Genomic DNA, 56,550 nt, shown 5'->3' with positions numbered 1-56,550 from the left:
CCCGGCCGCCCAGCCGGCGGCGGCCAGTGCGGCCACCCGCGACCAGACCCGGTCGCCGGTGGCCACCCGCAGCAGGGCCGATCCGGCGGCCGCGGCCAGGCAGGCGGTGACCACGGCGTGCCGGTGCCGGCGGCCGGACGGGATCCCGAGCACCGCATGCCAGTTCGGACCGTAGAGGCGGCGCAGCAGGGCGTCGTCGGCGTTGCCGCGCTGTGCCCGTACGCTGATCCATTGATCTTCCGGACGGACCGGATGGGTGGCCCGGCGACGGCCGCGGTGCAGCTCCCAGCCCGCCAGCCGGACCCGGAGGGCCAGCTCGGCGTCCTCGCGGAAGGCGCGCGGCAGCCGTTCGTCGAAGCCGCCGGCACGGGCCAGCGCGGCACGGCGGTAGGCCATGTCCGCGGTGAGCCACTCGCCGTCGGCGAGGGCCGCGGTGACCCGCTCCCAGTCGGTGGGCGGCCGGTCCGGCGGCAGCGGCACCCGGAGCTCGCCCTGCACCCCGCCGACGGTCGGGGCCGCCGATCGCAGGTCGTCGGCCAGCCGTTCGATCCAGTCCGGGTCGGGCAGCACGTCGTCGTCGAGGAACGCCACCCACTCGCCCTCGGCGGCCCGCCAGCCGGTGTTGCGGGCCGCGGCGGGCCCGGCGGCGCGGCCCGCGATCACCCGGGCCGGCACTTCGAGAGGGGTACGCCGGTCGGCTCGGTCGTCGACGATCAGCAGCTCGATGTCCGGCGGCAGCGAACCGAGCGCGGCCAGCAGCGCGCCGAGGCTGACCCGTCCCACGGTGGGTACGACGATGCTGGCGAACGTCACTCCACGCTCCGGTAGGTCTGGGCGCGGTGCACCGCGAACGGGCCGAGTGCGAGCAGGTCGACCGGCGCCGACCCGAACAGTTCGAGGGCCTCGCGCGGGGTGTCGACCATCGGCCGGCCGGCCGTGTTGAGCGACGTGTTGACGACCACCGGCAGTCCGGTCAACCGTTCGAACTCCGTCAACATCGACGCCACGACCGGCTCGTCATCAACATGTACGGTCTGCACACGTGCGGTGCCGTCGACATGGGTGACCGCCGGGATGCGATCCCTCCAGTCCGGTCTCACCCGGTGGACGAAGAGCATGTACGGGCTCGGGTAGACGCCTTCGAAGATGTCGTGGAAGCGTTCCGCCCGGACCATCGGCGCGATCGGCCGGAACTGTTCGCGGCCCTTCACGTCGTTCATCCGGGTCTGGGTGTCCCGGTCGCCGGGGTGGGCGAGCAGCGACCGGTGCCCGAGGGCGCGCGGCCCGTACTCGCTGCGGCCCTGGTACCAGGCGACGATGCCGTTGCGGGCCAGCACCCCGGCGGCCTCGGCGGCGATCGAGGCGGGCCGGCTGTACGGCACGGCGGCCCGGCGCAGCTCGGCCTCCAGCTCGTCGTCGCTCCAGCCGCGGCCCAGCGCGGCCGTGGTGAACGGCAGGTGCTCGCCGTTGACGGCGAGCGCGGCCCCGAGCGCGGTGCCCGAGTCACCGGCGGCCGGCTGCACCCACACCCGCCGGAACGGGCCCTCGGCGGCGATCCGGGCGTTGGCCACGCAGTTGAGCGCGGTCCCGCCGGCCATGGTGAGCGTGGGCAGCCCGCCGGCCGCGTGGTACGTCCACCGGGCCAGGTCGAGCAGCACCTCCTCGAGGCGTTTCTGCACGCTGGCGGCGAGGTCGGCGTGCGCCTCGGTCATCTCCTCGCCGTCGGTCCGCGGTTTGGCGAGGGCGTCCCAGTCGATCCGCTCGACGGTGAACCCGCCGTCGCCGGCCCGGACCAGGTCACGCAGCAGGCCGAGGTACTTCGGCTGCCCGTAGGACGCGAGCGCCATCACCTTGTACTCGTCGCTGGAGTGCAGGAAGCCGAGGTGCCGGGTGAGGTCCTCGTAGAGCAGGCCGAGCGAGTGCGGCAGCTCCTGGCCGTACAGCACGTCGAGCCGGCCGTCCCGGTAGGCTCCGGCCAGGTGGCTGGCCCGCTCGCCGCGCCCGTCGAGCACCAGCACGGCGCTGTCCCCGGGCACGCTGAGCCCGGCCGAGGCGGCGTGCGCCACGTGATGCGGCACGAACCGCACCTGCTCGGGGTCGAGGCCGGGCAACGCGGCCGCCAGGAACTGCGGGGCCCGCCGGGCGTAGTCGGCGCGCAGGTGATCCCAGGGATCGTCGAGGCCCAGCTCGGCGGCGTCCCGGCAGAGCCCGGGGTCGAACGAGTAGGCGACCGCGTCCAGGTCCTCGGGCCGCAGCCCGGCCTGTTCCAGACACCAGGCGGCGGACAGTTCGGGAAGCTCCCAGGCGGCGAACGGCACCGGCCGCTTGCCGTGCTTGCGGCGGCTGAACCTTTCCTCCTCCGCGGCCGCCACCACGCGACCGTCCACGATCACGGCCGCCGATGGGTCATGGAAGATCGCATTGATCCCGAGAACGCGCATGGCGGGCCGCATACCCCCGGATCTCCCCTCTAACCGCATGATCATCAACTTCCCCCGGATAGCTGAGATCCCCGTTTTCCTGCACTTTCACGGTGAACATTTGCCGTAAGGCACGTTTCCCGGCGGTCCGGTGTGGGCAGACTGGCCGCATGCATGAGGTGGAACAGCTCATCGACGGCAGGTGGGCGCCGGGCACCGGCGGACGGACCCTGACCGTCACCGGCCCGCGCGACGACCGCCCGGTCGCCCGGGTGCCGGTCGCCTCCGAGGCCGACGTCGCCGCCGCCGTGAGAGCCGCCCGCGCCGCCGCGCCGGAGTGGGCCCGCACCGCCCCGGCCGCCCGGGCCGCCGCCCTGCACGCCGCCGCGAACGCGATCGAGGCGGCGGCCGGCGAACTGGCCGAGATCATGGCCGGCGAGATGGGCAAACCGGTCGACGGCGCCCGCGACTCGATCGCGGCCGGGGTCGGCACCCTGCGCCAGTACGCCGAGCTCGGCCCCACCCACCGCGGCCGCTCGCTGGCCGGCGACGACGGCGCGATCGACCTGATGGCGTACCGGCCGCGCGGCGTGGTCGCGGTGATCACCCCGTGGAACGACCCGGTCGCCGTCTCCTGCGGGCTCCTCGGCGCCGCCCTGGTCACCGGCAACACGGTGGCGCACAAGCCGAGCGAGCGCACCCCGGCGACCGGCTGGCGGCTGGCCCGGCTGTTCGCCCCCCACCTGCCCCAGGGTGTGCTCAATGTGGTGCACGGCGACGCACCGGCCGGAGCCGCGCTGGCCGGCGGGGCCGTGGACGTGGTGGCGCACGTCGGCTCCACCGCCACCGGCCGGTCGATCGCCGCGGCCTGCGCCCGGACCGGCGCGAAGGCCCTGCTGGAGAACGGCGGCAGCGACCCGCTGATCGTGGACGCCGGCGTGGATCCGGTGTGGGCGGCCGGGCAGGCGGCGCTCGGCGCGTTCGCCAACTCGGGGCAGATCTGCGTCGCCGTCGAGCGGATCTACGTGCACCGGGAGGTGGCCGAGCCGTTCGTCGAGGCGCTCGCCGCCGAAGCCGAGACCTGGGGCAAACAGATCGGGCCGCTGGTCGACCGGCGGCTGCGCGACACCGTGCACCAGCAGGTGCGCGCCGCGGTCCGGGACGGCGCCACCCTGGTCTGCGGCGGCGCCATCCCGGACGCGCCGGGCGCCCACTACCCGCCGACCGTGCTGACCGGCTGCACCGACGACATGCCGGTGATGCGGGAGGAGACGTTCGGGCCGGTCGCGCCGGTGCTCGTGGTGGACTCCTTCGAGGAGGCCCTGGAGCGGGCCGCCGACTCCCCGTACGGGCTGGCCGCCACCGTACTGACGCCCAGCATGAGCCACGCCCAGCGGGCCTGGCGGGAGCTGCCGGCCGGCACCATCAAGGTCAACGCGGTGTTCGGTGGGGCGCCCGGCGGTGCCGCGCATCCGCGCCGCGGCAGCGGACAGGGCTTCGGGTACGGCCCCGAACTGCTCGACGAGATGACGGTGACCACAGTGGTGCACCTGGAGGCCCCGCCCACCGGCTGGTAGAGAAACCGGCTGGTGAACGAAACCGAACGAGGTATGTCGCCCGGAGGTGTCCGCACGGGAGCATCGTCGGCGTGACGACCGACGAGCTGTACGACGTGTGTGCGGCCGTCCGGGCCGGCGACTCGGACGGCAACGGCTTCTTCGTCGCCCCGGGGGTCCTGGTCACCTGCGCGCACGTGGTCCAGGACCACGCGGAGTGCACGGTCCACTGGCACGGCCGCGACTACCCGGGCACGGTCCGCTGGCGGCGCCCCGAACAGCGGCCCGACGACGGCTGGACCCCGCTGCCGGACCTCGCGGTCGTGGACGTGACGATCGACGGCGAGCATCCGTACGCCGATGTGCAGCGCGCCCCGCACCCCGACGAGGCCCACCCGGGCGAGGTCCGGATCGCCGGCTACCAGCGGCTGTTCAGCGACCGGCCCACCCTGGTCCACGGCCGCTACCGGATCGACGGCCCGACCGAGGCGGACGGCGTCCGGTTCCTCCAGATCGGCGACGACACGGTCGAGCCGGGGATCAGCGGGTCACCGGCGTTCGACGTGCGGACCGGGCGGGTGATCGGGCCGGTCAAGGCGACCCGCGGCGGCGAGCACGGGGCCCGCGGCGGCTGGGTGGTGCCGCTCGCCGGCGTACCCGGTCTGGAGGGTCTGGACGGCAGTCCCGGCTGGAAGGCGGCCCGCCGCCGCTGGCTGGTCCCGAAACTCGGCGCCATCCTGCACCGGCCCGGGGAGCGCGCGCCCCGCGGCGGCGCCCACGGCAGCACCGCCGACCTGCTGCGCCCGGAGCGCGGCATCGTGCCGTTCGAGGGCCGCGACGCCGAGATCGAGGCGCTCACCGCCTGGTGCGACTCGGCCGAGCCGTTCTCGGTGCGGCTGGTCACCGGCGCGGGCGGCGTCGGCAAGACCCGGCTGGCCGGGCAGCTGGTCAGCGGGCGGCACGAGCACGGCTGGGTGGCCGGGTTCCTGCGGCCGGTGGACCGGATGGACCCCGGCCCCGGCCCGGTCGACCGGCTGATCGAGGCGCTCGACCGGCTGGGCGAACCGGCGCTGATCGTCGCCGACTACGGCGAGGACCACGTACGCCTCAAGCATCTGATCTCCGAACTGGACGAGCTGGCCCGCTCGGAGCGCCCACCGATCCGGCTGCTGGTCCTGGCCCGCCGGGCCGGCGCCTGGTGGGAGGATGTCGGCATCGGCATCAGCGCCTCCCTGATGACCAGCCTGGACACCCGGGTCTGCCGGCTGCACCTGTCCGGTGTCGCGCCCGGCGCCTGGACCGGCGAGTACGAGCGGGCCCTGGCCGCGTTCGCCGTCCACGCCGGGGTGCCGCCCGGACCGCCGGGCCCGCCGCCGGACTTCCGCGGCGACACCCCGCTGCTGCACCTGCACGCCGCGGCCGTGGTGGCCGCCCTGAACCCGGGCACTGTCGCGCGCAGCGGTGTGGACGCCCTCGATGCCGTTCTGGAACACGAGCACGTCTACTGGAAGGCCACCGCCCGCGTCGCCGGGCTGCGCCTCGACCCGGTGGCGCAACGCCGGGCCGTGGCGCTGATGAGCCTGGCCGGCGCCACCACCGAGGCGGAGGGATGTGCCCTGCTCGGTGACGTGCTGGGCTGGCGGCTGGAACGCGCCGAGCCGGTCGCGGAATGGCTGCACGACCTGTACGACGGCGCCCAGCACGGCGCCGGCTACTGGACCCCGCTCGGCCCCGACCTGCTCGCCGAACGCCTCGCCGCCGTGGTCTGCGAGGCCGAGCCGGACCTGCCCCGGAAGGTCGCCGCCGGCGTCGACGATCGCCGGGCCGGGCAGGCCCTGACCGTGCTGGCCCGGGCCGGACGGCACTCGCCCGGCGCCGCGGCCACCCTCAAGGACCTGCTCGGCACCGACATCCGCCGGCTGGTGCCACTGGCCGTACGCCTCGCCCCGTCGGTCGGCGGTGAACTCGGCAACGCGGCCGGCGCCGTGGTCGAGGCGCAGCTGGCCCTGGACGACGACCTGTTCTACGAGGTCGGCTCCTACCTGCCGGACCACGTCGAATGGGCACTCAAGGACCTGGCCGTCGTGGTCCTCGGCAAGATCCTGGACGCGACCGGCCACGACGGGTTCGAGGAGTCGGTGGTCGTCATGTTCCGCATCACGATCGCCCGCTACCTGCTCGTCGGCGGCCAGTTGCGGGAGGCCCTGGACCGGCTGGAACCGGCGGTCCGGATCACCCCGGACGGCCCCGAGCGCACCGGCCAGCTGGTCGAGGCGCTCACCCTCAAGGCGCAGCTGCACAACGGTCTCGGTCAGCCGGGCGAGGCCAGCGCCGCCTCCGGCCGGGCGCTGCGGTTGCTGCGCCGGGCCAGCGGGCTCAACGACGTACAGGTGGCCGAGGCCAGCCTGGGCCTCGGCCAGATCCTGATGTCGCAGGGGTCGGCCACCGAGGCGTCCGCGTTCTTCACCGAGGCGCACCGCGCCTACCAGCGGATCGGCATGAACCCGGTGGCCGCCATGCAACTGGCCATCACCCTGGCCAGCAACGCCATGAACCTGGTCGTGGTCGGCGACCACGACCAGGCCACCCGGCTCGCCCAGCAGGCCGTGGAGACGCTCGCCAGCATCCCCGGCGACCACCCGGTCTACCGCACGGCCTCGATCTTCGTGGGCCATCTGCGTCTCCAGGTCCTGGCCATCGGCACGGTCACCGCCGACACGCTGGCCGAGGCGGAGGACCTGTTCGCGCTGCTGCGCGCCGAGCCGCCCAGCTACACCCAGATGCAGATCCTGCTCGCCCAGTCCCTGGTGGTGGCGATCGGCATCGCCGTCCAGCTGGACGACCACGACCTCGCCCAGCGCTGGTCCGACGAGTCGTTCCGGGTCGCCGAGCGGGTCAGCGGCCTGGCCATCGGCGTGCACCTGCGACGGTCCGCGCACTGGGCCGCGGCCCGTCTGGCGATCTTCACGGACCGCAACGCCGACGCCGAACGGCACCTGGTCGAAGGGCTGCGCGGCACCGTCCCCGACGACGTCAGCGAGCCGGGCTTCGCGGTCCGCGACGGCGAGATGTGGCGGATGCTGGGCCTGCTGCGCATCGAGGCCGGTGACCTGGCCGGCGCGATCAGCGCCGGCAGCCAGGCCAAACGGCAGCTCGAGGCGGTCGTCGCGAAGGCGCCGGCGATGTGGGCGGCGGCCGGGCTGCCCACCGTCGCCGGGGAACTAGCCGACTGGCAGGAACGGCACGGCCTCGGCCTCCAGGCGTACCGGACCACCCTCGACCTGGTCGACGTGTGCCGCCGCCGGATCGCCGCGAACCAGCCGATCGGCGAGACCGACCTGTTCCAGGCGCTGGCCCGGGCCGCGATCCGGGCCGCGCACTTCCTCGACGTCGACGCCACCGGGACGTACGCCGTCGAGGCCGTCGCGCTGGGCGCCCAGCCGGCCGCCGACCGCCGGCCGGGCGCGGCCGAGACGATGGCGCTGGCCCGGCTCGCCCTGGCCCACCACCTCATCGGCGCCGACCCGGCCGGCGCCCACGCCCAGTTCGGCGCTGTCCGGGAACTGCTGCCCCCGCTGGTGGACTCGTCGGCGTTCGGCCTCAACCTGCACAGCCGGGTCGCCGCCGGGCTGCTCGCCGCCGCCGGAGACGACACCGCCATGGCGGAGGCCCGCGACTACGACCGCGCGATCCGGGAGCAGGCGGTCACCGACGGCGTCGACCTGCCGTTCACCCGCGACCGGCTGGTGCGCCTGCTGTCGCTGCACTGCCGGCTGCGTCACGAGCACGACGGCGCCCGCCGGATCGGGCAGCGGGCCGGTGACCCGCCGGCGCCGTACACGTCCGAACATCTGATGCGCGTCATCGAACTCCACGACGGCGGCGTGATCGCCCACGTCGGTGACCGTCCGGGGCACGCCCGCCGCTTGTTCACGGCCGCGTTCTCCCTGGTGCCGGAGAAGGATCCGGCCGACCCGGAGGATCAGATCGCGTCCACCCTGTTCGTCCGGCTGGGACTGCTCGGCTACCACCTCACCGACGTGGCGGCCGGCACCGGAAAGGCGCGGGAGCTGCTGGACCGGACCCGCGGCGGGGTCACCCTGCCGGACCGCGCCCTGCACGCCGGGGTCGCCGCCGGACTGGCCGTCGACGCGGCCCACGACGGCGACCCGGAGAAGGCCACCGCCCTGTGGTCGGAGGTCCGCGCGATCCTCGACATGCCCGGCCCGAACGCCGCCGACTGGCTGGGCCTGCCGCTCTACGACCTGGCCATGGCGTTCATCGAGGTCGTCGATTCGGAAACCGCTCTCCAGGTGTGCCAGTACGCCGAACCGGTGGCCCGCACCTACGACGAGCAGATCGCGCTCATCGAGCTGCGGGGGCTGCGCGGCCTGCTGCTGTCCGACCTGGACCGGCCCGCCGAGGCGATCGACGACCTGCGCCACTGCCTCGACCGTGATCCCACCCTCGACCCGCCGGTGCGCGCTCCCCGCGGCCGGATCGCCCTGATGCATCGTCATCTGGGCCGCTGCCTGCGCCGTACCGGCCGGCTCGCCGACGCCGAACCGGTCTACGCCGCCGGGCTCGCAGTGAGCCGGTCCCTGCACGACACCGACCGCGCCGACCCGGACCTCGCCGCGCTGCTAGCCGGCGACCTGGCCGAGGCGGTCACCGTCGCCCGCCACTCCGGGCGCCTCCGCGAGGCCGTCGAACTGGCCATGGAAGCCTTCGCGCTCTGCCGCCACACTCCGCTGCCCGGCCTGCTGCCGGTCGCCGCCGCCGAGGCGGGCCTGCTGCGCAGCGCCGTCCGCGACCACCGGATCGCCTGCCGGCTCACCGCCCGCGCCGTCACCCTGGCCGGTTCCCGCCCCGTCACCCCGGCCGGTTCCCCCGCCGTCACCCTGCCCGATTCCCGCGCCGGCAACCCGGACACCGAGGCCACCACGATCCTGCTGCACGCGGCGGTCACCCACCTGCGCGCCGACCGCCCCGGCCCGGCCGCCGACTACGCGTGCGCCGCGGCCTCCCGCTACGGCTGGCCCGCGGTCCCCGGCGGCCCCAGCGCCGAGGTCCTCACCCGCTTCGCGCGAGCCCTCACCGCCGCGGCCGCCCGAAACCCCGAAAACCCCGCCGCCCTGACCCAGGCACAATCCGCACGCCTGATCCTCCGAGCGCTACGCGCAGACCCGGCCCACGTCGGCGAGGCCACCGAAACCTACGTCACCGTCCGCCGCACCCACGGTTTCCCCTGATCCCGTACGGGACTGCCGAGTCCCGCAGCACCCGGCGACCACCTGCCCACTCCCGCCCGTGCCGCCCCCGCCGGGCTGAGCTGCCCACTCACCCCCACCCCTCCCTCACCCCACCCCCTCCCGCAGCCCCGCCACCCCGCCGTCCGCGATCTTGGACGTGTTCCCACCGCAATCGGTGGCCAGACCTCCAAGATCACGAAGGGGCACCCGCGCCGGCCACACCCACCGCCGCCGCCCGCGATCTTGGACGATCGGCCACCGCAATCGGTGGCCAGACGTCCAAGATCGCCAGCGTCGAAGAGGGCGGCGGCGCGGGCCGGCGAACCGTCGGTCCAGTACGAGTCGTCGTCGGCGAACGCTGCGTACGGCGTGTTCGCACGGCGTACCCCCTCGTTGCGGGCCGTGGCGCGCGGTTCTCGCCGAGCCGGACCACGTCGACCGCCGGGAAGGCGCTGCTGATCGCGTCCGGACCGCCGTCGGTGGAGGCGTCGTCGACGAGGATGACCGGGGCCCGGTGTTCGGGCAACGTCTCGAGGAGGCGGTCGCGCCGGTTGCGGGTGGCAACCACCACCGTGACCCGGTCGCTCACCGTCCGATCAGTTCCTTGCCCGCGAAGTCGAGGAATCCGTCCGGGTCGGGCCCGGCGTTCATCAGGACGACGTGGTCGTATCCCGCGTCGGTGTACTCGCGGATCCGGGCCAGGTAGCGGGCCGGGTCGGGTCCGGCGGTGAGGAAGGCGCGGACGTCGTCCTCGGTGACGGTGGCGGAGGCGGCCTCGAAGTTGACCGGGTTGGGCAGTTCGGCCATCACCTTCCAGCCGGTGACCGCCCAGCGGGTGGTGCGGTGGGCCTCCTTGACGGCCGCCTCCTCGGTGGGCGCCCAGGCGACCGGCACCTCCGCGTATTTCGGCCCCCTGCCACCTTTCTCGGTGAAAGTGGCTACCAGGTCGGCCCGCGGCTCCGTGACGAACAGCCCGCTGCCGTGGGTGGCGGCCAGTTCGGCGGCCACCGGGCCGCCCGCCGCCACGGCGATCGCCGGGAGCGTATCGGGCAGATCGAAGACGCGCGCGTCCTCCAGCTGCAGATATCGCCCCTGGTAGGACTGATAGCCGCCCCGCCAGAGCAGGTTGATGATGTCGAGGGCCTCGCGCAGCCGTTCGTGCCGCTCCCGGACGCTGCCGAAACCCTGCCCGACGACGTGCTCGTTGAGCCGCTCCCCCGAGCCGACGCCGAGGGTGAACCGCCCGTCGGAGAGGATCGCCAGGGTGGCGGCGGCCTGCGCGACGATCGCCGGGTGGTAGCGCACGCTGGGACAGGTCACCCCGGTGGCCAGCCCGAGCGTGGTGGTGCGGGCCGCGATGGCGCTGAGCACGTTCCAGGCGTACGGGGAATGGCCTTGAATGTCGAGCCAGGGGTGGAAGTGGTCGCTGATCTCGACGAAGTCGAAGCCCACCTCCTCCGCCCGGATCGCCTGGCGAACGAGTTCCTTGGGCCCGAATCCCTCGGCGGCGAGCTTGTATCCCAGTCTCATGGTGCTGCCGATTCCCGGATCGGGAGGGGACAAACGTCCCCTCCCGTCGCTCTAGGAAGTGGCCGGGTTCCGGACGTCCTGCGCGCCCGAGCGGGCCGTCTCCCCGGTGGTCCGCGCCGCGTCCCGGGCGGTCTCGCGCACCTCGCCGGCGGCGTCCCGGACGGTGCCGCCGAGGTCGTCCTTCAGGTCGCTCGCCACGTCCTTGACCTTGTCGGTGAGGTCGCCGCCGTGCTCCTTGAGCTGCTGTCCGGCCCGGCGCTCGGCGTCGGTGACGGGCATCAGCGAGGCGGTGAGCATGCCGACGCCGAAGGCGATGATGCCGGCGGCGAGCGGGCCGGCCGCCCTCGGCGACCCGGGCGACCACGGCGGCGGCCGGCGAGTCCTGCCGGGCGCCGCGCATCTCGTCGAGGTGGTCGGCGGTCTCGCGGATGCCGCCGACGAGGCGGCTGTTCTGGGTGCGGGCCTGCTCGCCGAGTTTGTCGCGAACCTCGGAGGCCACGGAACGGGCCTGGTCGCGAACCTCGGCTCCGACGCGCGCTGGGCCTGGTCGCGGGCGGTGTCCCTGACGTCGCCGGCGGCCTGCCTGGTCTGCTCGGCGGCCTGCCGGGGCTTCGACTGTTCTTCGGTCGGCGGCGTCAGGTCGTAGGTCGGCTGCCGGGGCACATCGACCGGGTATGCCGGATCACTCATGTCGTCCTCCGAGGGGATAGTGGCCGTTGTGCGCACGCACCTCGACTACCCCGGGGACGGGCATCGATTCCTCTCCGGAAGTGATGGATGACGCAGAGTCCCGCCTGTTAGAACCCATGATCATGGGTACGGCGTACCGGCCGGTACGCCCGCACGGCTTTGTTAGGGTCGGCGACCGTGAGCGAACTCAGCGGTACACGGGTCATCGGCGGCCGGGCCTACGACTTCTCCCGGCAGGTCGTGGTGATGGCGATCGTGAACCGTACGCCGGATTCGTTCCACGACAAGGGCCGGACGTTCGCGCTGGAGAAGGCCACCGAGGCGGTCCGGGCGGCGGCCGCCGACGGCGCCGACTGGATCGACATCGGCGGGGTCCCGTTCGCGCCCGGCCCGGAGGTGACCGCCGCCGAGGAGCTGGACCGGGTGCTGCCGGTCGTCGAGGCGGCCCGCGGTCTGGCCGTGGTGTCGGTGGACACGTTCCGTCCGGAGGTCGCCGCCGAGGTGATCAAGGCGGGCGCCGGGGTCGTCAACGACACGTCCGGGCTGCGTGATCCGGCGATGGCCGACGCCGTGGCGGGGACGGACGCGCAGCTGGTGATCTGTCACAGCCTGGCCGCGCCGCGTACCGAATATCCCCGGCCGCAGTACCGGGACGTGACCGCCGAGGTGGGCGCGTTCTTGCGGGAGAAGGTGGAGTTGGCGCTGTCCCGCGGGGTCCGCCCGGACCAGATCATCATCGATCCGGGTCACGACCTGAACAAGAACACCCACCACTCGCTGGAGCTGACCCGGCGGCTGGACGAGATCGCGGCGATCGGCTATCCGATGCTGGCGGCGCTGAGCAACAAGGACTTCATCGGCGAGACGCTGGACCGGCCGCAGCAGGAGCGGCTGGCCGGCACGCTGGCCACGGTGGTCTTCTCGATCATGCGGGGCGCCCGGATCATGCGGGTGCACGACGTGCGGGCGAACTACGACGCGATCCGGATGACCGAGGCGATGCTGGGCTGGCGGGAGCCGGCCTACACCCGCCACAACATGTGACGGCTCACTCCTGGTCGTAGGGCAGGGTGCCCAGCAGGTCGGTCATCCACGGCTGGGGCGGCACCGCGTCCGGACCCAGCACCCGCATCGCCCCGAGCACGGTGATCAGCATGCCGCTGGCGAAGAAGTCCCGTGCCTGCTCGGCGGTCGCCCCGGTCAGCTCGCGGACCAGCATGAACATGTCGCCGTAGCACTGGCGGACGGCATCACCGAGCCCCGGGTCGGACCCGGTCGTGAACGCGTGCAGCAGCACGACCAGCAGGTCCCGCTCGGCCAGCAGCGCCTTGAACGCCTTGCCCAGCCCGGGCAGCGTGGGATCGACGGCGGCCGCCTCCCGCCAGATCCGCTGCACCCGGTCGGACGCGTGCCACATGGTGGCCAGGAACAGCTCCTGCTTCGTGCCGAAGATCCGGATCACGTACGGCTGGGAGACGCCGGCGATGCGGGCCACCTGGTCGGTGGTGGTGCCGGCGTAGCCGCCCCGCGCGAAGGCGGTGACGGCGGCCGCCACCAGTTGAGCGTGGCGTTCCTGAGCAGTGAGACGGATCCGGGTCACGTTGACAGGTTATCAGTCGATGCTTACCGTGCTTAGTTATCAGTGGATAACAACTTCTAGGGGGAAGTTCGTGGCCACCGCCACCCTCGGCACCGCAAGAACAGCCAAGACCCGCCCGCTGGGCCTGGTGATCGCCGCCGTCGGCATCCCGGCCTTCATGGGCGCCCTCGACAACCTGGTCGTCAGCACCGCGCTCCCGGTCATCCGCACCGAGCTGGGCGCGTCCATCTCGGACCTCCAGTGGTTCGTGAACGCGTACACCCTGCCCTTCGCGGCGTTCCTGCTCACCGCGGCGGCGCTCGGCGACCGGCTGGGCCGTCGCCGGATGTACCTGGCCGGCATCGCCCTGTTCACCCTGGCCTCGGCCGGGGCCGCGCTCTCCGTCGAACCGTGGCAGCTCACCGCCTCCCGGGCCGTGCAGGGCATCGGCGGCGCCATGATCGCGCCACTGTCGCTCACCCTGCTGGCCGCCGCCGTACCGGACCGGTTCCGCAATGCCGCGGTCGGCATCTGGGGCGGCATCACCGGCCTCGGCGTCGCGCTCGGCCCGGTCATCGGCGGCGCGGTCGTCGACGGCCTCACCTGGAACTGGATCTTCTGGGTCAACGTGCCGATCGGCGTGGTCGCCCTGGCGCTGGCCGCCTTCGTGCTCGGCGAGTCCTACGGCGGCGCCCGCCGGCTCGACCCGTTCGGCCTGCTGCTGTCGGCGAGCGGCATGCTGCTGCTCATCTGGGGCATCGTCGACGGCCCGGAACGCGGGTGGACCAGCGGCCGGGTGCCACTCATGCTGAGCGCCGGCGTCGCGCTTCTCGCCGGGTTCCTCTTCTGGCAGAGCCGCAATCGTACGCCCATGCTGCCGTTGAGCCTGTTCAAGTCCCGGTCGTTCAGCCTGGTCAACGTGGTGACCCTGACCTTCTCGGCGGGCGCGTTCGGCTCGGTCTTCCTGCTCGCCCAGTACTTCCAGGTGGTGCAGGGCCTCACCCCGCTGGAGTCCGGTCTGCGGACGCTGCCGTGGACCGCGGCCCCGATGGTGGTCGCCCCGCTGGCCGGCATCTTCGGGTCCCGCATCGGGCTGCGCAACCTGATCGTGGCGGGGCAGGTGCTCCTGGCCGCCGGCATCCTCTGGATCGGGCTGGCCACCACCACCGACGCCGGGTACGCCCGGTTCATCGGCGCGTTCGTGCTGGGCGGCATCGGCATGGGCCTGACCTTCGCGCCGATCAGCACGGTCACCCTGGCCAGTGTCGGCGAACAGCAGCGCGGGGTGGCCTCGGGCGCGAACAACACGATCCGGGAGTTCGGGGTGGCGGCCGGGGTGGCCACGCTCTCCTCCGTCTTCAGCAGCCAGGGCGGTTTCGCGAGCGCCCAGGACTTCGTCGACGGCGTGGTGCCCGCGGTGTTCACCGGAGCGGCGATCCTCGCGGTCGGCGCTCTCGTCGCCACCCGGCTGCCGAACCGGATTTGAAACAAGTAGAAACAGACTGTTGCATCACCGCAACATCGCTGCAACGATGACCTTCGATTCTGCGCCGCCCGGTCATGCGGGATGCGCCGGTGCCGTCCTCGCCGGCGTGATCCCGGCCCGCTCTCCCCGGACCGGACGGCACGGAACCCCCGCCGCCGCAGGCCTCCCCCTCGGCGGCGCGTGAGTGGTAAAGCAGCGTGTGCCGGCCCTCCGACCGGCACACGTTGCTAGCCCCGCGGCGGGCTCTGCCAGCCCCGCGGCGGGCTCTGCTAGCCCCGCGGCGGGCTCTGCTAGCCCCGCGGCGGAAAACTGAAAACGTCGCACTTCAAGACAACCCACTTGAAGTGCTCCTGGGCGCTTCAAGAAGATCGCTTGAAGCGCCTTTTGCCTTCGTCAGCCGAGGCCGATTTGGACCCAGACGTCGTCCAGGGTGCCGTGGAACTGGTCGTTGTTCTGGCCCACGCCCTTGCCTCCGACGGTGAACGGCTGGCTGGTCTCCACCGACAGGGTGTCCGGGACGGCGGTCACCGTCTCCAGACGGTCGTCGACCACGATCGCCAGCGTGGGGCCGGTGCGGCGGCACTCCAAGCTGTGCCAGCGGCCGTCGGCCACCGAGGTCCGGCTGCGAGCCACGTACACCGTCGTGCCGGTCCGGTCGCTGATGCCGCAGCTCGGCTTGCCGGACTGGCCGTCGACCTGGAGCTTGTACTGGCCGCCGCCGTTCGAGTAGCCCTTCTGGAGGATGTTCTCGCCCCCGCCGGTCTCCGAAGGCGACAACAGCACGCCCGCCCCGTACCGCAGAGGTCTGGTCCCGGGGTTGAGATCCGCGGTGTCGCCGGCCTGCAGGACCAGGCGCGGGCAGCTCTCGTCGGCACACCTGGCCGGGAAACCCAGCGCCTGGCCGCTCCCGTGCGGCACCATCCGCGGCGCCCCGCCGTTACGGGTGACCGCGCGCAGCAGGTGGCCGTGCCCGGAGCCGTCGTCGAAGGTGCCGTCCGCGATGGTGGTGTCGAAGTTGTACGCCGCCACGTCGTCCGTGGCCGCCCTCTCCGTCCGCGGCATGACCCCGGTGAACTCGGCGTACCGTTTCCGGCTCACCCCGTCCACCTGGGTGAAGTCGCCGACCGCGCTGACCGAGGCGAGCCGGGCGCTGGCCGCCAGCTGCCGGGTGCCGACGATCCCGTTGGCCTGCGGCGCCCATTCGAGCAGGTTGCCCTCCCGGTCGATCGCGGCCAGTTTGCCGCGGACCACCGAGCCGTCGGTGCAGATGCCCCGCACCCCGTTGTTGGTGGTGGTGCACGCCTTGTCGAAGTGCCCGCCCACGTAGATCACCTCGGAGAGCTGGGTGATCGCCTGGGCGTCGCCGTCGAACACCCGGGTCCAGCGGGTCTGCCCCTCCCGGGTGTACGACACCGCCCGCCCACCCTGGCCGCCGAGCGCCGCGTACACCCCGTCGGTGTGGGTGGCCAGCGCGAACACCTGCGACACCGGCTTCGGCGCGAAACTCCGGTCGAGCACGCCGGTGTCCGGGTCCACGGCGGTCAGCCGCAGTGTCGAGCGCACGTCGTTCGTACGATGGAAGCTTCCGCCCAGATAGACCCGGTCGTCGGTGACGGCGAGCGCGTTGACCGTGTCGTCGGTGGTCGGCGCCCACGCGTCCAGCGTCCCGTCGGCGGCGGTGAAGGCCGCCAGGTTGCGGCGCGGCTGACCGTCCACGGCGGTGATCCGGCCGCCCAGGTAGATGCGGCCGTGCCCGGCGGCGATCGCGTTCGGCTGCCCCACGACGGTGTGCCGGAGCTGCGTGACCTGCCCGTCCGTCTCGCCGATGCCGGCCACCGCGTCCCGCGACTCACCGTTGACCGTGTCGAAGTCGCCGGCCGCGTAGACCACTCCGTCACCGACGGCGAGCGCGCGCACGTTGGCGTCGGCGGCGGGTTTCCAGTCGCGCAGCGCGCCGGTGTTCGCGTCGAAGGCGGCCAGCCGGGTCCGCTGTTCGGTGCGCCCGTTGACCGAGGCGGTGGTGAAGTTGCCGCCGACGTAGACGGTGTCGCCGTGGTAGGCGACCGCGTAGACGGGGCCGTTGAACGAGGGGGACGTCGCCGGCCGGGACGAGACGATCTCCGCGAACGCCGTGCCACCGACCGCGACGAGAACCGTCGCGAGGCCGGTGATCATCGCACGGCGTACCACCTTTTTGCCGTTTTTGGGGATATTGACCACGTCAGAGCTAACTTCCGAGATCCGCAAAAGTCACGGCGGGCACTATGCTCCGGCGTACGCCATCGAAGGAGGGGAATCCAGTGCCGCAACGTCGCCGCACGGCCGTGGCCACCGCCCTGATCGCGGTCCTGGCCGGCGCCGCCGCCGGATGCGACGGGATCGAGATCGAGGTCCCGGCCGGATCCCTGCCCGCCCCGGTCAGCATCGCGCCGGTGCCGTCCGCCTCGGCGGGTCAGCCGAAGTACGTGTGCAGCACGGTCTACAAGATCCTCACCGAGGGCGCGGTCCGGCTGGCCGAGCACACCGCGAACGACGACGCCGCCGGGTTGCAGCGGACGTTCGCCGACATGGCGAGCCAGGTGACGACCGCCGGCGAGCAGAGCACCGACCCCGCCCAGCGGGCCGCCGCCGGCGAGATCGCCGCCGCCCTCGCCGAGGGCTCCCGGCAGACCGACCCGGAGGCGTTCCTGACCGGCGAGTTCGCCACCATCGGCCAGAGGCTCGACGGCACGTGTCTCGAGTAGCGATGGCGGCGCGAGCCGCCATCGCCACCCCTTCGTTCACTTGTTGTTACACCGCATCCACGAGAAGTGGTAGATCGTCTCGATGCTGCCGTCGGTGGAGTCCATCGTCAGGTAGCTGACGTCGGTCGAGGTGCCCTTGGTGACCCGCAGCTCGGTGTTGATGTTGAGATTCCGCTGCTCACCACAGGGCCGGAAGACCTGCGAGGCGATCGGCACCTGGTCGGTGGCGATCCAGTTGTCGTCCAGCGGCGCCGCGATCGCGTGGTTGGCGTAGCTGCCGGCCGTCATGCCCTGGAAGTAGTAGTTGGCCCGCTGCTGCGCGATCGCGCCGGGCTGGAGGTACCCGTAGCCGCGGTAATCCACCTTGGCGATCGCGAAGGTGAAGCCGGCCGGCGCGTGGACCAGCACGTTGAGCTGGCAGTTCTTGCGATTCTCGGTGACCGGCACGCCGGGGCCCGCCTGCGCCAGATAGGCGCTGTAGATCGCGGTGAACGCGGAGTTGTCCGGCGAGATCGCCACGTCGGCGGTGCCCGGGGCGCAGCCCGAGCCGGCCATGGCGACCAGCTCGATGGACATCTCGCCGGCGGGCGGCGGGTCGACGATGACGATGATCGCCGAGGCCGGTGTCGCGACGAGCAGCGACGACGCCAGGAGCGCCAGCACCGCACAACCGCGGGTTAACAACCTTTTCATTTTTCATCCCCTTCGGGATCGGGAACGGATCGAGCTGAAGCTATTGATGAAAATCAATGGAAGTCAATCGTTGTGAGATGATTTCTTAAGCTCGCAAACGTCGCAAAGCCCCCGAAATTTCACCCCTATAGGCGGTTTTTGCCCCTGCCGAGATCAATAGCAATTCATACTTGTAAATGCCTCGGGTGCACCACTACGGTGGTCGCGGACGCGATGACCGTCGTTCTGGAATGGTTCCAGAAAGCATGCCCCGTTCCCCCCGGAGGAAAGTCCATGAAGAACAGCAATCGCGTGATGGCGGCCGTGCTGGTCACCGCTCTCGCGCTTCCCCTCGGCACGCCCGCCCACGCCGCGGCCGCGGCCGCGATCACCGTGGAGGTGATCGCCAGCAGCGGCTCCGGATGCGCGCCCGGCACCGCCTCGGTCGTGAGCAACGGCGACGACACCGGATTCCGGGTCAGGTACCGGGACTTCGTGGCCGAGGCCGGCGACGGCGCCGCCCTCATCGACCGCCGCAAGAACTGCCAGCTCGGCGTCCTGGTGACCATCCCGGACGGCTGGACCATCGCGATCGCCTCCGCCAACTACCGCGGCAAGGCGAGCCTCCGGTCCGGCGCGACCGCACTCCAGCGCACCAGCTACTACTGGCAGGGCTCCTCCGCGACCCAGCGCAAGGACGCCGCGTTCGCCGGACCGCTGAACGGTCTCTGGACCACCTGGGACGTCGCGCCGGTGCTCACCTACGCGGAGTGCGGCTCGCAGAGCGTCCTCAACGTCAACACCGAGCTGCGCATCGACCCGGGAACCTCGACCGGCCTCAGCACGATGTCGATGAACACCACCGAGGGCGACGTCGACACCCTCTTCAACTTCAGTCTGTCCCACTGCTGACCCGGCCCGTCACCCGGCCGGCAGGCGGGCCCGGCCGGGTTCACCACCATCGGCGGCAAGCCCACGTAGGCTCGGTCACATGATCGATAGGCCGGTTCGCATCGGGCTGCAACTTCAGCCGCAACACATGGACTACGCCACCATCCGCCGCACCGCCTCCGAGGCCGAGGACCTGGGGCTGGACGTCCTGTTCAACTGGGACCACTTCTATCCGCTCAGCGGCGAGCCGGACGGTCTGCACTTCGAGTGCTGGACCATGCTCGCCGCCTGGGCCGAGTCCACCAGCCGGGTGGAGATCGGCGCTCTCGTCGCCTGCAACAGCTACCGCAACCCCGAACTGCTCGCCGACATGGCCCGCACCGTCGACCACATCTCCGACGGCCGCCTGATCCTCGGCATCGGCTCGGGCTGGTTCGAACGCGACTACACCGAGTACGGCTACGAGTTCGGCACCGCCGGAAGCCGCCTCGACGACCTGGCCGTCTCCCTGCCCCGCATCGAGTCCCGCTGGGAGAAGCTGAACCCGAAGCCGACCCGCGACATCCCGGTGCTGATCGGCGGCGGCGGCGAGAAGAAGACCCTGCGCCTCACGGCGAAACACGCCGACATCTGGCACAGCTTCTCCGACCCGTCGACGTTGGAGCGCAAACTCGGCATCCTCGGGCAGCACTGCGCCGACATCGGCCGCGACCCCGCCGAGATCGAGATCTCCGTCATGGGCAACACCGAAAACCGCGACGAGATGTACGAGCTGGGCGCCCGCCTCTTCACCATCCACACCGGCGGCCCGAAGCCCGACCTCACCGACCTCCGCGACTTCCTCGCCTGGCGCGACAAACTCAACGCGTAACAGAGGTTCTACCCCTGCCGAGCCGCGGGCAGCGCTCGTTTTCGGCGGCACCGCCGCGATAGCGCGACGAGCCGCCACCCCTGATTGGGTGGCGGCTCGCGGTTGTGGCACCCAACCGGCTGAGAAGCCGGATCGCTTCGAACTTACCTCGGGGCTTCCTGCGCGTCCGGGCACCAGTTCGTAGATGCATGGGCGCTCAGAGCAGAGAATCAGAGTTGACCGAGATCGATTTCGATGGAGAAGGGCGCGGACGACTTCACGACGCCGGTGAAGACATCGCCATCGCGGTAACGTCCCGCCGCCGGGTCGAGGATGTAGGTGTAGACGAGAGGCACACCAGTCACGGCCTGCTCGACTCGCCAATAGAACTGGATACCGGCTTTCGCATACTGATCAGTCTTGACGATCCGGTCAGTCGTCTCCGAACCTGGCGAGACCACCTCGACGACGAGAAGCACATGCTCGGGTCGGGTCGGAGTGACGTCGATGGTCTCCGCCCGGTAGACCGTCACGTCAGGACGACGGTTGTTCAACGGCACATCCTGGAGCCGGACATCGAAGTCGGTGTCAGCGTTCCAATCCGGGCCCGCAGCAGCATCCAGGGCGTTGGCCAGAAGTCTGGCCAGGCGATTGTGCCGCTTGGAGGCGCTCGGGCTCACGAGGACCATCCCATCCACGATCTCGATACCGGCGCACTGCTCTTCTGTCCACGTCGCGTATCGCTCAGCCGTCACCTGCTCATGCATCCAGGCCGGCGCGACCATCTCGGCAGTCATACACACCTCCCGCATGATGCTCGGCTGTCGGCCCAAAGATACCGTGGCGCCATTCGGCGCGCTGGCGCACCGCCGCCGGTCGCCGTCCCGGGCCAGGCTTTCACCGACGTCCCGCACGCCGCTCAGGCATTACAGATCCGCCGCCGCAGACGCCGCCTCGACCAGCCACGCCGCTTCACCACCGGAACCGTCTACGCCATCACCGATCTCCTCGTTCACCAGGCGAAACCGGCACAGTTGGCCGACTGGATCCGCGAGCACTGGGCCATCGAGAACAAGATCCGCTGGGTGCGCGGCCAAGATCAATACCTACGCCCAGGCAGAGGCACAGGCGAACTGGGCTCACGACATCCGCGCCTTCGGCCGGGACACACTGAACAACGCACTGGACGACCTCCGGAAGAAGCCGGTCCTCGTCGCAGCCGGGTTCGTCAACGAAGGCGTCATCGGCGGGTTCGCCGCACAGCACGTCAGCAAACTGCGAAAGGCGAGCGAGGCACTCAAGACGGAGTCCGAAGCCGCCATCAAGGAGTACCTGACGGAACGCGGCGGAACGCCGAAGTCGAAGGCGCTCACGCGGTCGTCGACGTCCAGGCCCGCGAGGGCCCTAACCCGTGGATCACCGTCAAGGCGCTGCCCATGGACGGCACCCGCGAACACCGCCAGACCGGACGCCTCCATGCCTTCGAGGGAGGTCTCCTGCCCTTCCTGGTCGCCCGCACCTCGTGGCTCGGTGCCAATGCGGTGCCTGCTTACCAGGCACTCAGGTTCTATTTCGAGCACCCTGACCAGAGACCCGGTCTCGGTTCTCCCCGCTGAGCGACGAGCCGCCATCGCCGTCCCGTGCCGCTCGCAGGACATCTCTCGCTCTGTTCCTCCTCGTGTTGAATGGCGACCATGAGCGTGGCAGAGCCTTCCCTGAACCGGGCAGCCGGGCCGGTGCCCCCGCTGATCCGGGCCGTGCCCGCCGACCGGGCGAAGCTCGCCCTCGAGTTCGGATCCGGCGACGTCCGGCTCTTCGACTGTTCGCGGGACCGGCTCGTCCGGGACCACCCCGGGACCGACTGGACGGTCTTCGCCCACCCGGAGTTCTTCCGGCACCTCACGGTCGATTCCGGGGCGGTGCACTGGGCCGGCGACGTGACGCTGGACGCCACCTATCTGTTCGCCGCGTCGATCCCGCTGACCGGGCCGGAACGGGATCGGCAGTTCATGCGGGTCGCCTACCGGAACCAGGCCCCGACCCCGCAACACCCCACCCACCACGTCTACTATTTCGAGCTCGTCCCGTTCGGCACGCACCCATTCCTGATCGGGGAGTCCATCAACGGTGGCCACGGCGAGATGGGTGGCGCCACCACACTGCGGCTGACGGACCTGCTCGCCTGGCCCGGATGGGAGGAACATCTCGCCCTCGCCGGCTGCGACTGGGCGGTCCCCCTGCTCCGGGCCGACGGCGTCACCGAACGCACGGCCGTCGACGCCATCGTCCGCGAGGTGTGCCGCCGCGCCGACACTCCGGACTCCGACATCCACGGCTACCAGGCCAAACCCCACTGAGCTGTCTTGCGGCCGCTCGATCGGTGGCTCGCCCGGCCGCACCCGCAACGGCACGTCGAGACCACGGTGGCCGGCGGCGCCAACTCCTCGGGATGTCAGCCAGGACGTGCCGGTGTTCCACCTGCACCGACAGCGGACGGCCAGCCCAGCGGTTCCTCAGGCGCTGTCGAAGCCCAGACGCTCGCCGTGGGCGAGCAGCTATCGCGGCCACACGTACATGGTCACGCCACTCGGCTGGATGTCCGGCGGCAGCCACGTGGGCAGCGTGTGGCGGCTGATGCCCCGGGGGTACTCGTCGCTCTCGCCCTTCGGCAGCGCCGACTCGATGTCCCACCAGTGGGCGCGGTCGACGAACCATCCGCCGATCAGACGCCCGTCGGTGGACCGGTACACCAGGCCGTAGTTCGGCTCCTCGAAACCGGCGGTGGGGTTGTCCACGTCGAACGAGACGTAGTCCCACTCGTCCTTCGGGGTGGGCCGGTGCTGCACCGCGTCGATCCTCGCCGGCAGCAACACGGACCGCGGCGGCGGTATCCCCTCCCCGGTCACGTCCAGCACGATCCGCGCGACCCGGCCGGCCTCTTCCGCGCCGACCTGCAGAATGCCCCCGAGTTCGACGGCCTGCCCCGCCGGCAGGTAGGCCCAGCCCGCATTGACGATCGCCTGCCAGTCGTTCAGGTCCTCGGAACGCCACCCCCGCCCCGCGCCGTCCACGAACTGAAAACGGACATGGACCCTGATCGGCTGGTCCGTACCGTTCCGGAAGACCGCCGCCGCGCCGACGATGCGCCTCGCGGCGTCACCGTTCGGTACGGGGAAGGTCGCGAATCCCCGCTCGTCGATGGTGACTCCGTCGACGATGTCGTCGCGAAGCATCGCCGGGCCGGGACTGGACGACGGCCCGGGCGGGTCGTTGTTCTCCGGCGGGCCGGTGCAGGCGGCGGCTGCCGCGAGTCCGGCCGCACCGAGCGCGGCCGCGAGCAGGCGCCGTCGTGGCAGTCGCGGGGTGTGATTCACCGTTCCCTGTCCCTGTATTTCAGATACATCTCGTGCCGCAGCTCGGTGTGCGCCTGCTGATGGCCGACCTGCAAGTCCCTCATCGCGCGGTCGGCGAGTTGGAGAAACTCCCGCTCGTCGTGGCGTTCCAGCACGTCGGGCGCGATGCTGACGTGGAAGTCGAGGAGACCGACCGTCGTCACCACGATCTCCCCATCCGGCGAGCTTCCGTGCGCGGTGAGTCTCGCACCCCGCTCCAGGTAGTCCCGGTGCCGCGGCGAGAACGGCGGGCTCAGCTCGCTGTACCGCTCGAAGCTGTGCGCGCGCATGACCACCCGCCGCGCTCTCTGGTATGCCGCGGCCATCAACGTCGCCCCGCGCCCGAGTTGATGCGCCAGCGTCACGGCGTCACGGTCCCGGTAGTACCCCTCATAGCTGTCGTGCACGAACCGCAGCGTGATGTGCCGCAGGGACTCCACCTCCCCTTCGATGCGCCCATCGGGTGAACTCGCCCTGACGACTATCGCGTTGAGGTCGTCCGCGATGGTGGCCATGGTTCCTCCCTTCCGATGCGGGTGCGGATCAGTACTCCGGCGAATGGGCCGGGTCAGGATTGTCCGAACCCATCCGCGGCCGTTCCAGGTTGCTGACACCCACACCCAACGGCTTCGACCGGAACGCTTCCAGCGCCGGCACGGTCTGTCTCACCCCTGCTCCGGACGTTCCGAGGAGAATGCTTCCGCTGACGACCCTGTTGTGGAATCCGTTGATGATGTCGTGCAGTTCCCTCTCCGATGCGCTGAATTGGAGGCGGAGTTTCTCGGTCGCGTCAAGGATGCTCTGCCAGATCGCGGCGACACTGTCGCCCCCGATGTCCGCGTCCCGGGGCGCATCCGGCTCGTACATGTCCTTGGCCACGCCGAGGCCGGCCGCACCGACAGCCGCGACCACGCCGGCGACGGCCATCCCGGCCGCCCCGGCGCCCGCGGACAGGACGCCCAGCACACCGATGGCGATGTTGAAGGTCAGGTTCTTGCTCTCGGTCGAGCCGCACAGCGACTGCGGGTCGTACGCCGCGATGACCTCCTCGGCGAGCTCGACGAGTTTGACCACGTCGTTCTGCGCCTGCCTGACCTGCTCCTGGTATCCCCGCAGCACCAGCCACAGGAGCGCGATGGTGTTGGCCTGGAGGAACACCATCCCTCCCCACCGGTCGAGGTAGCCGCTGCGGACGGCGTCGATGGTCCGGCCGCGCCAGCCGGCCTGATTGCTACGGAAGTCCGCCATGAAGTCCGGCACCAGTGCGCCGAGGCTGAACAGCTCGGCGTCCTCGATGCTGGTGACCCCGGTGTTGGTGAGCCGCTGGTGCGCGCCTCGGAGGGCCTCGATCGCTCCGTCGAACGAGGAGGGTGGGGGAAGCTCCATGTAGGGACCCCAGATCTCCTCGGCCTTCCGGGTGGCGTAGTCGCGAATCGTGACGTCGCTGACGTACGGGACTCCGGTGACCTGGACGAGTTCCTCGAGCGCGTCGGCGTCACCCGCCCGGGTCATGACCTTGTTGACGAGCGTGTTGACGAGGCCGCTGATCGCGAACTCGAGACTCTTCGGAAAATCCGCCATCGTCACCTCGGGTATTCGCCGCTGTCGTGGCCGACCGTCCACTCGTCATTGCCCGGGGACCTGTCGCCTTGCAGACGGTCACGGATCTCGTCCATCTCGCGCGCCGCGGTGTCGTCCTCGTGAAGGAAACGGTTGAGCGCGGCTTCGAGGCCCTGCGACAGTTCCCACAGGTTGTCGCTGGTCTCACCGGCGGCGCTCCAAACGATGTCGCGCAGTCGTGTCCAGCTGCCCTGGAAAGCCGGTGGCCCGAAGTAGCCGGGCCGGTCGAGCCGGTCGTCGTAGCCCGAGGTGGTCTCACACGCGTTGCGGATCTGCGCATACTCGTCCACCAGGCGTGGCAGGTCGATCCGGGCGGCTTGGCGCAGCCGTTCGAGTGGACCACCGAACACCGCACCGTGCATTTCCTCGCTCATAGCCGATCACCCCCGCGCAGTGAAACGAATCCCACTCGGCTCAGATCACAGGCTATCAAGGCATTCAATGCGTGAAATGCTCTCGGAAACGCTTCGGCCGTACCCTGAAAAGATCTTCTAATCGATTTCGGTCATCATTGAGGACCGTGCCCGGACCGGCTCCACCGCCGCCCACACCGATACCAGGACGGCCGCCGCAAGCAGGGCGGCCCAGCGATGATGGGCGGCGGCCCAGCGTTCGTCGCCGGGTGGCACGTAGAGGGCCAGATGCGGCGGGATCCGGCTCGCCGCGACCACCAGGACCAGCACGGCGGGGGCCGCCACGATGCCGCCGTTGTCGCCGGAGCGTAGGCGAACGGCGCCCACCGCCAGCGCCACCGCGCCGAGCGCGGCCGCCTCCACCGTGACGCCGCCCAGCGGCAGGAGGGCGCCGTGACCGGTGATCGTCAGGACGAGAGCCCACCAGGCCGCCGCCGCGGGGAGGATCACGCCGGCCCGGGCGGCGTACCGGAGCGGGCGCGGGGTGGGCACCGTCGCGATGGTGCGCGCGGCCGGGTCGTCCAGGAGGAACGCCAGGCCGAGCGCACCGCAGACCGCGGCGGCGCGCAGCAGGCCCACGAGATCCTCGACGGTCAGTTCGACCCGGAAGACGGCGGGCACGGCGACGATCGCCAGCCCCACACCGGCCGCGGCCAGGAACGCCGTCCACGGTGTGGCCCGCGCGGCCGGGAGCACCAGCAGCGGCAGGGCCCGTACGCTCATCCGTCGCATCGAGTCCGCTCCTCGACGGGCGGCAGCGGCGGGACGGGGACGCCGAGCAGCTCACCGGCCCGGTCGGCGGAGGTGCCCGCGGCGGTCAGTTCGGCCCAGGAGCGCGCGACCGTCGTGGCGACGTCCCCGGGCGGGCGCCGGAGCAGCGCCGATGCCGCCGCCATCTCGCGGTCCGGCACCGAGAAGCCCACCGGGAACTGCATGTCGCCGAACGGCACTCCGCCCCAACTGGTGGCGTCGACCGCGCGCAGGCCGGCGGCGGTCGCCGGGGTCGCCTGCCCGGCGAGCCAGGCGACCAGCACGCCGCGAGCGCCGCAGACCGGGATGTGCGCGGGCGCTGACTCATGGGTGACGACCTGGTACGCGACCAGGCCGGCCAGCGACATCTCGGACCGGCCGTCGCCCCACCGTGTGCCCACCGTGACCGCGCCGGGCTCGATCCGCTGCCACTCCGCCGCCGCGGCGGCCTGCTCCTCCGCGGTCACCACCCGGCCGTCGAGCATCCGGTCGTCGGTGGACACCCGTTGCCGGATGACGAACGGCTGCCCGGCCGCCTCGGCCGGCACCGCGCGGAGCACCCCGCGCACCACCGCGTCCCAGCCGCCGGTCCAGGGTTCGAAGCCGCCGAACGCGCAGTAGGTAACCGAGCCGATCGAGCGGCAGTCCTGCATCTCGGCGGGACGCTCGGCGGCGGTGGCCCGGGCGTCCCGGACGGCGTCGCTGACCGGCAGGTACTGGGCCGCTCCGGCCCCGGCGGTGACGGACAGGGCGGCCGCGCCGGCCATCACGAGGCGGCGGTTCCGGGCACCCGCGGCGACCAGCGCGGCCAGCGCCACCAAGGCGATCAAACCGGCGACGTACGCCAGGTGCCGGCCGGACGGCCGGGACGTCAGCGCGACCGGCACCGGCATCGGCGGCTGCTCCAGGGCGACCGGTAGCAGCCAGCGCACGTGACCCGGCAGCGACGACAGCCCGGCGGCATAGACGGCGACGGCCGCGGCCAGCAACAACAGAGGCGCCACGATCACGGTACGGACCAGCCCCGCCAGCAGCACCCCGGCCGCGCCGAACAGCAGCACCACGGCGGGATGCAGGGCCAGCTCGGCGGGGTCGGGGCGGCCGGCCGAGCCGGGCAGCGCGGCCAGCAGCGCGATCCGGGTGGCGGTCAGCACCGCGACCAGGACCGTGAACGGCAGCACGGCCAGCAGGAAGGCGCCGGTCCGCCACGCGGGCGGCAGTACGAGGGTGTCGTACAGCCCGGTGGTGGCGTGCCGGTCGGCGCGCAACGCCGCGAGGTTGGCCGCGATCAGCGCGCCGCCGCCCAGCACCAGCAGGGCGAGGAACTGCGTCGACCAGTCCTCGTCTGAGAGGACCGGGAACCGGTTGGCCCGGCCGGTCAGCCACCGGTAGATCTCCGGGCCGGTGAAGAGCAGCAGCCCGGCGATCACCGCCGGATGACGCAGGAGCCGTACCCCCTCGGTCCGGGCGAGGGCCAGCATGGCGCGGCGCGGATCGCCCGGCCGTGGCGCGGTAGGGGCCGGGCGTTCGGCCAGTGCGGCCGTCATCGCCCGGTCTCCTCACGAGCCGGCGTGTCGACGAGCATCAGATAGCCGTCCTCGACGGTGGGTTCGAGCAGCTCGGCGCCGGCCGGCGGGTCGCCGACGTTGCGGTAGCGCCCGTCGCCGGCCCGCCAGGACGCGAGCGCCCCGGCCACCCGGGCGCCGCTGGTCCACACCCGCCCCCGGGCGTGCGCGGCGAGATCCGCCGGGGTGCCCTCGAACCGGACCGTGCCCCCGTCCAGCACGACCACCCGCTGGCAGAGCGCCATCACCTCCTCGGTCTGGTGGGTGGACAGCAGCACCGAGCGGCCCTCGCCCAGCTCCGCGATCACCTCCCGGAACCGCAGCCGCTGCTCGGGGTCGAGGCCCACGGTCGGTTCGTCGAGGACGAGCAGGTCCGGGTCGCCGGCCAGCGCCGCGGCCAGCGCCACCCGCTGCCGCATCCCGCCGGACAGCGCCCTGATCCTCCGCCCGCGCTGACCGGAAAGCCCGACCGCGTCCAGCACCCGGCTCACCTCCTGATGGCGGGCGCGACGGTCGGTCAGCTCCTTGAGGATCGCCACGTAGTCGACGAACTCGAACGCGGTGAAACCCGGATGGAAGCCGGGATCCTGCGGCAGGTAGCCGAGGCGGCGCCGCACGGCGAGCCGGCCGGCGGGGGTGCGCGGGTCGTTGCCCAGGACGCTGAGCGTGCCCTGGTCGGGCGGGAGCGCGGTGGCGACGATCCGCAGCAGCGTCGTCTTGCCCGCGCCGTTCGGGCCGAGCAGGCCGGTCACGCCGTCGTACAGCGTGAAGGACACATCGGTCAGTGCGGCGGTGCGGCCGTACCGCAGGGTCAGGCCGGACGCGTGGACCACGGACGTGGCCGCGGCGACGGTCACCGGAACCTCCTGGGGGATTCGAACGCCCGGTGGATCCGGGCGAGGACGACGGCGGCCAGCACGGCGGCGACCGCCGACGCGAGCTGCCCGGCCGGGACGAAGACGGTCGAGCCGGTGGCGCCGGCGCCCCGGGTGGACACCACCACCGCGATCCAGCCGAGGCCCACGCAGGCGGCGGCGAGGACCGGGCCGAGCCGGGCGGTCAGCGCGAGACTGAGCAGCGTCAGCGTCAGTGCCGGCAGAAACCAGCCGAGGGCGGCCAGGCCGATGTCGGGCACCGCGAGACTCGCCACCGCGCTGAGCGCGGTGGTCGCCGACAGCACGGCCACGCAGCGCAGCAAAAGCAGCCGGAACGTGTGCATCGGGGCGACCACGGCGATCTCGTACGTCGGATCGGCGCGCGGCCCGAACGACAGCGCGACCCCGCAGACCGGCAGCAGCGGCGCCGCCGCCAGGAAGACCACCGGATGCAGGACGGCGGCCAGCACCGCCGTGAGCGCCAGCGTCGACACCACGGCGGCCAGCCAGGACAGTCGCAGCACCGGGGTCGCGGCGAGCAGCCGGGCGGTGTGCCCGGCCACGCCGGCCCGGGTCAGCAGGCGCTCGACCGCTCCCGGGACGGGCGCGTCCAGTTCGGCGTCCAGCCGCTCCCAGCCGTCCCGCAGCACGGCCGGCTGCCCGGCGGCGAGCCGGTGCCGGCAGTGCGCGCAGGCCGTCAGGTGCGCCTCGACCGACCAGAGGACGGGTGGCGCCAGTGTCCGCTCCCCGTACCGCCGCAGTTCCTCGTCCGGCAGATGCCACGACTCCATGGCCGCCCTCCCCTCGTCGATCACGCCAGCTCCTGGCGCAGCTGCCGGCGGGCCCGCATGGCTCTGGTCTTGACGGTGCCCGCGGGGATGCCGAGCAGCACGGCGGCCTCCGCGGTGGTGAGCCCGTCCAGGACGGTCGCCTGCACCACCGCGCGCAGTTCCGGGGAGAGCCGGGCGAGCGCGCCACCGAGGTCGCCGTGTTCCACACCGACCAGCACCTGTTCCTCGGCGGAGGGCTCCTCGGTGGACCGGCGCCGGGCCAGCAGGCCGGTCAACCGCTGCCGGGCCCCGTGCCCCCGCAGTGAGTCGATCAGTCGGCGGGAACCGATCCGCCACAGCCATCCGGCCACGTCACCGCCCGGATCCCGGTACCTGGCCGTGCCCCGCCAGACGGCCAGGAAGGTCTCCTGCACCACGTCGTCGACGAGGGCGTCGTCGAGACAGCGGTAGCGCAGGCGCAGCACCAGCCACGCCGCGTGACGCCGGTAGAACGCCTCGAACGCGCTCCGGTCGCCGCCCGCGATGCGGGTCAACAGGTCGGCGTCCGTCGGGGCGGGCCCGCGCGTGCTGGTCACAACCCATCATCGGATCGGACCCCGCAAACGGTTCACACGGCTCCGGCTCACAGACCCCTTTTCCGGTACGGCGTGCGCAGTCCCCGCCGAATCCACCCCGTCCCGCCGGCTCCACGCGAGCGTCTGCCCCATTCCGGCCGCGACGCGCCCACCGGGCTGATGCGGTGGTCACCCTGGCCTTTGCGCCCGGCCGGAAACACGAAACGGCCCCCACCGAATGGTGGGGGCCGTACCGCCTATTTCACCCAGCGAGTGACGGTGTCACTTGCTCAGAAGATGCTCGGGGCGCAAGAGAAGATGTCGTTCTGGTTGGCGGTGCCCTGGCCCAGGATGCCGAGACCGCTCAGCGCCTGGACGTCGACGTTCTGCAGGCCGACCAGAGCGTTCTGGGTGTCGGCGTGACCGACGCACTTGGTGTCCTGGTCGATGTCAACCCCACCCGGGTGGCCACCCGCCTGAGCGGCGGCCGGAGCGAGCATCAGGGCACCGGCGGCGAGAGCGGCGACGGCGAAGGCCTTACGAGAGAAGTGCTTCATGTTGACCCATGAACCTTTCTGGATTGGGGTCCGATTTGTCCTAATACTAAGCTTCCCGACGAAGCGCCCGCAAAGAAACATTAGCCACGAAACATATTGGAAACACATCATCCCGACAATACGGTATAGAGAAACGGACTTTCAGGCAGTTGTAGTGCTTTACGCGTACAAAATTTATTTGCCTGTAGTGACTCTCTCGGGTGACGATCTCCGCACCGCCAATGCCTGATGTCCGAATCCAGGCCGGAGCCTCTTCCCGCGGCAGGATGGCGACATGTCCTTCTCCTACGTGGTGACCGGGGCGGCTCAGGGCGTCGGCCGGGCCGTCGCCGAACGCCTGGCCGCCGACGGTCACGTGGTCGTCCTGGACGTCGCCGGCCGGCTCGACTGGCAGCACGACCGGGTCACGCTGGTATCCGGCGACGCCACCGACCCCTCGGCGGCGCGGCAGGCGGCCGTCACCGCCGAGGCCACCGGCCCGCTGGCCGGCTGGGTCAACAACGCGGCGGTCTTCCACGACGCCGGGCTGGCGTCCGATCCGGTTCCGCGCGTCCTCGACCTGATCACCGCGAACCTCGCCCTGGCGGTGACCGGCTGCCACACCGCCGTCAACCACTTCCGCACCCACGGCCGTCCGGGCGCGATCGTCAACGTCTCGTCACACCAGGCACAGCGCCCGGTTCGCGGCGCGCTCGCCTACGCCACGGCGAAGGCCGCGATCGAGGGCCTGACCCGGGCGGTCGCCGTCGACCACGGTCCGGACGGCATCCGCGCCAACGCGGTCGCGCTCGGCTCGATCACCACGGCACGGTACGAGGCGTACCGCGCCGAACACCCGGAAGCCGACGCCCAGATGGCCGCACTGCACCCGCTGGGCCGGGTCGGCACACCCGGCGAGGTCGCGGCCGCCGTCGCGTTCCTGCTCTCCCCGGCCGCCGGCTTCATCAACGGCGCGGTCCTCCCGGTCGACGGCGGCCGCGCGGTCAACGGCCCCGACCCCGAGGCCCGCTGACCGGTCACGTCCGGCTGGTCGTGGGCGCTGCCCAGCACCGTCGAGACGACACTCAGCGCCAGCCCAACAGTTCCCGCTGGCTGCCAGTGCTGACCTCGCTGGTCAATCGATCCTCTGTCCGTCCCGCCGGCTCGTGTGCGCCGACCAGCGCACACGTAGCGGGTTCCGTGGTCGCCCGCCCGCGTCATAGCGGCAGGCCGGGCGCACGGACGGCGCGACGTGAGCGCCCGCCGGGCCGGACAGCACGGGCGGTGGATGCAGCGGGGCAATCGATCAGCGGGGTCAGTGCTGTCTCGAACGCTCCGAAACAGCGTCCACGACCAGCCGGACAAGGTCGACCACAGCGCGTAGTCGTCCGAAACGGACCTGCCGGTTCCCGGTCGGGAGCCGCTTCTCCTTCATAGGTGTGCGGCTGCCGGTGAAGGAGTCGTGGAGGTTCCGGGCAGGGGTCATGTGGAGACGCCACCGCCGGGCGGAACGCGGTTACGGTCCGGCCGTGTCAAATCCTCCTGTGTCCGCCCGGCCCGGCAGCGTGATCGTCGCGGCGCTACTCCTCTGGCTCTGCGCGGTACTGCAACTGACCCTGTGCTCTGTCGGCGGCATGGTTTATGACGGGTTTCCCGGAAACATATGGATCTGCGGTGGGCTGGTCACCATGCCGTTGTTCGCGGCCGCGGCGATGGCCGTCTGGTCCGGCTTTCCGGGAGCGCACATCGCGACGGCGGCGCTGCCCCTTCTCTCCGCGTGGTGCGCCGGCCTGGCTGTGCAGAGTCCGTCCGGTCCCGCGCTCGCCTGGCTGGTGCTCGCCACATCGATGGCCGTGCAGGGCGGAGCCGTGGTGTTGGTGCTGCGGCCGTCGTCGCGTGCCTTCTTCCATCGTCCGCCCGGCGCCACCCCAACGGCCTGGCCGCCGTATCCGCCACCCGGCACCACCTCAACGGCCTGGCCACCGTATCCGCCGCCCCGCACCACCGCGCCGCCCTTGCCGCCATATCCGCCGCCCGGCACCACCGCGCCGCCGTTGCCGTCGTATCCGCCGCCGCCCGGCCCGGTCGACCGCTCAGACGCCGAGACGTGACTTGCGGGCCTGCTCATATGTCATCTGCAGTGGACGAGGATCAACATTGAGAGCATGCATCGCGTCGTGATGTTGCGACTCGGCCATCAACTGTGGACCGCGTAGAGCGGCGTCCAGTCCGGCAAGGTCGATGGTGCCGACGCCGAGCGGGGCGAACGCCGATGGCTCGGCGCCAAATGGGCCGCGCGGCACGTCCTCCAGGTCGTGGTAGACGTTGCCACGCAGGTCGACCAGGATCTCGTTGTCGTCGTCATCCCAGTCCTCGATGACGAATCGCTGCTCGGAGACGTAGTCGTGGACGGTCGCCCCGCGGTGCAGGATCTCCACGAGCAGGGCGTCGGAGTCGTACATCTCGAACCGAGCAGCGTACTCACCGGCACGCAGGCTCATGAGCCGGGCCAGGGTCGCGGTCTCGGCGTAGCCGCTCTCGCCGCGAGGGATCACCGCCCAGCGCCGCTCGGCTACCGGGATGATCACGGCTTTCTGCCGGGACTCGGCCAGCGCTCTACGGACACCGTCCAGGTCACCGGTGGCCAGCACGGTCTGATAGGTGCTCCCCATGGCCGCCGATCATAGTGATGATCTTGCAAATTTCACTCCGCCGTACCGTCACAGGTCCGCGGGCCGATCGCCGCGGGGCTCGCCGCACCCGAGTGCCATCCGGCTGCTCCCATCGATTCGGGAACCGGGCACCATGTGGGCAGCCTGTCCGCATCCGGCCGAGCACGATGTCAGCGCCCACTCACCCGCCCGGCAAACACGATGCCGTTGCCCGCTCCCCCAGCCCGGCAAGCACGATGCCGACACCCCGCAGACATGATGCGGCGTGTCCGATCTCGGGAGGCTGTACACCATGGCCGATCTTGCCCGGCTGGCCCTGGAGCTGTTTCGGGGCGCTCGAGACACCCACGACCAGCCGGAAACGGTCGGCTGGCGCCGAGTGCTGACCCCGCTGGTCAATTGCCCCCTGCCATCCGCCGCCCGCGCTTCCGGCCCGGTGGGCGCTCACGTCGCGCCGTCCGTGTGCCCGGCCTGCCGCCATCACGCGGCCGGGCGACCACGGAAACCGATACGTGTGCGCTGGTCGGCGCAACAACAAGGGCGGGCGACCACGGACACCGCTATGTGTGCGCTGGTCGGCGCACACGAGCCGGAGGAACGGACAGGGGACCGACCGGTTGAACAGCAGGGTCAGCGCCGTCTCGACTGTGGCGGGACAGGCTGCGGGGCGGCCGGACGACGTCGGCAGTTGACTGGACGTTTGTGCGGGTAAGGGTGACCACCCACTCACGCCCGGCGGGCGCGGCATGGTCTGGAGCTGCAGCGCCTCGCGGGTCTGCTACGGCGGGTTCGGGTAGCCGTACCGGAGAAAGGTTTTCAAAGAAGCAGCGACAGCGACATGACGCATGCGAAACCGACCACCGAGATGATGGTCTCCATGACCGACCAGGTCTTGATGGTCTGGCCGACGGTCATGCCGAAGTACTCCTTGACCATCCAGAAGCCGGCGTCGTTGACATGCGAGAAGAAGAGTGAGCCGGCGCCGATCGCGAGGGCGAGCAGCGAGACGTCGGTGCGGTCGAGGGTGGTGGCGAGTGGGGCGACGATGCCGGCCGCGGTGATCGTGGCGACCGTGGCCGAACCGGTGGCGACCCGGATGCCGACGGCCACCAGGAAGCCGAGCAGCAGGGCGTTGATGTTCGCGTCGCGCGCCGCGTCGGCGATCACGTTGCCGACTCCGGCGTCCACCAGGACCTGTTTGAAGCCACCGCCCGCCGCGACGATCAGCAGGATGCCGGCGATCGGCGGGAGGGCGCCGCCGAGCACCGCGGATGTCTCTTTACGGTCGAAGCCGGCCCGTTTGCCAAGGGCGTACATCGCGACGAAGACCCCGGCGAGCAGGGCGACGACCGGTTCGCCGAGGACCTCCAGGGCGTCGCGCAGGGCGGATCCCTCGGGGAGGAGCAGTTCGGCGATGCCGCGGGCCAGCATCAGCATGACCGGGAGCAGAACGGTCAGGATCGCGGCCCAGAAGCCGGGGTTGCGGCGTGGGCCGACCTGGTCGTCGACGAGTTCGCCGGGAGCGTTCGGGTTGGCGAGATCGCCGCGGTCGACGAAGTCCTGCCCGCCGGTGGGGCCGGAGGCGGGGCGGTCGGAAGAAGAGGGGGCGGCGAGCAGCGCGGGCACCGGCAGCGGGACCCGCTTGGCGATGAAGTTGCCGAAGACCGGGCCGGCGACGATCACCGTGGGGATCGCGCAGATCAGGCCGAGCAGCAGGGTGAGGCCCAGGTCGGCCTGGAGGCTCTCGATGGCGACCAGCGGTCCGGGGTGCGGTGGCACGAGCCCGTGCAGCACCGACAGTCCGGCCAGGGCCGGGATGCCGAGACGGAGCAGACCGACATCGGTCCGCCGTGCGACGAGCAGCACGATCGGCACCAGGAGCACGACGCCGACCTCGAAGAACAGCGGTAGCCCGATGAGCGCGGCGACACCGGCCATGGCCCATGGCAGCGCGGCCCCGGAGACGCCGTTGACGATCCGGGTCACGATGCCGTCGGCGCCCCCGGATTCGGCCAGCAGCGCGCCGATCATCGAGCCGAGCGCGATGAGCACGCCGACGCCGCCGGCCGTGGTGCCGAGCCCGGCGGTGAACGAGTCGACGACCGCCTCCGGCGCAGCGCCCGCGGCCAGGCCGAGGACGCCGGCGCCGGAGATCAGGGCCAGGAACGGATGCCATTTGGCCCAGGCGATCAGCAGGACGACGGCCGCGATGCCGAGCACGGCGGCGAGAACGAGCTGCGTGGTCCCGGCATCGGTGATGGTCGTCATGGGGCGGCTCTACCCCATCGAAACCTGTTTCAATCCCACGGTCCGGATCGGCCCGCCGGTCCTTGGTCGCGGCCCGCGAGGCGGCCGCCTCGCGGGCCGCGACCAGCGGCGCCCCTATGCCATGATCACCGGCGGAACGGGCCGGTCAACTCGGGCAGCGGGTCCACCACCGTCGGTGCCGCCTGCGTGGTGACCGGCGACGACGGGAAGACGGCCGGGCAGTGCGTGCCCTTCTTCGGGGTACGCAGCTCGACCAGGTACATGTCGATCGCCGCCCGGGCACAGTCGCTGCGCCAGTAGGTGCCGTGCCCGACACCGTCATAGGTCAGGAACCGAGCGCTCGGCAGTTGGCTCGCCAGGCTGGTGCCCCACTCGTACGGGGTGGCGACGTCCCACCGGCTGTTGGCCAGCAGGATCGGCGGCAGCTTGTCCGATGCCCGCAGCCGATGCGGCGGATTGGTGACCTCCCACGGCCAGTTCTGGCAGCTGGCCAGATCCGACCAGGCCAGCGGGTTCAGGCGGGTGTGCGGCGCGAGCCGGTTCTGCGCCGACTCGATGGCCCGCATCACCGGGTAGGCGCCGACGTCGAAGTGGAAGTCGGAGCACATCACCGGCAGGTACCCGTTGGGCGCGGGCTCGCCGCGAGCGCTCTCGCCGCCCTCCTCGATGTAGATCAGCGTTTCCGCGAGGTCGAACCAGGAGTTCGGGTTGTACATGTAGCCGAAAACCCAGTTGACCAGGTCCTCCGGCGGCAGCGGCGCCCCGTCGACGATCAGCTCGCCGGCCTCGGCCCGGGCGTACAGTTCGTCGAAGTAGGCGAGGGCGCCCTGCTCGTGCAGCGCGCAGGCCTCGGTCCGGTCGCACCACGCGGTGAACTGGAGGAACGAGCCCTCCATGGCGAGCGTCTCCCATTTCTGGTAGCCCGCGATGGTCTGCGCGTGGTCCATGTTCGAGTCGAGGGCCAGGGCGCGGATCCGGCCCGGGAACAGTTCGGCGTACTGCTGGCCGATCATGGTGCCGTAGGAGACGCCGTAGTAGCTGATCTTCTTCTCGCCGAGCGCGGTTCGGATGGCGTCCATGTCCCGGGCCACGCTGGCGGTGTCGACGTACTTCACCAGCGGGCCGCTCAGTTCGCGGCAGCTCAGGGCGAGGGCCTTGTTGGTAGCGCGCAGGTCGGCGTACTCCGTCTTGTCGTCCGGGTAGAGCCGGATCGCCTGGGCGCCGATCAGCTCGCCGTCGCAGTTGATCACGCTGCTGCGGGCCTGCCCGCGCGGGTCGAACCCGACGATGTCGAAGCGGTCGGTGACGGCCGGCGAGAACGCGTCACCGGAGGTGTAGGCGAAGTCGACCCCGGAGCCGCCGGGCCCGCCGGGGTTGATCAGCAGCGAGCCGATCCGCCGGGACGGGTCGGTGGCGGGCCGCTTGGCCAGGGCCAGGTCGATGGTGGGGCCGCCCGGCTTCGACCAGTCGACCGGAACCTTGATCGTTGCGCAGAGCAGACCTTCCGGGGCCTCCTCCGCCGGATCACACGCGGTCCAGGTGATGGATGGCGCTGGTGGCGCGGCCTGGGCGGCCACCGCCGGAACGGCCGGTCCGAGCAGGGCGAGCAGGGCGAGCAGGGCGATCGGTACGGTGATGCGGCGCATGGGCAACCTCACGGTCGGCGACAGCAACGCGACCCATTCAAGACCACCGATGCAAGCCGTGCCGGTCAGCCCAGGGGCAGACCGTTCTCCAGCAGGGTGAGGGCCTGCTCCACGCGGTCGAAGTCGCCCGGCTGCACCCCGTCGGCGTAGTAGGCCGTCGGCAGCACCGCCAGCATCGCCCCGATGGCGGCGCCCGCGACCACCCGTGCGGAGAAGTCGTCGGACGGGAGGCCGGCGCGTTCCGCGATCGCCCCGGCCACCAGGTCGATGGCCTCCGTCATCTGGTGCAGCACCCGGACCCGCAGCTCGGGCACGGCGAGCACCAGCCGCTGTCGGCGCCGCTCCAGCTCCCACTGCTGCGGGCTCAGGTTGGCGAACGCCTCGCGCATCGCCCGCCGGATGACCGTGACCGGTGCGATCCCGGCGGGCTGCGCACGGATCGCCCCGACCACCACGGCGTCCACGTCGTCGACCAGGACGACGTCCTCCTTGCTCGGGAAGTACCGGAAGAAGGTGCTGGGCGAGACCTCGGCCGCGTCGGCGATCTGGTCCACGGTGGTCGCCGCGTACCCCTGCTCCTCGAACAGCCGCAGGGCGTGCTCGCGGATCGCGGCCCGGGTCTTCGCCTTCTTGCGTTCACGGAGGCCGTTCGTCATACCCGGGATTCTGCCAGCACCTTCGACGGCGCCGGCCGGGCCGGAAGGCACGGGCCGTTCGTCATACCGCGGATTCGGCCAGCGCCTTCGACGGCGCGATCCGTGCCGGAAGCAGCACCAGCGCGAGCGCCACCCCCACCGCCGCCACCCCGGCCGCGACGAGCAGGGCGACCGCCGTCCCGTCGATGAAGGCGTCCCGCACGGCGCCGAGCAGCGCCGGATCGCCGAGCCGGCCGGCGACCGCGACCCCGGCGGCCGCGCTGTCGCGGACCTCGTCCGGGGCGGTGGCGGGCAGCGCGTCCCGGTAGGTGGTGTTCATCGCCATGCCGAGTACGGCGACGCCGATCGCGCTGCCGACCTGCCGCAGCGACTGGACCATGGCGTTGCCGACGCCGCTGCGCTCCGGGGTGAGCGCGCCGAGTGCCGCGTTCATGGCCGGAGGCATGGACAGGCCGAGGCCGACGCCGGTCGCGGTGATCCACGCTCCGAACAGGGTGTAGCCGAGCACGGCTCCGGTCGCCAGCGCCGCGGCGATCACCGCGAGGCCGGCCGCGATCAGAGCGCGGGCGCCGATCCGGGCGGCGAGCCTGTCGGCGATCCGGGCGCCGACGAGCAGGCCGCCGATGATCGGAAGCAGCCGTAGCCCGACGCCGAGCGCGTCGTGCCCGCCGACCGCCTGGAACATCTGCGGCAGCGCGAAGAGCAGGCCGAAGAACGCGAACCCGGCGAGCGTGGCGAGGATCGTGCCGCCGGTGAACGCGCGGTTGCGGAACAGCTCCAGGTCGATCAGCGGGGCCGCGGCGCGCCGCTCCCAGAACACCAGCGCGCCGAGCGCGAACACGCCGAAGGCGATGGTCACCAGGGCGCGCGGGTCGCTCCAGCCGCGTTCCCCGGCTTCGATGATCCCGTACGTGAGAGCGACCAACCCGGACGCCGACAGCAGCACGCCCAGCCAGTCGGGGCGGCGCCGCCGGTCGCCGTGCGACTCGGGGACGAGGGTGGCCACGGCGACCAGCCCGAGTGCCACCAGCGGCAGGTTGATCAGGAAGACCGAGCCCCAGCGGAAGTTGTCGAGCAGCCAGCCGCCGAGCAGCGGCCCGAGCGGCACGCCGAGGGCGTTGGCGGTGACCCAGAGGGAAAGGGCGCGGGGCCGCTCGTCCTCGTCGAACAGCACGGTGAGGACGGCCCCCATCAACGCCATGATCACCGCGGAGCCGAGGCCGAGGGCGGCTCGGGCGGCGATGAGCTGGCCGGTGGTCTGGGCATACGCGCAGGCGACGGACGCGGCTCCGAACAGCACGAGGGCGATCAGGAGGAGGCGTTTGCGGCCGTACCGGTCGCCGAGCATGCCGGCCGGAAGCAGCGCGGCGGCGAGGACCAGCAGGTAGGAGGTGGTGAACCACTGCAGGTCGGCGGTGGTGGCGCCGAGGTCCTGGGCCAGGGTGGGCAGCGCGACGCTGAGCACCGTGCTGTCCAGACCGATGGCGAGCGTGCAGAGGGCCAGGGCGATCAGCGCGTACCAGCGCCTCGCGAAAACGGTAGCAGCCATGAAATGACAGTAACCCTCAAAAACCAGCGACTGCCAGTTTGGCCGGCGATGGGCGCGCCGACCTGCGCGCGGTTGCGAGACTGTGTCACGATCTTGGACGGTGTTGCACCAGGCGGCGGAAGGGCTCCGATGAAGAAAATTCTGGGCTGGATCCTGCTGTTCCTGCTCATCTTCTGGATCGGCAACGATCCGGCCGGGGCCGCCGACGTGGCCCGCAGCATCGGGCAGGGCATCGCCGACATCTTCACCAACATCGGGACGTTCTTCGTCGAGCTGGCCAACGGCTGACGTGCGCATCCTCTGCGTCGGCCTGGCCACGGTCGACCTCGTGCAGCGGGTCGCGCGGATGCCGGGCATCGACGAGAAGGTGCAGTCCGAGTCGGTGGACGTAGCGGCGGGCGGGCCGGCGGCCAACGCGGCGGTCACCGCGGCCGCCCTCGGGACCGACGTCACGCTGGTCACCGCGGTCGGCAGGCATCCGCTCGGTGACCTGGTGCGGGCTGACCTGGCCGCGCACGGGGTGACCCTGATCGACGCGGCGCCCGATGCGGACCAGCCGCCGCCGGTCTCCGCCGTCACCGTGCTCGACGCGACCGGTGAACGGACGATCGTCAGCCGCAACGCCGGGACGCGCGCGGTGGCCCTGCCGGAGAGGGGTCTGCCGGACGCGGACCTGACGCTGGTCGACGGACATCATCCCGCGCTGGCGGTGGCCGCGGCCCGGTCGGCGCGGCGCCTGCTGGTCGACGCCGGAAGCTGGCGCCCGGTCTTCGCCGACGTCTTCCCGCACGCCGAGGTGGTGGCCTGCTCCGGCGACTTCCGCCATCCGGCGGCAGCCGCTCAGGGCGACGCGACAGCCCATCCGAGAGACGCGGCACCCCGCCCGAGCGACGCGGCACCCCGCCCGAGCGACGCGGCACCCCGCCCGAGCGACGCGGCACCCCGCCCGAGCGACGCGGCGATCGCGGCGGCCGTCGCCGCGCCGCACGTGGTGATCACCCACGGTGACGCGCCGGTGAGCTGGTTCAGCGCGGGCTCATCGGGGGTCGTCCCGGTGCCGTGGGTCACGGCGGTCGACACCTCCGGCGCCGGCGACGCCTTCCACGGCGCGCTCGCCGTCGCCCTCACCCAAAGCGACGATCTTCAATCCGCCATCGGGTACGCCGTGCGCGTGGCCGCCATCCGGGTAGCGCACGCCGGACCCCGCGCCTGGCTGGCCCACCTGCTACTTCCCTGACCCGGGCTGGGCCGCCACTTCTCTGACCGGCTGGCCGTTCACTGGCCGGCCGGCCCGCCCGCCGGATCGGTCCGGCGGGCGGGAGTCCCTCAGACCGTCTGCGCGAGCCGGTCGGCGAGCAGCTTGGCGAACCTGGCCGGGTCGTCCAGGTCGCCGCCCTCGGCGAGCAGCGCCGTCCCGTACAGCAGCTCGGCGGTGTCCGGCAGGGCTGGGTCGTCGGCCTTGCGCTCGTGCGCCGACCGCAGCCCGGCGACCAGCGGATGGTTCGGGTTGAGCTCGAGGATCCGCTTCACCCGCGGCCCCTCCTGGCCCATCGCCCGGTACATCTTCTCCAGCGCCGGGGTGATGTCGTCGGCGTCGCTGACCAGGCAGGCGGCCGAGGTGGTGAGCCGGTGCGACAGGCGCACCTCCTTGACCCGCTCGTCCAGCTTCTCGGTGAGGAACCCGAGCAGCGGCCCGAAGTCGCCCTCCGGCTGCTTCTCCTCCTCGTCCTTCTTGAGGTCGACGGTGCCCCGGGCGATGGACCGCAGCTTCTTGCCGTCGAACTCGGGCACCACGTCGACCCACACCTCGTCGACCGGGTCGGTGAGGATGAGCACCTCGTAGCCCTCCGCCTGGAAGGCCTCCATGTGCGGCGAGTTCTCCACCTGGGAGCGGCTCTCACCGGTCAGGAAGTAGATCTCCTCCTGGCCCTCCTTCATCCGCTCCACGTAGGCGGCGAGGGTGGTCGGCTCGCTGCCGTGCGTGGTGGCGAACGACGCGATCTCCAGGATCGGCTTGTGGTTGTCCGGCTCGGCGAGCAGGCCCTCCTTGACGGCCCGGCCGAACTCGCGCCAGAACGTCGCGTACTTCTCCGGGCTGCTCGACATCAGGTCCTTGATCGTGGAGAGGACCTTCTTGACCAGGCGGCGCCGGATCATCTGGATGTGCCGGTCCTGCTGCAGGATCTCGCGGGAGATGTTCAGCGAGAGGTCGGCCGCGTCCACCACGCCCTTGACGAAGCGCAGGTAGTCGGGGATCAGCTCCTTGCTGTCGTCCATGATGAAGACGCGCTTGACATACAGCTGGAGGCCACGGCGGGCGTCCCGCTGGAACAGGTCGTGCGGGGCCCGCGCCGGGATGAAGAGCAGGGCCTCGTACTCGAAGGTGCCCTCCGCCTTCATGTTGATGATCTCGAGCGGGTCGGTCCAGTCGTGGCTGATGTGCCGGTAGAACTGGTGGTACTCCTCGTCGGTGACCTCGCTGCGCGGCCGGGCCCACAGCGCCTTCATCGAGTTGAGGGTCTCGTCGCCCTTGCGGATCGGGAACGAGATGAAGTCCGAGTACCGCTTGACGATCTCCTTGATCTTCCACTCATCGGTGTAGTCGTAGAGCGCGTCGTCCTCGTCCTTGGGACGCAGGTGCAGCGTGATCGTGGTGCCGACCGGCGCGTCCGGCGCGTCGTCGATCGTGAACGTGCCCTCGCCCGCCGACTCCCAGCGCGTGCCGTGGCCCTCAGTGCCGGCCTTGTGGGTCACCAGTGTGACCTTGTCGGCGACCATGAAGGTCGAGTAGAAGCCGACACCGAACTGGCCGATCAGCTCGGGACTCTCCTTGGCCTCCTTGAGCTTGCCGAGAAGCTCGGCCGTGCCCGATTTGGCGATCGTGCCGATCAGCTCGACGACCTCGTCGCGGGTCATGCCGATGCCGTTGTCCCGCACGATCAGCGTCCGCGCCTCCGCGTCGACCTCGATCTCGATGTGCAGGTCGGAGGTATCCGCCTCGAGGCCGTCCTGCAACTTGGCCAGGCGCAGCTTGTCCAGCGCGTCCGACGCGTTCGAGATCAACTCGCGCAGGAAGATGTCCTTGTTCGAGTAGATCGAATGGACCATCAGCTGCAGTAGCTGGCGCGCCTCGGCCTGGAACTCCAACGTCTCCATCGTCACCCGTTTCCGTCATGTCCGGTGGTTCACCACGATCGTAGGACGACCGCCCGGCCGCCGATGCGGCCCGGGTCAGCTGACCCGGCGGATCGCTCTTTCGCCAGGCGCCGGGACCGCCTCGGGATGCAGGATCGCGGCGATCGCCTCGACGCCGTCGACCAGGCGCGGCCCTGGTCGGACCACCAGCCCGTCCCCGTCGATCGCCCACACCGCGGCCTTCGGGAAGTGCTCGATCACGGCCTCGGCCTGCCGGGCGGCACCGTCCAGGTGAAAGCCGCACGGCGTGACCAGCACGATCTCCGGCTCGGGCGCGGCCAGCTCGGCCCACGACACCTGCACCGACCGCTTCCCGGCCCGCGCCGCCACCGGCTCACCACCGGCCGCGACCACCAGATCCGGCACCCAGTGCCCCGCCGTGAACGGCGGATCCACCCACTCCACCACCGCGACCTTCGGCCGCCGCCTCCCGGCCACCGCCTCACTCACCCCGCGCAGCCTCTCCCGCAAGGCGCCGACCAGCTCCACACCCCTCTCCGGTACGCCCGCCGCGCGCGCCACCTCGAAAAACGTGCCGAGGACCTCCTCCAGCGTGTAGGGGTCGAGCGACAGCACCTCCGACCGGCAGCCCAGATGGCTCAGCGCCTGATCGACGTGCCCCGACGGCAACGCGCAGACGCGGCACAGGTCCTGGGTGAGGATCAACTCCGGATCGAGCCCGGCCAGCGCGTCCGCGTGCAGTGTGTAGAGGTCGCCGCCGGCCGACATCTGCGTGCGCACGTAGTCGTCGATCTCGGCTGGCGTCATGCCGCGGGTATCCCGCCCACCGACCACGACCGCCTTCGTCTGCCGGGCGGACGCAGGCTCGTCGCACTCGAACGTCACCCCGACCAGATCGTCGCCCAGCCCCAGGGCATGGACGATCTCGGTCGCGGACGGGAGAAGGGAGACCAGTCGCATGCCCCCATGCTGCCGGATCCCGGCGTCGGCCACATCGAGCCACGGTAGGTCAGACTGCGGTATGACTTCGGGCCATCCGGTTACCACTGTGGGCCGATGTGCGCGCCGCGCGGACCCGTGAGGCTGTACGCCATGACGACGGCACCGGCAACTCCCGACGACGCGCTAGTCCTCGACTATCTGGCGGCCCTGTGGGCGGCGAGCGACGACCTTCCGCCGGAGACCCGTGACGACCTGATGGGCACCGTGTCCGGCTACATCGCGATGCGCCGCGACCTGGCCGGAGACCCGGCCCAGGCGCTGGGCCGGCTCGGCCCGCCGGAGCAGCTGGTCGCGGCCGTGCGCCGCAGCGGCACGCCCACCCACCTGCGCCTGCCGGTCCCACAGCCGGCGATCCCGGCGGCCCTGCCCGGAGCCGGCGGCTCCGAGCGCGTCGCGGTGCGCCTGCTGATCGCCGGCCCGCTCCTGCTGCCGCTGATCAGCCAGGCCGCCGCGCTGCTGATCGCCACCGTCTCCCCACGGTGGACCCCGGTGCAGAAGGCGGCCGCCTGGTTCCTGGTGACCGCCCCCGCCGTCGCCGCGCTCCTGCTGACCGCCGTGGCCGGCGCCCCGCTGCTGAGCGGGCTCGGCTTCCTGGCCGTCTACCTGGCCACCGGCACGGGCTCGGTCGCCGCAGGCCTCGCTCTCCGTGCCATCGACCGACCACACTGACCCTCTGTCCGCTTCCCGAAGGCCATGCGCTGTGGGCGATCTTGTCCGGCTGGCTGTGGGTGCTGTCCCCAGCGTCCCGAGACAGCACCCACATCCAGCACGGACAGACCCCGTGCGGGCGGATCACCGGCGGAGGTGCGCGGTTATCGGGAGGTGGTCGCTGCCGGTTCTGGGGAGGGTTCGGACCGAGGTGACCGTGAGCGAGCGGGCCAGGACCTGATCGATGCGGGCGACGGGGAACGCGGCGGGCCAGCTGAAGGCGAAGTCCGACTCGGCGGTGCCGAGAAGGGAGGTGACCGGCTCGAGGCCACGGTCGTTCGTGGTGGCGTTCAGGTCGCCGAGGAGGATCACCCGGTCGAGCGGCTCGGCGGCGAGGGCCGCGGCAAGACGGCGGGCGCTGTCGTCGCGGCGTTCCGCGTCGAGGCCGGTCGGGCCGGGCCGCACCGAGGGCAGGTGGACGACGTAGACGGCGATGTCCCCGTGCGGGGTGCGGGCGACGGCGCGCAGGCCGCGGTTCCAGTCGACGCCGAGGGTCGCCGGGCGGATGTCGAGGGCGGCCGATTCAGCGAGCGGGTGCCGGGACCAGAGCGCGACCGTGCCGTGGACGCTGTGATGGGCGTAGACCGCCGGGAATGCGGCCCGGTAGGCGGGCAGCGCCTCCGGCGTGACCTCTTCCAGGGCCACCAGGTCGGGGTCGGCTTCCAGGAGTGTGCGGACGGTTCCGGGCACGTCGGGGTTCTCGTCGCTGACGTTGTGCTGCACGGCGACCAGATCGGGCGCGGGCTCCCGGGCCGGGATGAGGTGACCGCCGAAGAGGGCGAGCCAGGCCGTCAGCGGAAACAGCGCCGCGACCAGCGCGATCGCGGAGCGGCGCCACGCGGCCAGGGCGAGGATCGGCAGAACGCTCAGCCCCAGCCACGGCAGGAAGGTCGGCAGCAGGCTTCCGCCGGGCAGCACCGGGTGGGCGACCATCGCGCCGGCGGCCAGGATCCCGAGCGGAACGGCGGCGAACCATCCGAGCCGATCCCGCCCAGCACCCCGAACACTCGCACGCGGCGATGCTCGCACAGCCGATCAAGCCGGCCTCATCGCGCAGAGGCCGAAGAACGCCGATCAAGGCCGGCCGGCTCCGAGCGCTGTTTCGAGACTCGCGGGACAGCCCCCACAACCAGCCGAACCCACCGGGCTGGCCGTCAACGTTGTCTCGGCGGGCGTGAGACGCCCCCACAACCAGCCGAACCCACCGGTTGGCTGTCAGCGCTGACCATGCTGGTCAACTGGTCCTCTGTCCGTTCCCCCGGCTCGTTGCGCCGGCCAGCGCACACGTAACGGTTTGCGTGGTCGCCCGCCCGCGCCATGGCGGTAGGCCGGGCACACGAACGGCGCGACGTGAGCACCCGCCGGGACCGACAGCGCGGGCGGCGGGCGGCAGTGGGGTGATTGAGCAGCGGGGTCGGCGCTGTCTCGGCGCGGGTGAGACAGCGCTCAGAGCCAGCCGGGATCCTGCGAGGCACCACGGGCACCGCTCTGGTCGAGCGGGGGCGGCTCGTCGGGCAGCGTTCGGGGGCGGGCTGGGCGGTGTCAGTGGAGGATCTCGTGGAGGACCTGGTCCCAGACGGCTCGGGGCGGGAACTCGTGGCCGACGCCGTCCAGCCACACCAGGCGGGCGTTGGGGATGCAGCGGGCCAGTTCCTCCGGGTGTTCGGCCGGGAAGAAGCGGTCGAGGGTGCCGTGCAGGACCACGGTTCGGGTTTCGATGGCGCCGAGCAGGTCGCGGACCGGGGGGCCGTAACCGGCGAGGCGGTGGTTGAGGCGGGTGGCGGCCAGGTCGGCGGAGCGGTCGAAGATGCGCTCGGCCAGGCGGCGCAGTTGCGGCTCGTCGGGGGTGAACGGGCCACCGTGGTCGCGCACCTCGGCGATCATGCGGGCGACCGCGGCCTTCCGGTTCGACCAGTCGGTCTCGTCGGTGATCGGGGCGGCTTCCACCGTACGGATGCCGGCCGTGACCGTGCCCGCGACGACCGTGACCGGACCGCCCACGGTGACCGGCGCGGTCTCCGATCCCGCCCCGCCGGCGCTGGTCGCCATGAGGGTGAGCGACAGCACCCGCTCGGGGTGGTGGACCGCGATGCGCTGCGCGAGCGCACCGCCGAGCGAGAAGCCGACCAGGTGCGCGGCCGGCACCCGAAGCGCGTCGAGCACGCCGACCGCGTCGTCCAGAAGATCGGCGCCCGAGTAGGCGGTCGCGCCGGCCGGGTAGGAGGTGGACCGACCGGTGTCCCGGTGGTCGTAGCGGATCACGAACCGGCCGCCGGCCGCGAGCCGACGGCAGAACTCGTCGTCCCACCAGTCCATCGGACTGGCATCCCCGGCCAGGAGCAGCAGCGGGGCATCGGTGGGCTCGCCGAAGGTCTCCAGGCACACCTGGATGCCGTTGACCGGCATCATCGTCTCCGTCACCACGAATTCATTGTGGCCAGCCTCACTGACGACCACGTTACGCCGGCATCACATCGGATGACGTGCTCGCTGAGAGGTGCCCGCAACGTCCGCATCGCACGATCGGCATCCACCGGGCCACCGATCACGCCGCCGGGTCGGGGATCGGGACCGGCTCCGGCAGGGGAATGCTCAAAGACCGAAAGCGAACAGCAAGAACGCCGGGCGAAACCGGCAAGAACGCCACTCGAGGCCGGAAGCAGGGGCGGCGAGAACGCCGCACAAGACCCCGCAAGCGGGGGCGGCGAGAACGCCCGAAGAGGGACCGGCGGGAACGCCGGTCGAAGGGCGGAGCGGGACAGGCACCGGCCGAGACCCGAGATTCCGGTGGAGGGATCGGCGCGGGAGCAGGACCGGCACCTGCGGAGATCCCGCCGCGGCAACAACGGGATCCGATCATTCGGAGAGGCCGCCGCGGCGCGAGGACGCCGCGGCGGCCGGAACGGCCTGTCAGCGAACAGTCGTGACAGGGGCGGCGGACCGTGCCTGTCCACGCACCACCCGCAGCGACACCGCGGTCAGGCCGAGCGCGAGGGCGAACAGGGACAGATGCAGCCACGGGTTCGCGATCGGCATGAAGCCGATGACCGCGACCGGGATCTGGACCACGCCGATCAGTGCGGCGAGCAACCAGCGGCGGTCACCGGCCCAGAGCAGGGCGGTCCACACCGGCGCCGTGGCGACCAGCAGGGTGAGCCCGTCGAGCAGGGTGTGCAGGGCCGGGTTGTGCACAGCGGTGTGCGCGAACGCCTGGGCGGGTGAGGCGACCCAGAGACCGGCGAGGACGAGGGCGAGAACGACAGCGGCACGACGCATGGGATCCTCCAGCGCAATCAAACCGTTGCTCCGAGTAATCAAGGTAGCACCCGGAAGACGGCTCACGTCGATTCATTCGCCCACCCGTACCGTGACAGAGGGTTGTTGATCTCGACCGAAAGGCCCACTTTCCTACGGTGAGTGATCATGGCTAGCCTGCTTCAGTGCGTTTGATCGAACTAGCGATGGCCAGTGCCCTTACGGTGAGTATCGGCGGCGTTTCTTACGTTGCGGTGAACCCGGCGAAGCTCGAGGGACGTGCCCAGGTCGTCGCCGATCAGGCCACCTGCCGGACCGTGGAGACGGCGATCATGGGCTACGTGATGAACAACGGGGTCGAGCCCACCTCGGTACGACAGCTCGGTGACTACGTGAGCGGGGACATCTCGCGGTACCGGATCGTCGGGGGAAGGGCCGCGGGCCCGGGCTGCAAGGCATAGAGGAAGTTCACCGGAATGCAACACTAGGGGCCCCTCGACCCGAGGCAGGCACCCGATGATGCGTTTGCTCGGCACGCCACCCGAACCGCTGGACACGATCCCGTACCGGTCGGCGGCCCGCGGCGGCGGCACCGAAAGTCTCCCGCTCGCCGTCGAACGCCGCCGGGTGGACGCGCTGCCGGACGGCTGCGACGCCGTGCTGGTCGCCGGTGACCTCCAGGGCGTGGCGCCGTCGCCGGTCACCGGCCGGCCGGGGCTGCTCGGGGTGGCGCTCGCCGAACAGTTGAGCCGCTGGGCCGCCGACGGCCTGCTGCCACCGCCCGGGCGGGTGGGCGTGCTGCTCGCCGGTGACCTGTACTCGGCGCCCGGCGCCGACCTGCGCGGCGCATCCGGGCCGGTGTCCGAGGTGTGGCTGGCGTTCGCGGTGGCCGGCTGCCCGATGGTGTACGGCGTGGCCGGCAACCACGACGAGGTGACCGCGGCCGAGGTCGGCGCGTACGGACCGGAGGTGGCCCTGCTCGACGGCGGCCGCCGGGTCTTCGGCGGCCTGACCGTCGCCGGGGTGAGCGGCATCACCGGCGACCCGGCCCGTCCGATGCGCCGCACCCCGGAGGACTTCGAGGCCACCGTCCGGGCCGCGGTGGCCGCCCCGCCGCCGGACGTGCTGCTGCTGCACGAGGGGCCGACCGGCGCCACCCCGGAGCAGCGCGGCAACCCGGCGCTGCGTACGGCTCTGGAGCGCGGCGGCCCGTCCCTCACCGTCTGCGGTCACGTGCACTGGCCCGAGCCGCTGGCCACCCTGGGTAACGGTCACGTCCTCAACGTGGACGCCCGCGCCGTGGTCCTCACGGCTGAGCGCTGAGGAACGGCGCCTCCAGCACCTGGGCGTAGACGGCGTGGGCCTCCGCCAGCCGGTCCGCGAAGGCGTCCGGGGACCGCTCGGCCAGGGTCGTGTGGATCCGCACCGACTCGACGGCCGCCGCCTCGGCGCCGAGCAGGTCGCGCCGCAGCTCCAGACAGATCCAGGCGTACATCGTCGAGGCCAGGCCCAGACCCTGGAGCGCCGGCTCCTCGTGACGGGCGAGCCCGCGCAGCACCGTCCGGGCCTCCTTGCACACCGGCCGCGCCTCGGCGAGCCGGCCGAGGTCGCACAGCGCGATGAGCAGGTGCATCAGCGCCCCGCCGAATCCGGACAGGTGCTTCTCCGGGTAGGCCCCGGCCAACCGGCGGTAGACGTCCACCGCCTCCTCGGCACAGGCCAGCGCCTCGTCGGCGTGCCCGGTCTCGGACAGCCGGATCCCCCGGCTGCGCAGCGAGTCGGCCAGCCCCGGCAGGTTGACCTCCCGGTTCGTCTCGGCCAGCCGCCGGTGCAGCGCGGCCGCCTCCTCCAGCGCCGACAGGGCCTCCCCGGTACGGCCGGTCGCGGCGAGCAGGCGGCCCAGGTTGCCCAGGGCGCCGGCCAGGCGGGGCTCGTGCACGGCCGGATCCTCCCCGGACAGCCGCCGCAGCAGCGTCACCGCCTCGGTCGCCGGTTCCACGGCCTCCGCCGGCCGGCCCAGGTTGGACAGGGCCGTCCCGCGGTTGCACAGCGAGACGGCGACGTCGGACAGGTGTGCCTCCGGGTGGTCCTCGGCCAGCCGCCGCCAGAGGTCGGTCGCCTCGTCGGTCGCGGCCAGCGCCTCCGCATGGCGGCGCAGGCTGGTGAGGGCCGCACTCAGATTGGTCAGCGCCGCCGCGAGCTGCTCCCGCGCAGGCTCCAGGGCTATCGCCTCCTCGGCAGGTACGACCGCCTCGCCGAAGCGCCCGAGTTCGGTCAGCCGCAGGCTGTGGTTGCTCAGGACGCGAGCCAGGTCGGGCCGGTACCGGGCCGGGTTCGTCGCGGCCAGTTCCCGGTAGACGGCGACCGACTCCTCGGACGGCGGCAGCGCCTCCGCCCAACGGCCGAGCTCGGCGAGGCTGACGGCGAGATTGCCCTGCGCCGACGCCAGGTCCGGCCGGTGGCGGCCGGGGTTCGTCTCGGCCAGGCCGCGGTAGACGTCCGCCGACGCGACGGAGTAGGGCAGCGCCTCCGCGTGACGCCCGTTGTCCCGCAGGCGGTTGCCGAGATTCCCCAGCACCATGGCGAGGTCGGGCAGGTACCGGCCGGGATCCGCCCCGGTCAGCTCCCGCAGCAGGACGACGGCCTCCCCGGTCAGGTCGAGGCCGCGCTGCCAGTGACCGGTCTCGGCCAGGAAGGCGCCGTGGGTGTTCAGCGCGAGCGCCAGATCGTGCCGGTGCGCGGCCGGGTCGGCGGCGGCGAGCCCCCGGAGCAGCTCCACCGCATCGGCCGCGGGCGCCAGGCACTCCTCGCGCCGGTCCAGGGCCGCCAGGCGGGCCGCCACGTCGGCCAGGCTCCCGGCCAGCGCGGGCACGGCGGCCGGGTCGGTCCCGGCCAGCCGGCGGCGGATCGCGACCGCTTCCTGTCCGAGGGCCAGCGCCTCCTCGCGGCGGCCCAGTTCGGAGAGGAAGGTGCCCACGTTGCCGACGGCGATCGCCAGTCCCGGCAGATACCTGTCCGGCTCCTGCCCGGCGAGCGGCCGGAGCAGGGCCACCGCCGTCTCGCCCGCGCCGAGCGCCTCGGTCCAGCGGCCGGCGCGGGAGAGCCGGTACGCGTGATCGGCGTGCACGGCCGCCGTGGTCGCCGGATCGCCGGCCGCCCGCAGCCGGGGCCCGCTGAGCTGATCGCTGATCACGGCGGCCGCGACGTCGAAGTCGAGGAACCGGCCCTCCGGCATCATCGCCTCGACGGACGCGAGCACCACCGGATCGATCCCGGGCAGGGTGGCCAGCCGGATCAGGGCGGCGCCGCCCGCCTCGATCGCGACGCACGGGTCCCGGCGGATCAGCGGATACAGCACCCCCTCGGCGAGGTGCGGCCACCGGTGGGTGGCCTCGATCAGGACGGTGATCGCCGAAGCCGTCCATTCCGGGGCCCGCTCGGCGTGGTCGAGCAGGGCGGCGGGGGCGCTGAGCGGCCAGTCGTCGTAGGCGAACACGGTCCGCTCGCCGTGGCCGGGGGTGGACAGTCCGATCAGGTCTTCGGCGAGCCGGTCCGGGTGCAGCGGTTCGAGGACCAGACGGCGGTCGCCCGGCGGATAGCAGGCCCGGTGGCCGTCGATGACCCGGTCCGCGGCGGCGGCGCCGTCGGCGAGGCCGGCCGCGGTGAGTGCCCGCCGCGCGACGGGGCGGGGCACCGGCCCGGTCAGGATCGCGGTGTAGACGGCCCGGTGAACGATCTCGCTCATGTTCCAGAACGTCTGCTCCCGCACCAGCAGGTATTCGGAGACCGCCCGCGGGCCGACCGGCGCCTCGTCGCCGTGCAGCCGGGCGTCGGCCGCGGCGAGAGCCGCCATGTGCACCGACAGCACCTGCGCGAATCCCGGTCCGGACAGATCCGGTGCCGTCCAGTCGTCCCCGGGCACGCCGAGCGCCGCAGCGAAGGGGGCGGCCGCCGCGGCGAACAGGACCGCCCGGTCGATGTCCAGCCCGTCGAGGGCGATGTCGCCGATCTCGATGCCGTGATCGTTCTCGGCCCGCCGGGCGACGCTCGGCCACCAGTGACCCGCCGACCGGGCGAGCATCAGGACCCGTACCCGAACGCCGGTCCGGGCGTGCATCGCCCGCATCTGCCCGAGCAGCCCGAGCAGATCCGGCAGGGGCCACCGGTCGGCGTAGTCGACGATCGCGAGCAGCGCGCCGCCGGCCAGTTCGACGTGGTCCTCGGCGACCGGAACCGGGGTGTGCGTCACCTGCCAGACCGTCCACCCGGCCGCGGCGCACCGGGCGGCGGCCTCCGCGGCCAGCCGGCTCTTACCCTGTCCACCGGCGGCGTGCACGAGCCGGGCCGAGACGGTGGCCGCCGATCGGGCCCAGGCAGCGAACTCGTCCAGTTCGGCGTCCCGCCCGGTGAACGGCACGATCCGATGGCGGGCGTCCAGCAGCCTGCTCGGCTGCGCCCGCGCCTGTCCGGCGTCCAGTGGCACGGCGGCGATCTCGGCGGCCGTCACCCGGTAGGCCGGCCGGTCCCGGCTCACCACGGTGACGTCACCGCCGACGTTCGCCACCTGGACCACGTCGCCGAAGACGACGCTCCCGGTGACCGTCTGCGCCGGTCGCCGCCACGGCGCCCACCGGCCCGCACCGCCTCGTTCCGTACCCATCGGGACATCGTGGACAGTACCGGGCGCCCGGCGAAACCACCCGGGGACTGACCGCTCCACCCGGAGGAGGGATTTCAGCGGGCGAGGGCGTGCTCCCGTGCGCCGGACCAGCGGCTGCGGGCCTGCTCCCGGACCCGGGCCGCCCGGTACAGCCAGACCACGTCGGTGCCGAACGACCAGGCCAGCGACGCCACCGACACCACCAGGGCGGCCACCGCGAGCACCGGCGGCAGCACCCCGCTCGCCACGGCCACCAGCACGATGCCCTGCTCGGCGGCGACGACCTTGCGACTGAATCGCGGCGGCAGGGGCGCGTTCAGCCAGGGCAGTGCCCACGACGCGGCGCCGGACAGGTAGCGGGCCAGACCGATGACCAGGGCGAGCCAGTGCTGGCCGGCGGCCACGTACACGCTCAGGACCAGGGCCAGCGCCGAGTCGACCTCCATGTCGAAGCGGGCGCCCAGTCCGGTGGTGGTGCCGGTCCGCCGGGCGATCTGCCCGTCCAGCCCGTCCATCGCGAGGGCGACCCCGGCGACGCCGGCCAGCAGCCAGGCCGGGGCGCCCGAGCCGGCGGCCATGGCGGTGACCCCGCCGGCCAGGATCGCGCGACCGAACGTGACCGCGTTCGCCCACCCGAGACCGGTCATCCCGGCGCGGCGCAGGCCGGCCGCGAGCAGACCGCAGAGCAGGAGGCCGTACAGCAGCCCGGCGAGCCATCCCCACCCGGTGAGGCCGACGGTGGCGGCGAGCACGGCGAGCAGGAGGACCTGTGCGGCAAACCCGGCCAGGGGCCGCAGTGTCGTACTGATCGTCACCATTCCTCCTGAACAACATAGGGTTTCAACCAGTGGACACACCGACCGGCGGCTTCCGGTTCAAAAAGCAAGGTTCAACGGCACGTGAGGATGAGGCTCTTGACGGCTCGCGCGTTCTGGATGACTTCCCCGGGGATCGGGGAGATACGCACCGAACGGGTGCCCGATCCCGGCCCGGATGAGGTGCTCGTCCGGACTCTGCACTCCGGGGTGAGCCGGGGCACCGAGACGCTGGTGTTCCAGGGGCGGGTCCCGGAGAGCCAGTGGCCGTCGATGCGCGCCCCCTTCCAGAGTGGCGACTTCCCGGCCCCGGTCAAGTACGGCTACCTGAACGTGGGAGTCGTCGAGGCCGGCGTCCCGGAGCTGATCGGGAAGACGGTGTTCTGCCTCTACCCACACCAGACCCGGTACGTGGTCCCGGCGACGGCGGTGACCGTGGTGCCGGACGGGGTGCCCGCGGCACGGGCCGTGCTGACCGGCACGGTGGAGACCGCGGTGAACGCGGTGTGGGACGCCGCCCCACAGATCGGTGACCGGATCTCGGTGGTCGGCGGCGGCATGGTCGGCCTGTCGGTGGCCGCGGTGCTGGCCGGGATGCCGGGCACGGATGTCGAGCTCGTCGACGTACAAAATCGGGAAAAAGAAGCAACTAAGCTGAATGTCGGGTTTGCGCACCCGGAGAAGGCGGCCCCGGAGCGGGACATCGTCATCCACGCCAGCGCCACCGAGCAGGGTCTCACCACGGCACTGGAACTGCTCGACACCGAGGGCACGGTCGTCGAACTCTCCTGGTACGGCGACCGCCGCATCGCCGTACCCCTGGGTGAGTTCTTCCACTCCCGTCGCCTGACCATCCGCAGCAGCCAGGTCGGCGGCATCGCCCCGGCCCGCCGCCGCTCCTACGCGCAGCGTCTGGCCCTCGCCCTCGACCTGCTGAAAGACCCACGCTTCGACGCCCTGATCAGCGGCCGCAGCGGTTTCGACGAGCTGCCGGCGGTGATGCCGCGGATCGCCGACGGCTCACTGCCCGCGCTCTGTCACGTCATCGACCATCCGGCGAATTGATCTTTCCGGAACGGGTACCCGTACTACCTCACGAACCGCACCTGAGGAGTTGAGCACTTGTTCAGCGTCACCGTCCGCGACCACATCATGATCGCGCACAGCTTCACCGGCGAGGTCTTCGGCCCGGCACAGCGCCTGCACGGCGCCACCTTCATCGTCGACGCCACCTTCCGCCGTCCCGACCTGGACGACGACAACATCGTCGTGGACATCGGCAAGGCGAGCGAGCAGCTGCACACCGTCTGCCACGGGCTCAGCTACCGCAACCTCGACGACGATCCGGAGTTCACCGGCATCAACACGTCCACCGAGTTCCTCGCCAAGGTCATCGCCGACCGGCTGGCCGTCCGCATCCACGCCGGCGAGTTCGGCCGCGGCGCGTCCGGCCTGACCGGCATCTCGATCACCCTGCACGAGTCGCACATCGCCTGGGCGACCTACGAGCGCACCCTGCGGTGATCCACACGCTGTTCGCGGTGCTGCCGGCGTCGATCGACGACCCGGCGGCGCCGTCCGGCGGCAACCGCTACGACCGCGAGGTGCTGCGCCGCCTCACCCTCCCCGGTGCCCCCTCTCCCGCCTCCGGCGATCAAACCCCTTCCCCGGTACGGCGGAGGCCGGCCCCCGAAGCCCAACCCCTCCCGGCGGCACTCCCGCACCCGGCCCGCGAAGATCAAACCCTTCCGCCGGTACGCCCGCAGCCGACCGTCGAAGATCAAACCCTTTCGGTGGTGCGCCCGCAGCCAGCCCCTGACGATCAAACCCCTTTCGCGGTACGGGAGAAGCTCGTCCCCGGCGACTGGCCCCGTCCGGCGCCGGCCGCGCGCCGGGCCCTGTCGGAGATTCTGGCCGACATCCCCGACGGCGCCACCGTCCTGCTCGACGGCCTGATCGCCTGCGGTGTCCCCGACCTGCTCGAACCGCACGCCACCCGCCTGCGCCTGGTGATCCTCGTGCACCTGCCGCTCAGCGACGAGACCGGCCTCACCCCCGAGACCGCCGCCGACCTGCGCGCCCGGGAACGCCGCGCCCTGCACCTGGCCGCCGCCGTCATCGCCACCAGCACTCCGGCCGCCCGCCGCGTCGAGGAACTCCACGACCTGACCGGCGTCCACGCCGTCCCACCCGGCGTCGACCCCGCTCCCCCGGCCGTCCCCTCCCCCACCGGCCACCGGCTGCTCATGGTCGCCTCACTGACTCCACGCAAGGGCTACCACCTGCTGCTCCAGGCCCTCCAGACCCTCACCGACCTCCGGTGGACCTGCACCGTCACCGGAGCGGGCCAGATCCTGGGCGAGGTCCCCACTCCCGCCACCCTCACCCTGACCCCACCCACCGCCCTGAGCGCCACCCTCGACCCGAACGGCAACCTGCTCAGCCCGCGCAGAACGCCCGGAACACCACTCATCCCAAGCACCGACAACCAGCCCGGGACACCGCCGGCCGCATGTGTCGGCGTCTTGCCCGGCACACCGCCGACCGGGAAGGCCGGCGCGGAGGGCCACGGGTTGCCCGGCACACCGCCGACCGGGAAGGCCGGCGCGGAGGGCCACGGGCCGTTCGGCGCCGGGACCGGTGGACGAGCGACCGAGGACGCCGGCGACGAGCCGCCGACCGGAAGCACCAGCGACCGCCCCGGCACGCCAACCACCACAAACCCCGGCGACCACGCCGACACATCACGAACCGAAAGCACCGATGACGAGCCCGGGGCACCGGCAGCCGGGGAGCTCGGCGTGGAGGGCCACGGGTTGTCCGGCGCCGGGACCGGTGGACGGGCGGTCGAGGGCGGCTGGCGGATCAGCCGGCCGGAGCGGGACGGGCCGGTTCCGGAGGAGGGCAGTGTGCGGTTCACCGGGCCGCTGGGCGGGGCCGCGCTCGACGCCGTTTACGCGGACGCGGATCTGTTCGTGCTGCCGTCGTATGCGGAGACGTACGGGATGGTGGTGACCGAAGCGCTCGCCCGCGGTCTGCCGGTGCTGGCGACGGACGTCGGTGGAGTCCCGGAGGCGCTCGGCGAAGCCGGCGGCGGGCGGCCCGGGAGGCTGATCCCGCCGGGTGACCGCGACGCCCTCGCCGGCGCCCTGCGCGAGTGGCTCACCGACCCCGCGCTGCGTGCCCGCTGGCGCGACCGGGCCCGCGCCCGCCGCGAGACCCTGACCAGCTGGGACGAGACCGCGAACCGCATCCGGGAGGTGCTGGATGCCCTCCCCTGACCCCACCCGGCCGCCCCGCCGCGCTCCCGAAGCGCCAACCCGCCCGCGCCGCCACGGAATCCTGACAGCCTGGAAAGACGCACACCCCGAACCCCGCGTGTGCGCTCACCGCGGCTACCGGTCCGGTGCGGGCACACACGACGCCGATCGTGAGGCGCGGGCGGCGCTCGAATGACGGAAAGCGCCGTCCGGAACTCATCCGGCTGGCTGTCAGTGCTGTCTCCCGGGCCGGGAGACAGCACTGACAGCCAGCCGGGACCGCGCCCGGACCGGGCGACCACGCCGAGGAGGCAGCAATGACGGAAGTGCACGGCAGGATCGAGACCGGGGACGACCCGGCGGCGCCCGGCACGGCACTACGTGATCACACCGACCAGGAGATCGCCACGTTCAGCGAGACCGGCCCGTTCCGTGACGACGAACCGCTCATCGAGACGGGGACGCTCGGCGAGGGCGAGACGGCCGGCGGCATCGGCACGCTCGGCGACGGCGAGACGGCCGGTGGGATCGGACCGCTCAGCGAAACCGGCCCGCTCCCTCGAAGCGAGCCGCTCACCGGGACGGGGACCCTCGGCGAGGGCGAGACGGCCGGGGGAATCGGCCCATTCAGCGAAACCGGGCCGCTCAACCTGGGCGGGGCGCTGAGCGAGACCGGGACGGGCAGTGGGAGCGGGACCGGCAGTGGGAGCGGGACCGGCAGTGGGAGCGGGACCGGC

49 protein-coding genes and 2 pseudogenes (1 of these 51 only partly in view) are annotated in these 56,550 nt (G+C 72.0%); 20 read left to right on the top strand and 31 right to left on the bottom strand.

The features are described 5' to 3' along the window. Both IEZ13_RS38490 and IEZ13_RS38485 read right to left on the bottom strand, forming a co-directional pair. A protein-coding gene (locus IEZ13_RS38490) for a glycosyltransferase family 2 protein (RefSeq protein WP_183222285.1) crosses the window boundary here: on the bottom strand, window positions 1–813 show its 5' portion. The gene continues 225 nt to the left of window position 1, outside the view; the window shows 813 of its 1,038 coding nt (coding positions 1–813); the start codon lies at window positions 811–813; its stop codon lies off the left edge, out of view. Further along, window positions 810–2,441: a carbamoyltransferase family protein gene (locus tag IEZ13_RS38485; RefSeq protein ID WP_183222284.1), complete on the bottom strand. Its 1,632-nt coding sequence runs from the start codon at window positions 2,439–2,441 to the stop codon at window positions 810–812. The genes IEZ13_RS38490 and IEZ13_RS38485 overlap by 4 nt, the downstream gene beginning before the upstream one ends. A gap of 149 nt (window positions 2,442–2,590) precedes the next feature. Here IEZ13_RS38485 and IEZ13_RS38480 point away from each other — a divergent pair, with 149 nt between their 5' ends. Further along, window positions 2,591–3,997, top strand: coding sequence for an aldehyde dehydrogenase family protein (locus IEZ13_RS38480; RefSeq protein WP_183222283.1), 1,407 nt, complete (start codon window positions 2,591–2,593; stop codon window positions 3,995–3,997). Window positions 3,998–4,068: 71 nt separating this feature from the next. Then, window positions 4,069–9,228 (top strand): trypsin-like peptidase domain-containing protein, encoded by a 5,160-nt coding sequence (locus IEZ13_RS38475; protein WP_183222282.1) that lies wholly within the window; start codon window positions 4,069–4,071, stop codon window positions 9,226–9,228. Between the two features lie 193 nt (window positions 9,229–9,421). On the opposite strand, the gene IEZ13_RS38470 is transcribed toward IEZ13_RS38475, so the two are convergent. From IEZ13_RS38470 to IEZ13_RS38460, 3 genes are read right to left on the bottom strand one after another with little or no spacing between them, the layout of a single operon-like run. Beyond that, a complete protein-coding gene (locus IEZ13_RS38470) occupies window positions 9,422–9,817 on the bottom strand; it encodes a hypothetical protein (protein WP_229795571.1) in 396 nt (131 codons plus the stop codon). Next, window positions 9,814–10,758: a TIGR03557 family F420-dependent LLM class oxidoreductase gene (locus IEZ13_RS38465; protein WP_183222281.1), complete on the bottom strand. Its 945-nt coding sequence runs from the start codon at window positions 10,756–10,758 to the stop codon at window positions 9,814–9,816. Before IEZ13_RS38465 ends, IEZ13_RS38470 begins: the two co-directional genes overlap by 4 nt. Window positions 10,759–10,809: 51 nt before the next feature. Then, window positions 10,810–11,037: a hypothetical protein gene (locus IEZ13_RS38460; protein WP_183222280.1), complete on the bottom strand. Its 228-nt coding sequence runs from the start codon at window positions 11,035–11,037 to the stop codon at window positions 10,810–10,812. Window positions 11,038–11,053: 16 nt separating this feature from the next. Here IEZ13_RS38460 and IEZ13_RS38455 point away from each other — a divergent pair, with 16 nt between their 5' ends. Further along, the gene (locus tag IEZ13_RS38455; RefSeq protein ID WP_183222279.1) at window positions 11,054–11,404 is read left to right on the top strand and encodes a hypothetical protein; all 351 of its coding nucleotides are present in this window, start codon (window positions 11,054–11,056) and stop codon (window positions 11,402–11,404) included. A gap of 290 nt (window positions 11,405–11,694) precedes the next feature. After that, window positions 11,695–12,492, top strand: a complete 798-nt coding sequence (gene folP / locus IEZ13_RS38450; RefSeq protein ID WP_260179281.1) for a dihydropteroate synthase — start codon at window positions 11,695–11,697, stop codon at window positions 12,490–12,492. Window positions 12,493–12,496: 4 nt separating this feature from the next. Here folP and IEZ13_RS38445 read toward each other — a convergent pair whose 3' ends face one another. Next, window positions 12,497–13,048: a TetR/AcrR family transcriptional regulator gene (locus tag IEZ13_RS38445; RefSeq protein WP_183222277.1), complete on the bottom strand. Its 552-nt coding sequence runs from the start codon at window positions 13,046–13,048 to the stop codon at window positions 12,497–12,499. Between the two features lie 70 nt (window positions 13,049–13,118). Here IEZ13_RS38445 and IEZ13_RS38440 point away from each other — a divergent pair, with 70 nt between their 5' ends. Continuing rightward, window positions 13,119–14,513 (top strand): DHA2 family efflux MFS transporter permease subunit, encoded by a 1,395-nt coding sequence (locus IEZ13_RS38440; protein WP_229795569.1) that lies wholly within the window; start codon window positions 13,119–13,121, stop codon window positions 14,511–14,513. Window positions 14,514–14,906: 393 nt separating this feature from the next. Here the strand turns inward: IEZ13_RS38440 and IEZ13_RS38435 are convergent, their stop codons facing one another. Continuing rightward, window positions 14,907–16,688 carry a LamG domain-containing protein gene (locus tag IEZ13_RS38435; protein WP_183222275.1) on the bottom strand — a complete coding sequence of 594 codons (1,782 nt, stop codon included), beginning with the start codon at window positions 16,686–16,688 and terminating at the stop codon, window positions 14,907–14,909. A gap of 125 nt (window positions 16,689–16,813) precedes the next feature. On the opposite strand from IEZ13_RS38435, the gene IEZ13_RS38430 reads away from it, so the two are divergent. Next, window positions 16,814–17,257 carry a hypothetical protein gene (locus IEZ13_RS38430; protein WP_229795567.1) on the top strand — a complete coding sequence of 148 codons (444 nt, stop codon included), beginning with the start codon at window positions 16,814–16,816 and terminating at the stop codon, window positions 17,255–17,257. A 36-nt stretch (window positions 17,258–17,293) separates the two neighbouring features. Here IEZ13_RS38430 and IEZ13_RS38425 read toward each other — a convergent pair whose 3' ends face one another. After that, window positions 17,294–17,950: a DUF4360 domain-containing protein gene (locus IEZ13_RS38425; RefSeq protein ID WP_183222273.1), complete on the bottom strand. Its 657-nt coding sequence runs from the start codon at window positions 17,948–17,950 to the stop codon at window positions 17,294–17,296. Window positions 17,951–18,223: 273 nt separating this feature from the next. Between IEZ13_RS38425 and IEZ13_RS38420 the strand changes: the two genes are divergently transcribed. Together IEZ13_RS38420 and IEZ13_RS38415 are read left to right on the top strand one after the other, a co-directional pair. Further along, window positions 18,224–18,841: a DUF4360 domain-containing protein gene (locus IEZ13_RS38420; protein WP_229795565.1), complete on the top strand. Its 618-nt coding sequence runs from the start codon at window positions 18,224–18,226 to the stop codon at window positions 18,839–18,841. A gap of 79 nt (window positions 18,842–18,920) precedes the next feature. After that, entirely contained in the window at window positions 18,921–19,691 is a 771-nt protein-coding gene (locus IEZ13_RS38415) for an LLM class F420-dependent oxidoreductase (protein WP_183222272.1), read from the top strand. Window positions 19,692–19,900: 209 nt separating this feature from the next. Here the strand turns inward: IEZ13_RS38415 and IEZ13_RS38410 are convergent, their stop codons facing one another. Beyond that, window positions 19,901–20,467, bottom strand: a complete 567-nt coding sequence (locus IEZ13_RS38410; RefSeq protein ID WP_183222271.1) for a Uma2 family endonuclease — start codon at window positions 20,465–20,467, stop codon at window positions 19,901–19,903. A gap of 897 nt (window positions 20,468–21,364) precedes the next feature. On the opposite strand from IEZ13_RS38410, the gene IEZ13_RS38405 reads away from it, so the two are divergent. Further along, window positions 21,365–22,027, top strand: a complete 663-nt coding sequence (locus IEZ13_RS38405; RefSeq protein WP_183222270.1) for a hypothetical protein — start codon at window positions 21,365–21,367, stop codon at window positions 22,025–22,027. Between the two features lie 198 nt (window positions 22,028–22,225). Here IEZ13_RS38405 and IEZ13_RS38400 read toward each other — a convergent pair whose 3' ends face one another. The 10 genes from IEZ13_RS38400 to IEZ13_RS38355 all read right to left on the bottom strand — a co-directional run bounded on the left by IEZ13_RS38400 (window position 22,226) and on the right by IEZ13_RS38355 (window position 30,187). Continuing rightward, on the bottom strand, window positions 22,226–23,044 hold the full coding sequence (locus IEZ13_RS38400) for a hypothetical protein (protein WP_183222269.1): 819 nt from the start codon (window positions 23,042–23,044) through the stop codon (window positions 22,226–22,228). Beyond that, complete coding sequence (locus tag IEZ13_RS38395; protein WP_183222268.1) at window positions 23,041–23,577, bottom strand: hypothetical protein; 537 nt, start codon at window positions 23,575–23,577, stop codon at window positions 23,041–23,043. The genes IEZ13_RS38400 and IEZ13_RS38395 overlap by 4 nt, the downstream gene beginning before the upstream one ends. A gap of 28 nt (window positions 23,578–23,605) precedes the next feature. Continuing rightward, entirely contained in the window at window positions 23,606–24,643 is a 1,038-nt protein-coding gene (locus tag IEZ13_RS38390) for a hypothetical protein (RefSeq protein WP_183222267.1), read from the bottom strand. Window positions 24,644–24,645: 2 nt separating this feature from the next. Next, the gene (locus tag IEZ13_RS38385; protein WP_183222266.1) at window positions 24,646–25,056 is read right to left on the bottom strand and encodes a hypothetical protein; all 411 of its coding nucleotides are present in this window, start codon (window positions 25,054–25,056) and stop codon (window positions 24,646–24,648) included. 117 nt (window positions 25,057–25,173) lie between these two features. Beyond that, window positions 25,174–25,827, bottom strand: a complete 654-nt coding sequence (locus tag IEZ13_RS38380) for an ABC transporter (RefSeq protein WP_183222265.1) — start codon at window positions 25,825–25,827, stop codon at window positions 25,174–25,176. After that, entirely contained in the window at window positions 25,815–27,392 is a 1,578-nt protein-coding gene (locus IEZ13_RS38375; RefSeq protein WP_183222264.1) for a hypothetical protein, read from the bottom strand. The genes IEZ13_RS38380 and IEZ13_RS38375 overlap by 13 nt, the downstream gene beginning before the upstream one ends. Then, on the bottom strand, window positions 27,389–28,267 hold the full coding sequence (locus IEZ13_RS38370) for an ATP-binding cassette domain-containing protein (RefSeq protein WP_183222263.1): 879 nt from the start codon (window positions 28,265–28,267) through the stop codon (window positions 27,389–27,391). Before IEZ13_RS38370 ends, IEZ13_RS38375 begins: the two co-directional genes overlap by 4 nt. Next, entirely contained in the window at window positions 28,264–29,100 is an 837-nt protein-coding gene (locus IEZ13_RS38365) for a cupin domain-containing protein (RefSeq protein ID WP_203833839.1), read from the bottom strand. The genes IEZ13_RS38370 and IEZ13_RS38365 overlap by 4 nt, the downstream gene beginning before the upstream one ends. Then, the gene (locus IEZ13_RS38360) at window positions 29,097–29,651 is read right to left on the bottom strand and encodes an RNA polymerase sigma factor (RefSeq protein WP_183222262.1); all 555 of its coding nucleotides are present in this window, start codon (window positions 29,649–29,651) and stop codon (window positions 29,097–29,099) included. The genes IEZ13_RS38365 and IEZ13_RS38360 overlap by 4 nt, the downstream gene beginning before the upstream one ends. 269 nt (window positions 29,652–29,920) lie before the next feature. Then, entirely contained in the window at window positions 29,921–30,187 is a 267-nt protein-coding gene (locus IEZ13_RS38355; RefSeq protein ID WP_183222261.1) for a hypothetical protein, read from the bottom strand. A gap of 274 nt (window positions 30,188–30,461) precedes the next feature. On the opposite strand from IEZ13_RS38355, the gene IEZ13_RS38350 reads away from it, so the two are divergent. Both IEZ13_RS38350 and IEZ13_RS38345 read left to right on the top strand, forming a co-directional pair. Then, a complete protein-coding gene (locus IEZ13_RS38350; protein ID WP_183222260.1) occupies window positions 30,462–31,199 on the top strand; it encodes an SDR family NAD(P)-dependent oxidoreductase in 738 nt (245 codons plus the stop codon). Between the two features lie 511 nt (window positions 31,200–31,710). After that, complete coding sequence (locus IEZ13_RS38345; RefSeq protein ID WP_183222259.1) at window positions 31,711–32,277, top strand: hypothetical protein; 567 nt, start codon at window positions 31,711–31,713, stop codon at window positions 32,275–32,277. Here the strand turns inward: IEZ13_RS38345 and IEZ13_RS38340 are convergent. The 5 genes from IEZ13_RS38340 to IEZ13_RS38320 all read right to left on the bottom strand — a co-directional run bounded on the left by IEZ13_RS38340 (window position 32,260) and on the right by IEZ13_RS38320 (window position 38,957). Beyond that, window positions 32,260–32,838 (bottom strand): hypothetical protein, encoded by a 579-nt coding sequence (locus tag IEZ13_RS38340; RefSeq protein ID WP_183222258.1) that lies wholly within the window; start codon window positions 32,836–32,838, stop codon window positions 32,260–32,262. The genes IEZ13_RS38345 and IEZ13_RS38340 overlap by 18 nt on opposite strands. 816 nt (window positions 32,839–33,654) lie before the next feature. Beyond that, on the bottom strand, window positions 33,655–35,106 hold the full coding sequence (locus IEZ13_RS38335) for a GntP family permease (RefSeq protein ID WP_183222257.1): 1,452 nt from the start codon (window positions 35,104–35,106) through the stop codon (window positions 33,655–33,657). Window positions 35,107–35,231: 125 nt separating this feature from the next. Beyond that, on the bottom strand, window positions 35,232–36,752 hold the full coding sequence (locus tag IEZ13_RS38330) for an alpha/beta hydrolase (protein ID WP_183222256.1): 1,521 nt from the start codon (window positions 36,750–36,752) through the stop codon (window positions 35,232–35,234). A 65-nt stretch (window positions 36,753–36,817) separates the two neighbouring features. Beyond that, entirely contained in the window at window positions 36,818–37,408 is a 591-nt protein-coding gene (locus IEZ13_RS38325) for an acyl-CoA-like ligand-binding transcription factor (RefSeq protein ID WP_183222255.1), read from the bottom strand. Between the two features lie 61 nt (window positions 37,409–37,469). Continuing rightward, window positions 37,470–38,957, bottom strand: a complete 1,488-nt coding sequence (locus tag IEZ13_RS38320) for a DHA2 family efflux MFS transporter permease subunit (protein ID WP_183222254.1) — start codon at window positions 38,955–38,957, stop codon at window positions 37,470–37,472. A 129-nt stretch (window positions 38,958–39,086) separates the two neighbouring features. Between IEZ13_RS38320 and IEZ13_RS38315 the strand changes: the two genes are divergently transcribed. Further along, complete coding sequence (locus IEZ13_RS38315; protein WP_183222253.1) at window positions 39,087–39,245, top strand: hypothetical protein; 159 nt, start codon at window positions 39,087–39,089, stop codon at window positions 39,243–39,245. Between the two features lies 1 nt (window position 39,246). Continuing rightward, window positions 39,247–40,194, top strand: coding sequence for a PfkB family carbohydrate kinase (locus tag IEZ13_RS38310; RefSeq protein WP_183222252.1), 948 nt, complete (start codon window positions 39,247–39,249; stop codon window positions 40,192–40,194). Window positions 40,195–40,283: 89 nt separating this feature from the next. Here IEZ13_RS38310 and htpG read toward each other — a convergent pair whose 3' ends face one another. Then, complete coding sequence (htpG, locus tag IEZ13_RS38305) at window positions 40,284–42,119, bottom strand: molecular chaperone HtpG (RefSeq protein ID WP_183222251.1); 1,836 nt, start codon at window positions 42,117–42,119, stop codon at window positions 40,284–40,286. 69 nt (window positions 42,120–42,188) lie between these two features. After that, entirely contained in the window at window positions 42,189–43,073 is an 885-nt protein-coding gene (locus tag IEZ13_RS38300; RefSeq protein WP_183222250.1) for an ABC transporter substrate-binding protein, read from the bottom strand. 132 nt (window positions 43,074–43,205) lie between these two features. On the opposite strand from IEZ13_RS38300, the gene IEZ13_RS38295 reads away from it, so the two are divergent. Further along, window positions 43,206–43,784 carry an HAAS signaling domain-containing protein gene (locus IEZ13_RS38295; protein WP_183222249.1) on the top strand — a complete coding sequence of 193 codons (579 nt, stop codon included), beginning with the start codon at window positions 43,206–43,208 and terminating at the stop codon, window positions 43,782–43,784. A gap of 123 nt (window positions 43,785–43,907) precedes the next feature. Here the strand turns inward: IEZ13_RS38295 and IEZ13_RS38290 are convergent, their stop codons facing one another. The 3 genes from IEZ13_RS38290 to IEZ13_RS38280 form a co-directional block, all read right to left on the bottom strand. Next, window positions 43,908–44,852, bottom strand: coding sequence for an endonuclease/exonuclease/phosphatase family protein (locus tag IEZ13_RS38290; protein WP_229795563.1), 945 nt, complete (start codon window positions 44,850–44,852; stop codon window positions 43,908–43,910). 513 nt (window positions 44,853–45,365) lie between these two features. Then, window positions 45,366–46,247, bottom strand: a complete 882-nt coding sequence (locus IEZ13_RS38285) for an alpha/beta fold hydrolase (RefSeq protein WP_229795561.1) — start codon at window positions 46,245–46,247, stop codon at window positions 45,366–45,368. A gap of 486 nt (window positions 46,248–46,733) precedes the next feature. After that, on the bottom strand, window positions 46,734–47,099 hold the full coding sequence (locus IEZ13_RS38280; RefSeq protein WP_183222248.1) for a hypothetical protein: 366 nt from the start codon (window positions 47,097–47,099) through the stop codon (window positions 46,734–46,736). A 233-nt stretch (window positions 47,100–47,332) separates the two neighbouring features. On the opposite strand from IEZ13_RS38280, the gene IEZ13_RS38275 reads away from it, so the two are divergent. Both IEZ13_RS38275 and IEZ13_RS38270 read left to right on the top strand, forming a co-directional pair. Continuing rightward, window positions 47,333–47,539, top strand: coding sequence for a hypothetical protein (locus IEZ13_RS38275; protein ID WP_229795559.1), 207 nt, complete (start codon window positions 47,333–47,335; stop codon window positions 47,537–47,539). A gap of 55 nt (window positions 47,540–47,594) precedes the next feature. Then, the gene (locus IEZ13_RS38270) at window positions 47,595–48,401 is read left to right on the top strand and encodes a metallophosphoesterase family protein (RefSeq protein WP_229795557.1); all 807 of its coding nucleotides are present in this window, start codon (window positions 47,595–47,597) and stop codon (window positions 48,399–48,401) included. Here IEZ13_RS38270 and IEZ13_RS38265 read toward each other — a convergent pair. Continuing rightward, window positions 48,385–51,738, bottom strand: coding sequence for a tetratricopeptide repeat protein (locus IEZ13_RS38265; protein WP_183222246.1), 3,354 nt, complete (start codon window positions 51,736–51,738; stop codon window positions 48,385–48,387). The two genes, IEZ13_RS38270 and IEZ13_RS38265, sit on opposite strands and share 17 nt — an antisense overlap. 74 nt (window positions 51,739–51,812) lie before the next feature. Further along, window positions 51,813–52,556, bottom strand: a complete 744-nt coding sequence (locus IEZ13_RS38260; RefSeq protein ID WP_183222245.1) for a CDP-alcohol phosphatidyltransferase family protein — start codon at window positions 52,554–52,556, stop codon at window positions 51,813–51,815. A gap of 87 nt (window positions 52,557–52,643) precedes the next feature. Between IEZ13_RS38260 and IEZ13_RS38255 the strand changes: the two genes are divergently transcribed. The 4 genes and pseudogenes from IEZ13_RS38255 to IEZ13_RS38240 form a co-directional block, all read left to right on the top strand. After that, the gene (locus IEZ13_RS38255) at window positions 52,644–53,618 is read left to right on the top strand and encodes a zinc-dependent alcohol dehydrogenase (protein WP_183222362.1); all 975 of its coding nucleotides are present in this window, start codon (window positions 52,644–52,646) and stop codon (window positions 53,616–53,618) included. Window positions 53,619–53,675: 57 nt separating this feature from the next. Continuing rightward, complete coding sequence (locus tag IEZ13_RS38250; protein ID WP_183222244.1) at window positions 53,676–54,077, top strand: 6-pyruvoyl trahydropterin synthase family protein; 402 nt, start codon at window positions 53,676–53,678, stop codon at window positions 54,075–54,077. Window positions 54,078–55,462: 1,385 nt separating this feature from the next. After that, a pseudogene (locus IEZ13_RS47105) lies at window positions 55,463–55,834 on the top strand (glycosyltransferase family 4 protein); the annotation flags it as partial. A 296-nt stretch (window positions 55,835–56,130) separates the two neighbouring features. After that, window positions 56,131–56,550 (top strand): annotated as a pseudogene (locus IEZ13_RS38240) (hypothetical protein); the annotation flags it as partial.

Source organism: Actinoplanes campanulatus, from assembly GCF_014647795.1.
GTDB classification, from domain to species: Bacteria; Actinomycetota; Actinomycetes; order Mycobacteriales; family Micromonosporaceae; genus Actinoplanes; species Actinoplanes campanulatus.
Note: the sequence above shows the minus strand (reverse complement) of the source record. Positions and strands in the feature narration are given on the sequence as shown.

What these genes read in the sequence shown, in the direction of transcription:
- IEZ13_RS38315 (WP_183222253.1), top strand. Translation starts at nt 39,087, where the DNA reads ATGAAGAAAATTCTGGGCTGGATCCTGCTGTTCCTGCTCATCTTCTGG.
- IEZ13_RS38435 (WP_183222275.1), bottom strand. Translation starts at nt 16,688, where the DNA reads ATGATCACCGGCCTCGCGACGGTTCTCGTCGCGGTCGGTGGCACGGCG.
- IEZ13_RS38405 (WP_183222270.1), top strand. Translation starts at nt 21,365, where the DNA reads ATGAGCGTGGCAGAGCCTTCCCTGAACCGGGCAGCCGGGCCGGTGCCC.
- IEZ13_RS38375 (WP_183222264.1), bottom strand. Translation starts at nt 27,392, where the DNA reads ATGACGGCCGCACTGGCCGAACGCCCGGCCCCTACCGCGCCACGGCCG.
- IEZ13_RS38455 (WP_183222279.1), top strand. Translation starts at nt 11,054, where the DNA reads ATGCCGACGCCGAAGGCGATGATGCCGGCGGCGAGCGGGCCGGCCGCC.
- IEZ13_RS38265 (WP_183222246.1), bottom strand. Translation starts at nt 51,738, where the DNA reads ATGGGTACGGAACGAGGCGGTGCGGGCCGGTGGGCGCCGTGGCGGCGA.
- IEZ13_RS38270 (WP_229795557.1), top strand. Translation starts at nt 47,595, where the DNA reads ATGATGCGTTTGCTCGGCACGCCACCCGAACCGCTGGACACGATCCCG.
- IEZ13_RS38300 (WP_183222250.1), bottom strand. Translation starts at nt 43,073, where the DNA reads ATGCGACTGGTCTCCCTTCTCCCGTCCGCGACCGAGATCGTCCATGCC.
- IEZ13_RS38335 (WP_183222257.1), bottom strand. Translation starts at nt 35,106, where the DNA reads ATGACGACCATCACCGATGCCGGGACCACGCAGCTCGTTCTCGCCGCC.
- IEZ13_RS38390 (WP_183222267.1), bottom strand. Translation starts at nt 24,643, where the DNA reads ATGGCGGATTTTCCGAAGAGTCTCGAGTTCGCGATCAGCGGCCTCGTC.
- IEZ13_RS38280 (WP_183222248.1), bottom strand. Translation starts at nt 47,099, where the DNA reads ATGCGTCGTGCCGCTGTCGTTCTCGCCCTCGTCCTCGCCGGTCTCTGG.
- IEZ13_RS38325 (WP_183222255.1), bottom strand. Translation starts at nt 37,408, where the DNA reads ATGACGAACGGCCTCCGTGAACGCAAGAAGGCGAAGACCCGGGCCGCG.
- IEZ13_RS38420 (WP_229795565.1), top strand. Translation starts at nt 18,224, where the DNA reads ATGAAGAACAGCAATCGCGTGATGGCGGCCGTGCTGGTCACCGCTCTC.
- IEZ13_RS38295 (WP_183222249.1), top strand. Translation starts at nt 43,206, where the DNA reads ATGACGACGGCACCGGCAACTCCCGACGACGCGCTAGTCCTCGACTAT.
- IEZ13_RS38320 (WP_183222254.1), bottom strand. Translation starts at nt 38,957, where the DNA reads ATGGCTGCTACCGTTTTCGCGAGGCGCTGGTACGCGCTGATCGCCCTG.
- IEZ13_RS38485 (WP_183222284.1), bottom strand. Translation starts at nt 2,441, where the DNA reads ATGCGCGTTCTCGGGATCAATGCGATCTTCCATGACCCATCGGCGGCC.
- IEZ13_RS38425 (WP_183222273.1), bottom strand. Translation starts at nt 17,950, where the DNA reads ATGAAAAGGTTGTTAACCCGCGGTTGTGCGGTGCTGGCGCTCCTGGCG.
- IEZ13_RS38260 (WP_183222245.1), bottom strand. Translation starts at nt 52,556, where the DNA reads ATGGTGACGATCAGTACGACACTGCGGCCCCTGGCCGGGTTTGCCGCA.
- IEZ13_RS38460 (WP_183222280.1), bottom strand. Translation starts at nt 11,037, where the DNA reads ATGCCCGTCACCGACGCCGAGCGCCGGGCCGGACAGCAGCTCAAGGAG.
- IEZ13_RS38255 (WP_183222362.1), top strand. Translation starts at nt 52,644, where the DNA reads ATGAGGCTCTTGACGGCTCGCGCGTTCTGGATGACTTCCCCGGGGATC.
- IEZ13_RS38480 (WP_183222283.1), top strand. Translation starts at nt 2,591, where the DNA reads ATGCATGAGGTGGAACAGCTCATCGACGGCAGGTGGGCGCCGGGCACC.
- IEZ13_RS38340 (WP_183222258.1), bottom strand. Translation starts at nt 32,838, where the DNA reads ATGGGGAGCACCTATCAGACCGTGCTGGCCACCGGTGACCTGGACGGT.
- IEZ13_RS38330 (WP_183222256.1), bottom strand. Translation starts at nt 36,752, where the DNA reads ATGCGCCGCATCACCGTACCGATCGCCCTGCTCGCCCTGCTCGCCCTG.
- IEZ13_RS38355 (WP_183222261.1), bottom strand. Translation starts at nt 30,187, where the DNA reads ATGAAGCACTTCTCTCGTAAGGCCTTCGCCGTCGCCGCTCTCGCCGCC.
- IEZ13_RS38380 (WP_183222265.1), bottom strand. Translation starts at nt 25,827, where the DNA reads ATGCGACGGATGAGCGTACGGGCCCTGCCGCTGCTGGTGCTCCCGGCC.
- IEZ13_RS38395 (WP_183222268.1), bottom strand. Translation starts at nt 23,577, where the DNA reads ATGGCCACCATCGCGGACGACCTCAACGCGATAGTCGTCAGGGCGAGT.
- IEZ13_RS38415 (WP_183222272.1), top strand. Translation starts at nt 18,921, where the DNA reads ATGATCGATAGGCCGGTTCGCATCGGGCTGCAACTTCAGCCGCAACAC.
- IEZ13_RS38410 (WP_183222271.1), bottom strand. Translation starts at nt 20,467, where the DNA reads ATGACTGCCGAGATGGTCGCGCCGGCCTGGATGCATGAGCAGGTGACG.
- IEZ13_RS38465 (WP_183222281.1), bottom strand. Translation starts at nt 10,758, where the DNA reads ATGAGACTGGGATACAAGCTCGCCGCCGAGGGATTCGGGCCCAAGGAA.
- IEZ13_RS38385 (WP_183222266.1), bottom strand. Translation starts at nt 25,056, where the DNA reads ATGAGCGAGGAAATGCACGGTGCGGTGTTCGGTGGTCCACTCGAACGG.
- folP (WP_260179281.1), top strand. Translation starts at nt 11,695, where the DNA reads ATGGCGATCGTGAACCGTACGCCGGATTCGTTCCACGACAAGGGCCGG.
- IEZ13_RS38350 (WP_183222260.1), top strand. Translation starts at nt 30,462, where the DNA reads ATGTCCTTCTCCTACGTGGTGACCGGGGCGGCTCAGGGCGTCGGCCGG.